General features: G+C 62.6%; 42 protein-coding genes and 1 pseudogene. 22 read left to right on the top strand and 21 right to left on the bottom strand.

Features of this window, described 5'->3' with window-relative positions; all coding sequences use genetic code 11:
- Nucleotides 1–97 precede the first annotated feature (97 nt).
- Entirely contained in the window at nucleotides 98–580 is a 483-nt protein-coding gene (locus HNP00_RS23145) for a hypothetical protein (protein ID WP_311770498.1), read from the bottom strand.
- 1,140 nt (nucleotides 581–1,720) lie between these two features.
- Between HNP00_RS23145 and HNP00_RS05320 the strand changes: the two genes are divergently transcribed.
- The 9 genes from HNP00_RS05320 (at nucleotide 1,721) to HNP00_RS05280 (ending at nucleotide 9,951) form a co-directional block, all read left to right on the top strand.
- Nucleotides 1,721–4,000 carry a LuxR C-terminal-related transcriptional regulator gene (locus HNP00_RS05320; protein WP_311770497.1) on the top strand — a complete coding sequence of 760 codons (2,280 nt, stop codon included), beginning with the start codon at nucleotides 1,721–1,723 and terminating at the stop codon, nucleotides 3,998–4,000.
- Between the two features lie 233 nt (nucleotides 4,001–4,233).
- A complete protein-coding gene (locus HNP00_RS05315) occupies nucleotides 4,234–4,854 on the top strand; it encodes a hypothetical protein (RefSeq protein WP_184736670.1) in 621 nt (206 codons plus the stop codon).
- A gap of 99 nt (nucleotides 4,855–4,953) precedes the next feature.
- Nucleotides 4,954–5,571 (top strand): hypothetical protein, encoded by a 618-nt coding sequence (locus tag HNP00_RS05310; RefSeq protein WP_184736668.1) that lies wholly within the window; start codon nucleotides 4,954–4,956, stop codon nucleotides 5,569–5,571.
- Nucleotides 5,568–6,167 carry a hypothetical protein gene (locus tag HNP00_RS05305; protein WP_184736666.1) on the top strand — a complete coding sequence of 200 codons (600 nt, stop codon included), beginning with the start codon at nucleotides 5,568–5,570 and terminating at the stop codon, nucleotides 6,165–6,167. The genes HNP00_RS05310 and HNP00_RS05305 overlap by 4 nt, the downstream gene beginning before the upstream one ends.
- Entirely contained in the window at nucleotides 6,164–6,787 is a 624-nt protein-coding gene (locus tag HNP00_RS05300) for an LPXTG cell wall anchor domain-containing protein (protein ID WP_184736664.1), read from the top strand. Before HNP00_RS05305 ends, HNP00_RS05300 begins: the two co-directional genes overlap by 4 nt.
- Nucleotides 6,780–8,072, top strand: coding sequence for a hypothetical protein (locus tag HNP00_RS05295; protein WP_184736662.1), 1,293 nt, complete (start codon nucleotides 6,780–6,782; stop codon nucleotides 8,070–8,072). Before HNP00_RS05300 ends, HNP00_RS05295 begins: the two co-directional genes overlap by 8 nt.
- Nucleotides 8,073–8,080: 8 nt before the next feature.
- Nucleotides 8,081–8,743 carry a hypothetical protein gene (locus tag HNP00_RS05290; protein WP_184736660.1) on the top strand — a complete coding sequence of 221 codons (663 nt, stop codon included), beginning with the start codon at nucleotides 8,081–8,083 and terminating at the stop codon, nucleotides 8,741–8,743.
- Nucleotides 8,740–9,393 (top strand): signal peptidase I, encoded by a 654-nt coding sequence (locus tag HNP00_RS05285; protein ID WP_184736658.1) that lies wholly within the window; start codon nucleotides 8,740–8,742, stop codon nucleotides 9,391–9,393. Before HNP00_RS05290 ends, HNP00_RS05285 begins: the two co-directional genes overlap by 4 nt.
- Nucleotides 9,394–9,447: 54 nt before the next feature.
- Complete coding sequence (locus HNP00_RS05280; RefSeq protein WP_184736656.1) at nucleotides 9,448–9,951, top strand: hypothetical protein; 504 nt, start codon at nucleotides 9,448–9,450, stop codon at nucleotides 9,949–9,951.
- A 23-nt stretch (nucleotides 9,952–9,974) separates the two neighbouring features.
- Here the strand turns inward: HNP00_RS05280 and HNP00_RS05275 are convergent, their stop codons facing one another.
- The 4 genes from HNP00_RS05275 to HNP00_RS05260 all read right to left on the bottom strand — a co-directional run bounded on the left by HNP00_RS05275 (nucleotide 9,975) and on the right by HNP00_RS05260 (nucleotide 14,533).
- Nucleotides 9,975–10,379 (bottom strand): NTF2 fold immunity protein, encoded by a 405-nt coding sequence (locus HNP00_RS05275; RefSeq protein WP_184736654.1) that lies wholly within the window; start codon nucleotides 10,377–10,379, stop codon nucleotides 9,975–9,977.
- Nucleotides 10,380–11,377: 998 nt separating this feature from the next.
- On the bottom strand, nucleotides 11,378–11,662 hold the full coding sequence (locus HNP00_RS05270; protein ID WP_184736652.1) for a hypothetical protein: 285 nt from the start codon (nucleotides 11,660–11,662) through the stop codon (nucleotides 11,378–11,380).
- Nucleotides 11,663–11,882: 220 nt separating this feature from the next.
- Nucleotides 11,883–13,322, bottom strand: coding sequence for a UDP-glucose/GDP-mannose dehydrogenase family protein (locus HNP00_RS05265; protein WP_184736650.1), 1,440 nt, complete (start codon nucleotides 13,320–13,322; stop codon nucleotides 11,883–11,885).
- On the bottom strand, nucleotides 13,319–14,533 hold the full coding sequence (locus HNP00_RS05260) for a glycosyltransferase family 1 protein (protein ID WP_184736648.1): 1,215 nt from the start codon (nucleotides 14,531–14,533) through the stop codon (nucleotides 13,319–13,321). The genes HNP00_RS05265 and HNP00_RS05260 overlap by 4 nt, the downstream gene beginning before the upstream one ends.
- Before the next feature lie 296 nt (nucleotides 14,534–14,829).
- On the opposite strand from HNP00_RS05260, the gene HNP00_RS05255 reads away from it, so the two are divergent.
- A complete protein-coding gene (locus HNP00_RS05255) occupies nucleotides 14,830–16,713 on the top strand; it encodes a polysaccharide deacetylase family protein (protein ID WP_184736646.1) in 1,884 nt (627 codons plus the stop codon).
- A 38-nt stretch (nucleotides 16,714–16,751) separates the two neighbouring features.
- Here HNP00_RS05255 and HNP00_RS05250 read toward each other — a convergent pair whose 3' ends face one another.
- From HNP00_RS05250 to HNP00_RS05235, 4 genes are all read right to left on the bottom strand, one after another.
- Nucleotides 16,752–16,994 (bottom strand): hypothetical protein, encoded by a 243-nt coding sequence (locus HNP00_RS05250; RefSeq protein ID WP_184736644.1) that lies wholly within the window; start codon nucleotides 16,992–16,994, stop codon nucleotides 16,752–16,754.
- Nucleotides 16,995–17,002: 8 nt separating this feature from the next.
- Entirely contained in the window at nucleotides 17,003–18,442 is a 1,440-nt protein-coding gene (locus HNP00_RS05245; RefSeq protein ID WP_184736641.1) for a flotillin family protein, read from the bottom strand.
- A gap of 109 nt (nucleotides 18,443–18,551) precedes the next feature.
- The gene (locus HNP00_RS05240) at nucleotides 18,552–19,817 is read right to left on the bottom strand and encodes an FAD-dependent oxidoreductase (protein ID WP_184736640.1); all 1,266 of its coding nucleotides are present in this window, start codon (nucleotides 19,815–19,817) and stop codon (nucleotides 18,552–18,554) included.
- Nucleotides 19,810–21,117, bottom strand: a complete 1,308-nt coding sequence (locus HNP00_RS05235) for an aromatic acid/H+ symport family MFS transporter (RefSeq protein ID WP_184736639.1) — start codon at nucleotides 21,115–21,117, stop codon at nucleotides 19,810–19,812. The genes HNP00_RS05240 and HNP00_RS05235 overlap by 8 nt, the downstream gene beginning before the upstream one ends.
- A 47-nt stretch (nucleotides 21,118–21,164) precedes the next feature.
- On the opposite strand from HNP00_RS05235, the gene HNP00_RS05230 reads away from it, so the two are divergent.
- The 4 genes from HNP00_RS05230 to HNP00_RS05215 all read left to right on the top strand — a co-directional run bounded on the left by HNP00_RS05230 (nucleotide 21,165) and on the right by HNP00_RS05215 (nucleotide 24,840).
- Nucleotides 21,165–21,965 carry an IclR family transcriptional regulator gene (locus HNP00_RS05230; RefSeq protein WP_184736637.1) on the top strand — a complete coding sequence of 267 codons (801 nt, stop codon included), beginning with the start codon at nucleotides 21,165–21,167 and terminating at the stop codon, nucleotides 21,963–21,965.
- A gap of 171 nt (nucleotides 21,966–22,136) precedes the next feature.
- A complete protein-coding gene (locus HNP00_RS05225; protein ID WP_184736635.1) occupies nucleotides 22,137–23,285 on the top strand; it encodes a cupin domain-containing protein in 1,149 nt (382 codons plus the stop codon).
- Complete coding sequence (locus HNP00_RS05220; protein ID WP_184736633.1) at nucleotides 23,282–24,109, top strand: fumarylacetoacetate hydrolase family protein; 828 nt, start codon at nucleotides 23,282–23,284, stop codon at nucleotides 24,107–24,109. The genes HNP00_RS05225 and HNP00_RS05220 overlap by 4 nt, the downstream gene beginning before the upstream one ends.
- Nucleotides 24,109–24,840 carry a maleylpyruvate isomerase family mycothiol-dependent enzyme gene (locus HNP00_RS05215; protein WP_184736631.1) on the top strand — a complete coding sequence of 244 codons (732 nt, stop codon included), beginning with the start codon at nucleotides 24,109–24,111 and terminating at the stop codon, nucleotides 24,838–24,840. The genes HNP00_RS05220 and HNP00_RS05215 overlap by 1 nt, the downstream gene beginning before the upstream one ends.
- Before the next feature lie 171 nt (nucleotides 24,841–25,011).
- On the opposite strand, the gene HNP00_RS05210 is transcribed toward HNP00_RS05215, so the two are convergent.
- Nucleotides 25,012–25,476, bottom strand: coding sequence for a DUF4383 domain-containing protein (locus tag HNP00_RS05210; RefSeq protein ID WP_184736629.1), 465 nt, complete (start codon nucleotides 25,474–25,476; stop codon nucleotides 25,012–25,014).
- A 332-nt stretch (nucleotides 25,477–25,808) separates the two neighbouring features.
- Between HNP00_RS05210 and HNP00_RS05205 the strand changes: the two genes are divergently transcribed.
- Complete coding sequence (locus tag HNP00_RS05205) at nucleotides 25,809–27,140, top strand: DUF6350 family protein (RefSeq protein ID WP_184736627.1); 1,332 nt, start codon at nucleotides 25,809–25,811, stop codon at nucleotides 27,138–27,140.
- A gap of 43 nt (nucleotides 27,141–27,183) precedes the next feature.
- On the opposite strand, the gene HNP00_RS05200 is transcribed toward HNP00_RS05205, so the two are convergent.
- Nucleotides 27,184–27,606 (bottom strand): hypothetical protein, encoded by a 423-nt coding sequence (locus tag HNP00_RS05200; protein ID WP_260404763.1) that lies wholly within the window; start codon nucleotides 27,604–27,606, stop codon nucleotides 27,184–27,186.
- Between the two features lie 38 nt (nucleotides 27,607–27,644).
- On the opposite strand from HNP00_RS05200, the gene purN reads away from it, so the two are divergent.
- The gene (gene purN / locus HNP00_RS05195; RefSeq protein ID WP_184736623.1) at nucleotides 27,645–28,217 is read left to right on the top strand and encodes a phosphoribosylglycinamide formyltransferase; all 573 of its coding nucleotides are present in this window, start codon (nucleotides 27,645–27,647) and stop codon (nucleotides 28,215–28,217) included.
- Between the two features lie 145 nt (nucleotides 28,218–28,362).
- On the opposite strand, the gene HNP00_RS05190 is transcribed toward purN, so the two are convergent.
- Genes HNP00_RS05190 through HNP00_RS05180 form a run of 3 tightly spaced genes read right to left on the bottom strand, consistent with a single transcriptional unit; the run spans nucleotide 28,363 to nucleotide 31,623 of the window.
- A complete protein-coding gene (locus HNP00_RS05190) occupies nucleotides 28,363–29,715 on the bottom strand; it encodes an MFS transporter (protein ID WP_184736621.1) in 1,353 nt (450 codons plus the stop codon).
- A 23-nt stretch (nucleotides 29,716–29,738) separates the two neighbouring features.
- Entirely contained in the window at nucleotides 29,739–30,713 is a 975-nt protein-coding gene (murQ, locus tag HNP00_RS05185; RefSeq protein WP_311770496.1) for an N-acetylmuramic acid 6-phosphate etherase, read from the bottom strand.
- A complete protein-coding gene (locus tag HNP00_RS05180; RefSeq protein WP_184736616.1) occupies nucleotides 30,697–31,623 on the bottom strand; it encodes an N-acetylglucosamine kinase in 927 nt (308 codons plus the stop codon). The genes murQ and HNP00_RS05180 overlap by 17 nt, the downstream gene beginning before the upstream one ends.
- Nucleotides 31,624–31,743: 120 nt before the next feature.
- Between HNP00_RS05180 and purH the strand changes: the two genes are divergently transcribed.
- Nucleotides 31,744–33,414 carry a bifunctional phosphoribosylaminoimidazolecarboxamide formyltransferase/IMP cyclohydrolase gene (gene purH / locus HNP00_RS05175; RefSeq protein WP_184736614.1) on the top strand — a complete coding sequence of 557 codons (1,671 nt, stop codon included), beginning with the start codon at nucleotides 31,744–31,746 and terminating at the stop codon, nucleotides 33,412–33,414.
- A gap of 140 nt (nucleotides 33,415–33,554) precedes the next feature.
- On the opposite strand, the gene HNP00_RS05170 is transcribed toward purH, so the two are convergent.
- Together HNP00_RS05170 and HNP00_RS05165 are read right to left on the bottom strand one after the other, a co-directional pair.
- Nucleotides 33,555–34,586 (bottom strand): serine protease, encoded by a 1,032-nt coding sequence (locus HNP00_RS05170; RefSeq protein WP_184736612.1) that lies wholly within the window; start codon nucleotides 34,584–34,586, stop codon nucleotides 33,555–33,557.
- Between the two features lie 173 nt (nucleotides 34,587–34,759).
- Nucleotides 34,760–35,755, bottom strand: coding sequence for a serine protease (locus HNP00_RS05165; RefSeq protein ID WP_184736610.1), 996 nt, complete (start codon nucleotides 35,753–35,755; stop codon nucleotides 34,760–34,762).
- A 210-nt stretch (nucleotides 35,756–35,965) separates the two neighbouring features.
- On the opposite strand from HNP00_RS05165, the gene HNP00_RS05160 reads away from it, so the two are divergent.
- The gene (locus HNP00_RS05160) at nucleotides 35,966–38,185 is read left to right on the top strand and encodes an NADP-dependent isocitrate dehydrogenase (RefSeq protein ID WP_184736608.1); all 2,220 of its coding nucleotides are present in this window, start codon (nucleotides 35,966–35,968) and stop codon (nucleotides 38,183–38,185) included.
- Nucleotides 38,186–38,260: 75 nt separating this feature from the next.
- Here the strand turns inward: HNP00_RS05160 and HNP00_RS05155 are convergent, their stop codons facing one another.
- Together HNP00_RS05155 and HNP00_RS05150 are read right to left on the bottom strand one after the other, a co-directional pair.
- A complete protein-coding gene (locus HNP00_RS05155) occupies nucleotides 38,261–39,370 on the bottom strand; it encodes an FAD-dependent oxidoreductase (protein ID WP_184736606.1) in 1,110 nt (369 codons plus the stop codon).
- An 82-nt stretch (nucleotides 39,371–39,452) separates the two neighbouring features.
- Entirely contained in the window at nucleotides 39,453–40,412 is a 960-nt protein-coding gene (locus HNP00_RS05150) for a GlxA family transcriptional regulator (RefSeq protein ID WP_260404762.1), read from the bottom strand.
- Between the two features lie 70 nt (nucleotides 40,413–40,482).
- Here HNP00_RS05150 and HNP00_RS05145 point away from each other — a divergent pair, with 70 nt between their 5' ends.
- The 3 genes from HNP00_RS05145 (at nucleotide 40,483) to HNP00_RS05135 (ending at nucleotide 42,224) form a co-directional block, all read left to right on the top strand.
- Nucleotides 40,483–41,283, top strand: a complete 801-nt coding sequence (locus HNP00_RS05145; RefSeq protein ID WP_184736603.1) for an MBL fold metallo-hydrolase — start codon at nucleotides 40,483–40,485, stop codon at nucleotides 41,281–41,283.
- A gap of 96 nt (nucleotides 41,284–41,379) precedes the next feature.
- Nucleotides 41,380–41,712, top strand: coding sequence for an HAD hydrolase-like protein (locus HNP00_RS05140; RefSeq protein WP_184736601.1), 333 nt, complete (start codon nucleotides 41,380–41,382; stop codon nucleotides 41,710–41,712).
- A gap of 65 nt (nucleotides 41,713–41,777) precedes the next feature.
- Nucleotides 41,778–42,224, top strand: coding sequence for a DoxX family protein (locus HNP00_RS05135; protein WP_184736599.1), 447 nt, complete (start codon nucleotides 41,778–41,780; stop codon nucleotides 42,222–42,224).
- Nucleotides 42,225–42,251: 27 nt separating this feature from the next.
- On the opposite strand, the gene HNP00_RS05130 is transcribed toward HNP00_RS05135, so the two are convergent.
- Nucleotides 42,252–42,749, bottom strand: coding sequence for a uracil-DNA glycosylase (locus HNP00_RS05130; RefSeq protein ID WP_221451226.1), 498 nt, complete (start codon nucleotides 42,747–42,749; stop codon nucleotides 42,252–42,254).
- 897 nt (nucleotides 42,750–43,646) lie between these two features.
- Nucleotides 43,647–45,056 carry a DUF3100 domain-containing protein gene (locus tag HNP00_RS05125; protein ID WP_260404761.1) on the bottom strand — a complete coding sequence of 470 codons (1,410 nt, stop codon included), beginning with the start codon at nucleotides 45,054–45,056 and terminating at the stop codon, nucleotides 43,647–43,649.
- A 208-nt stretch (nucleotides 45,057–45,264) separates the two neighbouring features.
- Between HNP00_RS05125 and HNP00_RS05120 the strand changes: the two genes are divergently transcribed.
- Nucleotides 45,265–46,755, top strand: a complete 1,491-nt coding sequence (locus tag HNP00_RS05120) for a chlorohydrolase family protein (RefSeq protein ID WP_184736597.1) — start codon at nucleotides 45,265–45,267, stop codon at nucleotides 46,753–46,755.
- 178 nt (nucleotides 46,756–46,933) lie between these two features.
- Here HNP00_RS05120 and HNP00_RS05115 read toward each other — a convergent pair.
- Nucleotides 46,934–47,535: pseudogene (locus HNP00_RS05115) on the bottom strand (hypothetical protein); the annotation flags it as partial.

Here is a 47,535-nt window from a genome sequence, read left to right as displayed (position 1 = left end):
TCGCTTTCAAACGACCTAGCGAACCGCCGTATGCGAGGCCCGCACGTACGGTGGTGTGAGAGGAGGGCCGGGAAACCCGGCCCTCCTACTCGATTGCCTATTTCTCGCAGCCGATACCATCGCCGTCGCTGTCGAGACCGTAGATGTCAGTTCCGATAACTTTGACGGGCCCACGCACATACGCGGGCCCGTTGCCTTTCCCGCCCGCGCAGTCGACGTCTGAAGCAATGGGAACGCACGCCCATGCATAGTTGGGGTCGCAGCCCGACGGCGCTGCGGGAGCCGCTTGCTTGGCGGCCGCCTGTGCTGCGGCTTCTTGAGCTGCCCTTGCGGCAGCTGCCTGTGCGGCGGCGTCGGCTGCAGCCTTGTCTGCTGCTGCTTGGTCTGCGGCCGCTTTGCCTGTCGCCGCCTTGTCTGCCGCCGCTTTTTCTGCCGCAGCCTTCGCCGCTGCTGCCGCTGCGGCACGCGCGTCCCTTACTTTATTGGACTCTGATCGTTCCATCCAGAGCAGGACTCCCGCGTCGGACTTCGTGCAAATGAATTCCTTAGGTGGGTAGCTCTCGGTGGCGTTCTCCGTCACGCAGGACGCGGATTTCGGCGCGGTAGGAGTCGCAGTGGGAGTTGGCGAAGCTGAAGCTGAAGATGAAGCCGACTGGGTGGCGCCCGCGTGCGAGATTGTGGAGCCGGCTCCGCCGCATGCAGTGAGCGAGAGTGCTGCGGCCGCTGACGCGACGATTGCGAAGAGCCGAATGGTTGCCTTCCGAGATTTCAAGAAGTCATGCGGCGCGTGATTTGCTGTCTCGTTATTTTTCGGCGCGCGAGTATTCATTTATTGCCCCCATGAAATTGTTTTGATGCAAATATCAGCAGATTCTAGCATCCGAAATGCGAGAAAAGAAGAAGTTGTCCACATGAGTGAAGAAGCCCCTTGACTTGGCCTGGGCGAGGCGGGGGTGTGTTTGATTACCGAATATATATTCGATCGAAGAAATCTTGATGCGAACAAATATCCACATGCGCGAGATTCCACCTAGAGGTGGTCACGAAGTCTCCGTAGCGTTCAAGCAAGAGACCACCACCAGGAGAACCATGAAGAACCTGATATCGCCGAACCCCGTCTCCGTAGTAGTCAGGGGACCACCTAGTTTTCGCGGGAGCACACTCAGATGCCTAACAAAACCGCAGGTCGCTGTACCTAGACGCTTGCTTGGGCACACGGAGATTCGCCATCAGACCACCTAGACGCCTGTTTCTGAATCTATGGTTCCCATGGGAAAGACGCTCGTGGAAGAGCCTCGGGGGTTCCGCGGCTTGCAGGGGAATCCACCCGGCAGAACGGCCATCCTTGGGCGGGAAGCCGTCGGATGACCTGGATATGCACCTCCTAGGGGCCGGAGAGTGCTGGATTAGCGCATCAGAGAAAGTTGGATCGCGAGTGTTCGAACAGGAAGTTCGGCGAACGCTGGACTATGTTGCTCGCGGCATGATGGTTCGAATTGTCGGTGCGCCTGGAAGCGGCCGTACGAGCGTCGTGCAAAAGGCTATAGCCGATCTCGAGAAAACCGGGGCTACGGTTTACTCTATTTCGGCCCTTCGCTCACATCGCGAAATACCGTTTGGTGGAATATACGGTCTGGGACTTGATATTCGAATAGGTCAATTGGGCGTGTTGGGTGTGGTTGACACACTGGCAGGACGACTCGCCAGGCCGGGGGAGCGTGTGCTTGTAGTCGATGACCTCGAATTCGTCGACACCGAGACCTTGGCGGTCCTGGATGCCGTCCGGCGCAGGACGAAGCGACCCATTATCGTGACAATGACTGACTCTTCCCTTTACGCAAAGGGGCGCCCGGCCGTTCTCAGTCCTGGCCCTGAAGCCAGGGTCCACTTGAATCCGCTTCGCTATGAGCACGTGAGCGAGCTCATCACCGACGTTTTGGGGGCACCCGCGGACGCTGACACTACTGCCCGCATCCTCACGAAATCGGCGGGGAACCCCAGGCTCGTGGCCAGGATCGCGGAAACAGCCTCGCTCAGTAATCTGCTTGCCCTGAGCGATGGTCAATGGCACATGACAGGCGACACCCTGTGGAATGAGCACCTCCACGGCACCGTGGAGTCCCTCCTTGAAGGACTCGAGTCCGACGAGCTCACGGGCCTTCAGACCATGGCCATCGCAGGCACGGCGCCCATCGATGTGCTGCAACAGGTAGTCCCCGCTGACGTTTTGGACAGGCTCGAACAGCACGGTTTGATCTCGGTCATGGATGATCCCGACACCAACATCAGCGCTGCGATCACCCCACCGGTGCTAGCCGACTATTTCCGTGCTCAAAGAGTGCTGACGAGCCGACGGGTCCTGAAGAATCGAATCACCCGGACCTTGAGCGCCTTGCCACAGGAACCCCATGTGGACGTCACGCCAGCCGATTCCCTGATGAGGGTGCTGACCGCGTTGGGCCTTGAACGGAGTACAGACGACGCGGCCGCGGCACGCCATTTTCATGAGCAAGTCTCGGTTCTCGAACGCCACCGCTATGACTTGTGGGATGACGAAAAATCGGTATCGAACGCCGTGGCACTGCTAAGCGTTTACTGGGGTTCGCCGATTGACGCATCGAGAATTGAGCGTGTGCTTTCCCAGACTTTGAGCTCGGAAGGAGACACGTGCGACCTCCTCTTCTTGGCAGTTACCAAAGCGCTTTGGGCGATCCACTCAGGCAAGGGACTGGATTATGCGGCGCACACCCTCAGCAGCTTTCGGAAGGAACGCCCCGAATGGTCGGCCGAGGCTGAAGCCGTAGAAGTCTTCCTTGTGGCGTCATACGACCGAATGCCGCACAATCTCGACGACACCTTGGCACATCTACACGATCGCCATCCCGGGAGCGGTGTCGTAGCCTGCGTCCGGGGGATGCTGGAACTCTACCGCCTCAACCCTTCCGCGGCGCTCAACGCCATCGACTCCTCAGGCGGATTCAGGGGCTTTCCACGCATCGAACCGTTCATCCGGGGACTGGCATTGTTCAGCTCCGGAAGGATCGAGGAGGCAATTGTCTTTGCACTCGACCAACGCGCAGAAGCCCGCCGCAACCTGGATCAATTCGGGATGGTGTCAAACACCTACGTCGCTGCCCAGGCACTCGTCTACAGCGGCCATTTCGACGAGGCCGAATACCTGATGGGCAGCGCCTTTGCCATGGGGCGGCCGGGTTTCCTGGTGGATTCCCTCCACGACGCCATGTTGCGGCTCGCCGGACTGAGGGCAGCGACGTCGGCGATCTTGCCCACCGCGACGCTTGCAACACAGGCGCGGCGCGAGGCTGAAGACATCGGCCCACTCCCGGGAACCGCAAAGGGAGTCTACGAACTCGTCGCCGGGCGCCCACTCATCCCCGCTGTATTCGACAGGAAAGCCGCCCGCCTCATTCGGCGGCAGTTGGAACGCGGCTATGTTCTGGAAGCCACGTACTCCGCACTCTTCTTCACCTGCCTTCTCCCTGGTCGCAAGGTCCTCGAAATCCTCCGGCATACCTTGAAGGAACGTGCCTTCACCGCACACGATCAGCTTGTAGCAATTGCAGCTGCGGTGGTGGAGGAAGACCACCAATTGCTTGAGGTGCTCCTCAAGCATTACGAGCCAGACTCTGATCTTTACCAGGTACGGATGCTGCTCCGAGGTGCGTTCAAGCGGTATGCCTTTGTGGACGACACCGTGGGAGCCGCCGAGATGGACCGGGCGTACTCCATTTTCGCGACTCGATTCCCGTCGGTAGATGAGCCCATGGCATTCAATTCCGGAAGCTACTCGCCACTGACCGTCCGGGAAATTGAGATAGCAGCCCTGGCCGGTCATCGTTCCAACCCTGAGATCGCCGAGCATCTGGGAATCAGCATCAGGACTGTGGAAAATCACATTTCCAACGCGCTCCGAAAGACCGGAAGCCCGACCCGCGCTGCCCTCTTTGACCTTGTCCGGGATTCGTCTCCCTTCCGCTAGAAGCGGCTTTCAGCCCGAGGGATCGCTCTCTGGGTCTGTGAGATTTTTTGTAAACACCTAGTAGGCCCGTTTCCACCACTCAAAATGGCTTTTCCACCACTCAGTGGGCTTCGGCCAACCATAGTCTCCTTTTGGTTGCACGGCGTATATGGGGGAAGCGCTTTAGTTCCTTTGCCGATGCACTGCCCTCGACCCAGCCGGCAACGCGTCGGCTTATCGTGAAAGGAACCATTTTGAAGACAAAACTTAGCTCGGGCCGCAAGCGCACTTTCCTGGCAGGAGGCGCACTCCTGGGAGTGACCGCGCTCCTGACCGCGGCTTCGTTCACCGACTTTGCCAACCTCAACCTCGGCAACGGCACGGATGACTCAGGATTCGGCGGCAACAACCGCTTCAACATCCAGGTTGTTGGCACCAACGCTAGTGGCGTCCCGGTGGCAGGAACGTGGCAGGAAGCAAACACGGCTGCCGGTGTGAACATCAAGATCCCCGGTGCGGACCTCATCACCCCGGGCGACACCGTCTCGGTGAACATCCCGTTCCGCAACGAGAGCCCTGAACTCAGCGCCAGCATCTCCTTCTCCCTGAAAGACCGGGCCGGCTACACGTCCAGCCCCGCCCTGGATGCCGCCCTTCGCTACACGGTCACCCTGGACGGTACCGCGCTTGTTACCAACGTTCCGAAGTCCTCGGTGGATGCCCTCAACCTGGGCACCTTCGCCAAGGGCGGCTCGGGCGTTCTCGGTGTGAGCGTCACCCTTCCTGACCAGGGCAGCCCCGCGGCCAACAACGCGATGCAGGGCCTGATCTCATACGTTCAGGCACACTTCGACGCGACTTCCGTCAAGCCGTAGTCGATTTGAACCGCTGGTGGAGGTTCCCCATGAGCCTCCACCAGCACCCATCGCTTGCCTCAACAAGCCAAAAGCTGGATCCATGAAGGACAGAACAGTATGAGGACTCAACGCCGCGGTCGAATGCGGGTAGCGCTTGCAACCGGGACCTTGGTTGCTGCGGGCGCGCTCATCACGGCCGCCACATTTACGGACTACGCCGATGTCGACGTCAACATCGATGGCTCACGAAACACCTTCGACATCGTGGCCACGGGGAAAGCTGACAGCTCCTGGCTGCCTCGAGACTCCGATTGGGTTCAAGCGAATCCCAAGGCGTTTCGAGTTGCTTTGACTGGCGATGGCAGCGGTTACACCATGGCGCCCGGTAGCGCCCTTGACCTGCGCATCGCCGCGAAAAATAACAGCCCTCGTCTCGCTGGTCATCTGAGCCTCAAGATCCTGGATCCACAACCGCGCGGTGATGCCAAGAATCCCGTGACCGGCACGTACCTTGAACTTTTTGACCAGCTTGTCTTCACCGTGGCAGACGGTGGCAAAGTCCTGCTCGATCGAGTCCCCGCAGATCGGCTAAGCAGCATCAGTTGGCCGGATCCCCTGCGCTCAGGAGAACACAAGCTGCTGGATGTTCGGATCGAGATGCCTTCTTCGGTGGACAACCGATGGCAGCAGGCCTCAACCGACATCCAATTCAATTTCGAGGCGGTGAACCTGTGAGAACGAGTCCGTTCAAGGCAAGCGGGCGGAAGCGATTCGCTCTCGCCCTCGGCGCCTCCGCTTTGGTCCTCGGGGTCGGCGTGACGGCGGCAGCGTACACCGACTTTGCCGTGGTCAACCTTGGCACCGGTGCCGCCAATTCCGGCATCGGAAATCCGAACAAATTTGATATCGCGGTGAAAGACGCTGGCGGGATCCTTCGCGACGCCGACACAAAAGCGACGGCCGTGGTGCTTCCACTGTCCTCCGGGACCGAGTTCTCTGAGACCAAAGCAGTGCAGTTCGACATGACAGTCGCGAACCGGCAGCCCGGCATCATCGGAGATCTCTCTGTCTCCGTCTACGACCCGGACCCTCAGAACAGCGACCTCTTCGAAAGCCTCGTGTTCTCGGTCTACCTTGACGGTTCCGCGACACCGGCCATCAACAATGCGACGGCGGTCCAAGTGAACCAGGCCGGCCTGATCTTCAAGGACGTGGCTCCGGGCCAAGAACATCGCGTCAAGCTCTCGGTGGTTCTCGCCAAGAACAGCGCGACTCAGGTAACCGGCAAGTCCACCCAGCTGGGCGTACTCACCAATGGAGAAAGCAAATGATCGCACTGCGTAGCAGCCGGACGCTGATCGCTCTGCTCGGAGCCGGGTTGCTCGTCCTTTTGCAAGCTGTAGGGGCATCAGCCGTCACTTCAGACCTCATCAATGCGACCCCGACCTCCGTGGCCATTGATGCTCCAGCCCCGGGCGAGGTTCAGACATGGAAAATGTCCGTCAGCAACTCAGTTGACGCGCCATTGCCCCTCGGTCTTGAGATAAGCGGTGCTTCAGACATCCTGTTCTCCGGGGCAACTCCCATGGAGTTGAGCGTAAAAACGCTCGACGGCGCGACCGTCGTCGAGCGCGTTCCGGTGGGAAAGGTGCTCGGCAAGTCGCTGAAACTGCCTGAACTTCAAGTCGGCAAGACGTACGACCTCGTCGGCTCAGTCACGTTGCCCAAGGAAGCCAGCAACTCCTATCAAGGCGCGAGCGGCAACCTCAAGTTCCGGTTTGTAACCAGCCTCGACAAGCCTGCCGTCACGCCCGTCTCGCCGATCTCCGGACCAAACCTGGCCAATACCGGCATGAACAACCTGCTTCCCGTAGGAATTGCGGCCGTCGCGCTGCTTGTCCTTGGCCTAGGCTTCGTCCTCGTTCGTCGAAAGGGCTCCTCACATGAGTAACCTTCCATTCCTCCGCCGCAGAGAGTACTTGACCGCAACCGGGCTCCTCGGCCTCAGCGCGCTCTTCGGGTCGTCCGCAACCATGGTCCCCACCAGCGCTGCGTACAAAGACCGCACCCACGCCCGCTCCGAAGCCATACCAGCTGCCGCAGCGCCGCCGTTCATGGTTGGCATAGCAAAGAACGTACGCATGGTGGACACTGGACTCGGCGTGGGGACCGACGGGAACGCCTACGTTTGGGGCCGCACCGACTATTACATCAACGCGGGAGCCCCAGACCCGGGACCGTTCAAGGCACCTCAACGCGTGGCAGGTATCCCAGACGGGATAGTTCGTCAAGTGACCGGGCAGATCTACAACGCGAATGCCCTCGACGCGAGCGGGATGGTGTGGGGTTGGGGCTTTTACGACTTCCGCGATGGAACGGACGCTGCCAAGCCCAACAACAATGCGAAACAAGTCCGTATCAACTCTGCCTGGAATGGAGCGGGGGCTGTCCTGGACAAAATCATCTCGATTTCGTCCACGGAATACGCCGGAGCAGGCATACGCAGCGACGGCACCATCTGGCATTGGGGAAGTCCCACTGGATACGGAGGCAACGGCGGCGTTGGTGCGAGCCAACTTATGGGGTTGCCGGATCCGTCCGTACCAGGCAACCGCCCGATCTACCTCAAGGGTGCATACACAAATTTCTTCGTGATCCTTGAGAACGGAGACGTGTACTACTGGGGCGGCATTGGTGGAAACAGCCTCCCCTCAGGCCTCCTGAACTCGGATGCAAGCCCCCGTTTGGTGGCGCCGCTGTCCCCGTGGTTCCAGCGCAACGTCGCCGCGGGCGCGCCATACATCGTGGCGGTCGACGGCGGCATCAACATGGGCGGTGCATTGCTGTCCAACGGTCAAGTGGTGAGCTGGGGAGACAACAGCACACGCATCGGCGGACGGTCTACCACCAACCCGCGCACACCGGGGGTGATCACGACCCTGTCCAACATCACGTCCATGCAGTTCGGCTTCACGGGCGTGGCCATGATGAACAACTCCGGAGAGCTTTGGGGCTACGGTGCCAGCGACGACTACGGACGATTCCCTCAAGCCCCAACCAAGATCGACACAAACGTGGTCCAGTACGGATCCGGTCAAGGCTTCTACCTCTGGCAGAAATCCGACGGAACCTTCTGGGGCCGCGGCTATAACCCGGCGGGATCGATAGGCATGCCAACCGGGCAGATCAACACAACTCGTCAGGTTTCTTGGAACCTGGGAATGGTGAAGCGATGAGGAAGCTGATGACGAAAATCTTGCCGAAGCGAGGAATCGCTCAGCGGGCCGACCGGTTCAGGCTGCTCCTGACAGCGGGCGCCCTCGCGGCCGCCACCGTGGCAGTGACCAGCGCTTCCGCAACCGACTTCGCCCGGCTGAATTTCGTTGGCGAGAGCCTGGTTGAGTCCCCTCGGTTTGATATCGGAGTGGTGCGGGACAACGGCACTGTGGAGCAGGCAGACAAGGACGGTGGATTCGATTGGGCCGTTGCCGGTGCAACTGACCTTGTGCCCGGCAAGTCAGTGGCAACTACGATCCCGGTGTTCAACAACACTTCCAATCTCAAAGCGGACACGAACTTCCAGATCGTGCTGCGGAACGGCGACGGAAGGGTTGCTGCGGGAGTTCCGAATATCCTGCCATTCCTGCGATTCACCGCGACGGACGAGGCCAACAAGGCTATCTTCACCGACGTCCCGTGGGATCAAGCCAAGGGAGCACTGGGAGTTTTGGGGCCGCGATGGGGCGCTGTCCTTAAGCAGGGAGATCAATTCAGTCCGGCTGCCGATGGTTCCCTGAAGAAGTTGAATCTCACCATCAAGTATGTGGACGGCCCCGGAGTCGAGAACTACAACGGCGGTCAGACAGCAATTGCTGTTCGATTCGACGCTGTTTCTGCTGCGCCGTGACCCTCCCGGACGGCGTTTGGGAAGACGAAGAAGTGACGGTGGACGAGGCGTATCAAGTCAAAACCCGGGTGCACCCGGCGGTGCGGGTCTATGGGGCGTTCCGCTCCACCGTGCTGACCCTGGGTGCCATTCTCGGGGTCGCATCCATCCTCACGTTCGGAGTCTCACTCCTTTTCGGTGTCCGACCGCTGGTAGTCGTCTCCGGCTCCATGGAACCAACTATTCCCGTCGGATCGGTGGTTTTCTCAGCCCAAACAGCCGCAGGGGAAATCCAGGAGGGCACCGTCGTCACGGTGGACCGACCGCGGAACCTTGGATTGGTCACACACCGCCTGGTCAAGTCAGTTGAGACCGCACCGGACACTTACGAATACACCCTCAAGGGAGACGCCAACTCCAAAGAGGATCCGGAGCCCTACAAGGTCAAGACTGTGGGCAAGTACGTGTGGCACGTGGTTGCTCTCGGATACCTGGCCGAATTCCTTCAATCCAGGAACGGAACTGTCATAGCCATCGGGGCCAGCCTGGCCCTCATTGCGCTGTTCATCCTGGATCCTGCCCGGTTGACGAATAGATCGGCTGGGCGTCGACGGGCGACTGCTATGACAGATGAGGGCGAGGACCAGATATCGGACGAGTCCAGAAGCTAATCCCACATCGTGGGTTCGGGGGTGAAATCGGTGCGGGACAACGCTAGGAGAGTCATGGAACGTATCCGCAACTGGATTGCCAAACGTGCTGGCTCGTCCGCCAGCGGGAAGCGGAGCAAATCACATGGAGTCGGCGAGCCGTCAATTGCGTTGATCCACTTCGCCGACCGCTTTACAGCCGCAGTTGGGGAAACCATCTCCTACACGGCGTGGATCCTCAATGACTCGCGGGAGAACCTGACAGGGGTTTCCCTCATCCGGCGTTCGTTCACCAACGCGAACTTGGAGAATCTCGCTTACGACAACGCGCCGGAAGGTCCCGGGACGATCACAGATTCCCTAGCGCCGGGTGAAAGCACGGAGGTTCATTTGAGCTACGTTGTCCGGGAAGAGGACATCGTGCACGGTGGGGAGATCGTCAGTGCCATGCAAGTGAAGGCCAGGTCTGCGTCGGGCAGCGTGTGGGACGAATGCGACGCGATAGTCCATCTGGGTCCAGGGCACATTGGTGGGGTGTATCTGAACAGCCGGGGAACGTCGCGGCTTGACGCCTCCTGACGCTCCCCGGCTGGGCCTTTCAGTTAGACCACGAATGTGAGCCATTTCGAGCGCCTCGCGTCGAAGATCTCCCCATTGTGTACACGCCATCCATCGGCAACCCGCTTCACGGTGAACCGCAATTTCGATTTGGGCCGGGTTGCCTGCACGTACCGGAATGTCACTTCGCCGGACACTGCCTTTTCCAATTTGATGACATCACGGTCAGCATCGTACGTGGGCGGATACCCTATCCCGTTGGAATCCATTCGTCGACGGTCGCACCTACCGGGAACCAAGTGCTTCTCGAAGATTCTCGCGAGCTCGCCTCTCGCATCATCCATTTCCTTCATCGCGACCTTCCGCTTCTCTAGCAAGGGCGCGATCACCGAATAGTTCCTTGTCTCCCAAGCGTGCATGGCATCGACGAATTCGACAAACGCCTTCACCGCTGGGCCATTTGACTCACTGCGAACATCTATGGACATCAATTTCCGAATACCTTTCCGCGTTCCGGTCGAAACTAAGAATTACGGTAGGTGTGGCGGCCGGTACTAGGTGTTCATATTCATTCGATTGAGTGGCAAAGATCAGCGGATTAGGTGTTGAGAGCCTTCTCTGGCCCCCAACACCTAATCTGCCAGGTTTGCACCGCTCATTTTCAGTTAGATCAACACTCAGTGGACTTTCCGGGCCATAGCCTTTTGAGGGAGGGGCTACCCCTCACGATGGCGTGCCACTGTCAGCCCCAGCAGCTGCAGGCACGGACCTCTGTCGTCTGAGACCCGACAGAGTCGACGGCCGGCCGTGCTGAGCGTGGCCGGCCGCCCATTGATTCGGTGATGTTGAATCTCGCGCGTTGAACCTCATGCCTGGTTCATTCCGTGTTCGCTGCAGTCAGGATCCGTGGGCTTTGGATAGCGGGGGTGATAGCGCCATTCGGGGCAGGAGCATCCGGGGTACCGATTCGTCCGGCGGTGCCAATGACTCTCGGCGCCCAACGCCACGGCATCGTGCCGTCTTCCGGGTTCGTCCGTAAGCATGAGTCCTCCTATCTGCAACTCCTTCCTTTCTGCAACCACTGCATTGAGCAGGACGCGGGAACGAGTAGAAGCACCGTAAGGTCTGCAATCACCCGATAGGTGGTGGACTACCTCGCATTGAGTGGTCTTGATCCATGAATTGGGTGTGCGGATGGGAACTACTCAGCCACTTTTCTCGGCTACGCTTCCTCGCGGAAGCTTCTGGCGGATAGAGTCCATGAACGCCACAATGGTGAGGACCGCCAGGCCGGGCGCGCGGACGGAGGCTATTACCGACGTCGTTCGCTGGAATGGGACGCCGATCTCCGGGCCAAGTGCCGCTGCGTGAGACAATCCAGCGACAGCGAATATCGCGGCCTTTGGGCAACAGCGGACCCGCAGAAGAAGCCCGTGGAGATGAGCTGTCATGAGGCGGCGACTGATTGTGTCGGGCAAGCGCGGAAGAGGATGTTCCGGACTGTTGTGATCAAGGCGCTGGTGATTCCGGCCCCGAACACAGCGCCGAGGACAACAAGTGCCCAGCCTCCGACGTCGATGGCTCTCCTGATCTGGGATGCCGCTGCTTCAGGGATACCGGCCGATCCCACCATCGATGAAACGGCCAGGCTTGCGCCGAAGATTCCAACCGAAGCCACCGCAGCCGCAGTCCCGGCGTGAAGCCCAGCTGCTCGCGTCGTTGCTGATTCCACTCCAACCCCTTCTCTCGAGACGATCGGCCAACGCAGACCTGGCCTTGGAGAACGGCGACTCTGTCTTAAGCAGAGCCATCCACCGTTCAGATTGTCTCGATGAAATAGGGCGTCTAGGTGTTGATCAGGGCAAAACCAGTGTGCCTGAGCGGTTTTTTAGGGGTGAAATTGCTGGATCTAGGTGGACGTGGGGGCCGGTCTAGGTGTGCGCCGGAGAAGGTCACCGACGCGTTGACGTCGCCTTGGTAGGCGAGCCCACGATGAACGGCCTCGTGTCGAGCGGTTCGGCGGGGAGGACAGGCGGCTTTGCGTCGGCAACGGTGTCCGCAGGCTGAGCGGAGGAGCCGGTTCCGAGCCCGCGAACAGTCCAGCCTTGCGCTTTCCATACCCCAGCGTCCAGGACGTTCCGCGCGTCCAGCACCATCCGGCGTCGTACGAGCGAACCGACAGCGGCGGGTGAGAGAGTGCGGTACTCATCCCATTCGGTCAGCAGCAGCACCAACTCAGCGCCTTCCAGCGCGCGGGTCGTGGACGCTTCGAAGCGGAGTTGCGGGTAGCGCATCCAGGCGTTGTTGATGGCCTTGGGGTCGGTCACGGTCACATGGGCACCGGCCGCTGCGAGCTGGAGTGCGACGTCGAGGGCGGGGGAGTCACGGATGTCGTCGGTGTCCGGTTTGAAGGCCGCGCCCAGCACCGTGACGGTGCGGCCGGACAGGAAGCCCTTGCACATTTCACGGGCGACGTCCACGGCGCGGGCGCGCTGGCCCAGATTGATGGAATCGACCACCCCCATCCACTCATCAAGGGAAGGCACGGACAGCGCTTGTGCCTGTGCGCGGAACGAGCGAATGTCCTTCGGCAAGCAGCCGCCGCCGAAACCCAGGCCAGCGTGGAGATACCGGTTGCCGATGCGCGGATCCAGGCCCATTGCCTGGCTGAGTTCAGTGACATCGGCACCCGAGGCGTCGCAGAGTTCGGCCATGGCGTTGATGAAGCTCAGCTTCGTTGCGAGATAGGCATTGGAAGCGGACTTGATGAGCTCGGCCGTCGCAAAGTTGCAGACCAGCCGCGGGATACCGGCGGAAACCAGCGGTTCGTACACGGCGTCGAGCACGGCTGTTACCGGGGCACCGGCGCCAGAATCCTTGCCGCCCGGCACGCCGTACACCAAGCGATCGGGTACCAACGAATCCTTCACAGCCGTCCCCTGGCGAAGGAACTCGGGGTTCCAGCCGAGCAGGATGTCCGGCCTGCGGGCAAGGACGCCGCGGAGCATGTCCACCGTTCCCACAGGGACGGTGGATTTGCCCACGACGGCGGCGCCCCTCGCCAGATGGGGGAGGAGGCTCTTCGTCGCCGCGATCACGTAGGAGAGGTCCGCCGTGTCCGACGTCTTCGACTGCGGGGTGCCCACGCAGAGGAAGTGCGTCTGGGCGTCGGCGGCATCAGCAAAATCAGTGGAAAACGTGAGCCGTTTGGTGGCGAAGCCATCCCGCAGAAGTTCATCGAGGCCGGGTTCGTGGAAAGGCGCGAAACCCTTGTTCAGGTGGGCAACCTTCTGGGCGTCGACGTCGATGCCCACCACGGTGTGGCCCATCGACGCGAGCGTCGCGGCATGTACTGCGCCAAGGTAGCCGCAGCCGACAACGGAGATTTTCATGCTGAGAGTCCTTTACTGGAAGTCACGGAAACGATGGCGGGCTCAGCCGCCTGAAGCTCGGCCGGATGGACATGCGCAACGGTCGGCTCAACCAGAACGTCACCGGCGATCACGGCCTCGTAGTGCTGTATGAGTTGGGCACTCAACACCGGCCACGTCCGTCCTTGGACCGATGCGAATGCTGCCTTTCCGAACGCGCGGCGCTTGGCGTCGTCGCCCACCAGATCCTGCACGTAGCCGCGCAACTGGGCAAGGTCACCCGGCTCGTAGAGCCAACCGGTACGCGAGTTTTCCACGAGGTCGAGGGGACCGCCCCGGCCGGTGGCCACAACGGGAACACCCGATGCCATGGCCTCCTGGATGGTCTGGCAGAACGTTTCGAACTCGCCAGGATGGACGAAGAGATCAAAGCCCGCAACAACCTGGGCCAGTTCGTCGCCGCCCAGGAACCCCGTGAAGACTGCGTTTGGCAGCGCTGCTTCGAGGGCCGCGCGTTGCGGACCGTCGCCCACGACGACCACCTTGGCTCCCGGCAGGTCGGCCAGCACGGCAAGATCTTCCACCTGCTTTTCCACCGCGAGCCGGCCAACATAGCCGATGATGCGCTCGCCGTCGGGCGCCACGGAGGCTCGCCACGCCGTCGAGCGCTTGGTGGGGGAGAACCGCGCGGTATCCACACCGCGCCGCCACATGCCCACCCTTAAGATCCCGCGGCCGCGCAACTGGTTGAGCGCGAACGTGGACGGGACCAATGTGCGGTCTGCAAGAAGATGGATGTTGTCCACCCGGTTCCATGCCCAGTTTTCCAGGATGGGCACGCCATACCGCGCGGCGTAGCTGGGGACCTCGGTTTGGTAGATGGCCACCGTGGGGATGCCGAGCTGGTGCGCGGCCTGCACAGCCCGCCAACCGAGGACGAAAGGAGATGCGAGGTGGACGACGTCCGGTGCGTAGTCGGCAAGGATTCTCTTGACCCGGCTCACACCGCCCAACGCCACCCGCACATTTGTGTATCCGGCCAGCGGCACGGATGGGAGACGGTGGACAAATGCGCCGTTCACGACGTCCGAGACAGCAGTGTCCGACGTCGACGGCGCAATCACCATTACTTCGTCGCCGCGCTCTTGCAGATGCTCCAGCACCCGCAGGATGGAGTGGGTGACCCCGTTCATGAGCGGCAGGAATGATTCGGCAACGATAGCGATCCTCACCCCTCCACGGTGTGCTCGGCGGTTGGCGAAGCGGGGGAGTGGGCGTGACGCTGGGGGGAAGGTTTGGTTAACAAATTGATGTTGCTTTCCCGAGTGGAGGGCCTTGAGCGACGGAAAATGCGCCAATCTAAGTAATTACGGAGCTGAAAGACGGGTAGGACTTACTCTTATCCGCTGCTAAGGGCCCGAATTACGGTGAGACCATAGTGAACTTCGTGGCCATGACTGGGGCTTGTCCTGTTATCCCCCCGCCCGTATGTCCGGCCAGGCCGCTGCCTAGAATCGAGCCAGACCTTATGAAACTCTTCAACCGTAATGACCAGCACCGGACGTTCAGAGGGACGATCCGGGGCAAATGGTTTACTTGGTTCTCCACCGTTGTGGTGGTACTTGCATGCGCCGGCTTTACCGCCGGCGTCACCGCCCCCGCAGCTTTGGCTGCCAATCCCACCGTCGTAACCCTGACTTTCGATGATGCAAATGCAGATCAACTTACCGCTGCACAGACGCTGCAAAGCGTGGGCCTGGTGGGTACCTTCTTCACTCCTTCCGGATTCGTTAACAACCCGGGGTACATGACGGTGGCGGACATGCAGGGTCTAGTGGCGAACGGCAACGAAATTGCCGGCCACACCGTGACCCACCCGGATCTGACCACCGTGACGTCGGATGAGGCCGCTCGCCAGATCTGCAATGACAGAGTGAACCTCAGCAATTGGGGATTCACCATCACCGACTTCGCCTATCCCTTTGCCGCTGAGAACGCGTCTATTGAGACCATTGTGAAGAACTGCGGATTCAATAGTGCTCGCAATCTTGGTGACATCAAGACGCGGTTCAGCTGCAACGGCTGCGCCCTCGCGGAGACCATTCCGCCCGCAAATCCGTATAACACGGCTGCCCCGGATGAAGTGGACAAGACCTGGACGCTTGCCGACCTGCAGAAATCTGTCACGCAGGCCGAGCCCGCGGGCGGATGGGTGCAATTGACCTTCCACCACATTTCAGCCACCAGCACTGACCCGCTGAACATCACGCCGACTCTGTTCAACCAGTTCGCCACATGGCTCAAGGCCCGCCCTGCAACCACAAGCGTCAAGACGGTGGCCCAAGTGATCGGCGGCACCGTCAAACCGCTGGTTTCAGGACCGCCGGCCCCGCCGCAGGGCACCGGAAACCTGGTCAAGAACCCGAGTCTCGAAACTTTGGTGAACGGCGCGCCGCAATGTTGGGCAGCCGGAGGCTACGGCACGAACACGCCTACCTTCTCCACAGTTAGGCCCGGGCATACGGGGAACGTCGCCGAACGGTTGGTCGTCAGCGGATATGTGGACGGTGACGCGAAACTGTTGCCGACCCTGGACCTGGGAGGTTGTTCTCCAACGGCCACTGCGGGACACACCTATTCGCTGGGTGCCTGGTACAAGTCCACCACCAATACCCAGTTCGAGCTGTATTACCGCACTGGACTCGGTTCATGGACGTATTGGACTTCCAGCCCGTGGTTCGCGGCCGCTACAACCTATCAGAAGGCCACCTGGACCACTCCGGCCCTTCCGGCCGGCGCCAGCGGCATCAGCTTCGGGTTGAACCTGTTCAGCAACGGCACGCTGACCACGGACGACTACGAGATGTTCGACGTCGGCAACCCGCCACCGCCTCCGCCGCCACCGCCAGCTGGGTCCAACCTCGTGCAAAACCCCAGCCTTGAAACGGCAGGAGCGGGCGCGTTCCCCCAGTGCTGGCAGGCAGGTGGATTCGGTACCAACACGGCCGTGTTCAGCACCGTAGCTACTGCCCACACCGGCACCAAAGCGGAGAAGCTCACCATCACGGGCTACTCCAGTGGTGACGCGAAACTGCTTCCGACCCTGGACACCAGTACTTGCCCACCTGCGGCCGTAGCGGGACATACGTACTCGCTTCGGGCGTGGTACACGTCAACCGCAGTCACGCAGTTCGCCGTGTACTATCGCGACGCGTCCGGCAACTGGGTGTACTGGACCTCCGGACCGTGGCTGCCAGCCACGAGCACCTACACGCAGGCCAGCCTCACGACGCCGGCACTCCCCGCGGGGGCCACTGCCATCAGTTTCGGGCTTAGCCTGTTCAACAACGGAACCCTCATCACGGACGACTACGCGATGTATGACAGCGTGGGAGCCCCGCCACTGGGGTGAGCAACTGAATACCTGAAACGAACGCTGAGGGCGGCTATCTATTTAGCCGCCCTCAGTACGTCTGGCAGCTCGTCAACGAATACTGTCCCGGGTGGCTCGTAGTAGATGACAAGCACTTCATCACCAACGTTGAAAACACTGGTCTTGTCGAAGGGATACGCATGGAAGGCGCTCGTGCCGCCGTGGAACGGCAGCATGACTTCCCCCACGGTGCCTGGCCCGATTCGCCCCGTAACCCGCCCAATCTTGCCGGTCAGGCTCCGATCAACCTCTTTGTGCATCGGTTTCGCTACGCATCAGGGGCTTTGGTGGGCGCCCGCTTGGGAGGTACCTGCCCGTTCTTGAGGGCAGCTGTGATCGATGGCAGGAAGTTGCCCACTTGGGAAAGGATTCCTCCCACCATGCTGTTGAGCCCTTCGCCGCCATTGAGGACCGTCAGTTGCCCCACATGGGCAAATGGTTCAGCCGCGGCCGCGACGATCGCGGGCATGTTCTCTGCAAGCTGCTGGGAGATAACGGCCTCTTGGTTGGTTCCGAGTGCTTCAGCGCGCGCCTTGATGCCGTCGGCTTCCGCCAAGGACTTGGCCTTGATGGCGGAGGCTGCGGCGTCACCGCGGGCTTTGGTGGCTGCCGCCTCGGCCTCGCCGGTGATCTTGGTTGCTCCCGCAATCGCGGCCGCAGCGGTGGCGTTGGCTTGCGCTTCGACTTCCACCTTGCGGGCGTTCGCCTGGGCTTCGAGTTCTGTACGCCGGGCGCGCGCCTCGGACGCGCTGATGTCGGCAGCCTTTTGGGCTTCTGCCTCGGTGCGCTGGGCGTAGGCCTTGGCGTCTGCGGGCTTGCGGATGGACGTCTGGAGCTTCTGCTCCTCGCGGTCCGCCTCCAGCTTTGCCACCTCGGTTTCCTGGACCACCACTTGCTGGCGTGCCGTGGCGTCGGCCAACGGACCTGCCTGCGCGGCGTTGGCCCTGGCGGTCTCGGCATTGGCTTGGGCCGCTGATTGCTTGATCGCCGAAAGGCTCTGGGCGTCCGCGATCTGGGCAGCTGCCTCGGCTTCCTTCTCGGCTGCCTCGCGGTTCCTGGTGGCTTCGGCGATGCGGGCCTCCATTTTGACCTGCGCAATGTGCGGTTTGGCCAGGTTTTGGATGTAGCCTGTGGGGTCCTGGAGGTCCTTTATTTGGAGGGAATCAACCACCAGGCCGAGCTTTTCCATTTCTATGCCGCTCGCGCTGCGGACCAGCGAAGCGAGTTTGTCGCGCTCGCGGATGATCTCTTCCATGGTCATGCTGCCAATGATCGAGCGTAAGTGCCCTTCAAAAACGTTGTAGACCTGGCTTTCCATTTTGGGCTGTTGGCCGAGAAACCTCCTCGCGGCGTTCGCAATGAAAGGCGCAGCGTCACCGATTTTGTAAATAACCACGCCCTCCACAATCACCTGGATACCTTGCGAGGTCACACAGTTGACCTGAAGCTCCGTTTCATTCAGCGTCAGGGACAAAGTCCTCACGGTTTGGAGCCCGGGAACCACCAAGGCACCCTTACCGGTGACGATTTTGAAATCCATTCCGTCCCTAGTGTCCACACTTCCCCGGGTCAGGCCGGAAATGATGAGTGCCTCGTTTGGTTCAGCCACCTTCCACATCAATTTGATGAGAAGCCTAATGACGGCAACGGCGACAACTACCCCCAATACGGTGACAAGAATGGGGAGATAAGCAATGAGGTCGAACATGACTGTCCTTTCAACGGCAAGCACCCAAGCGGCTCGTGTAGTCAGTCTGCTTCGGTCTGCTCCAGGAGTCCAGCAATTTGTTTACTTACAATTGACACAACGGATGCTCCTAAGCGTGCGTTCTCGCTAGCGACTCAATCCTCTCCGCAGCTTCCGCTGGGACTGCCGGGACGCCGTCGGCCGCTTGTCCGTAAAGCCAGTCGTTGTACTGGAAGTCGCCGTCCTTGCGACTCTTGAACAGCAGGTTACGTAAGACGCGCGCGACGCCGGACACGTGCCAGGACTCGCCCCAGACACGGGCCGTGCGCTGGACACGGGCCGTGCGGGCAGCCCGGGCTAAGTTGAAGTCGCTGATGGCGCGGTCCCAGGCAGCGGTGTCCACGCCGTCGTCGGTGAACACTGAACCGACGGTGGAGTCCTGAAGCACAGCTGCGTCTTCAAGCGCTTGGCAGGCTCCCTGGGCCAAGTACTGGAGCATGGGGTGGGCGGCGTCGCCCATCAAAACCAGACGACCGTCGATCCAGTTCTCGATGGGATCGCGATCGTACATGGGCCAGCGGATGCCGGTTGCAAGGTTCCGCAGCGCTGACTGCACTGCCGGAATGCAGTCCTTGTAAGCGGCCGCGAGTTCGTCCACGCCACCGTATTGCTCTTCCCCGCGCTCGAACGACGGCGACTTGAAAACGGCCACCGTGTTGAGCAGTTCGCCCTTGCGGAGCGGGTACTGCACCAGGTGGCAGTCCGGGCCAAGGTAGACGATGACGTCTTCGAGATCGGCTGCCGGGGTATCCGCCGTGATGGGAACGGTACCGCGATAGGCGACGTACGACGACGACACCGGGCCGTCCTGCACGACGCTGGCACGGAGCGTGGACTTGAGGCCGTCGGCGCCGATCACGACGTCGGCCTCGTAGACGTCGCCGTTCGCGGTGTGTGCTACGCCGCGCGCGTTGACGGTCCTAACGTCCTCCACGACGACGTCGTTCACCAAGCGGACGCCGGCGTCCTGGCAGGCCTCCAACAGGATCTGGTGCAGGTCACTGCGGTGGATCACGACGTACGGCGCGCCGTACCGTTCTTCGAATTCGCCCCCGAGGGTCTGGCGCGTGAGCTCCTCACCGGTCAGGGCGTCGCGGAACACCAAGTGCTTCGGCCGGACTCCGATCTCGAGTGCCTTCTCGAGGAGTCCCCAACGCTTCAGGACACGGGACGCGTTGGGGGCCATCTGCAAGCCCGCCCCGACCTCGCCGAATTCGGGGGCCCGTTCGACCAGGGTCACCTCGGCACCGTTGGTACGGAGGGCCAGGGCACCGGCGAGGCCGGCCATTCCTCCGCCGACGACGAGTACTTCAGTGGACGGATTGCGGTCAGACATTGCTAGCTCCTACAGACATGGTGTTTTTGGAATTGATGTTGGCGGTCTTGATTTTGGTGCCGATGGCGGCGAGCAGGATGGCCGCGACGGCGGCGGCCCCGGCAAATGCCAGGAAGTTCGAGTTGACGCCCAGCCCGGCCGCCAGCAGCAGCCCGCCTACCTGGGGTGCGGCGACCGCGCCAATGCGGCCGACGCCGAGAGCCCAGCCGAGTGCGGTGCCCCTGAGGTGTGCGGGGTAGTGGCTGGCCACTGCCGCGATGATGAGGCATTGCGTTCCGTGAGTGCCTACCCCGGCCAACACCAGCATGAGGTAAACGAGCCCCACTGGCGGGCCCATAACCAGTACGGCCAGCGCGACGGCGGCGACGGCGGCTGCCGCTATCGCCGTCGGGACCGGACCGAAACGGGTACCCGCCCAAGCGGTGGCTACCGAACCGACGACGGCGCCGAGGTTGAGTGCCAGCGCGAAGGTCAGGGCGGAGCCGAGGTTGTAACCGGCCAGTTGCATCAGGTTCGGCAGCCACGTGCCCAGGCCGTACCAGGCAAAGAGCGTCACGAGGGTGGAGATCGCGAACAGCAGACTCATGCCGAGGTACGGAGCCCGGAGCAGTGACTTGAAGCCCACTGCTTGTTTCGCCTCCTTTGCGGGCGGCTGCATCTCCGGCAGCGTCTCCGGGAGGAAGCGCATGCCCAGCGGAACCACCACGAGCAGGGCCACAGCGGCGACAAGGAACATGACTGGCCAGCCGAAAGCTGGAATCAGGGGGATGCCCGCCAGCGCGGCAATCGAGCCGCCGATCGGCACTCCGGACATCATCAGCGTGGCAATCGTGGACCGCCATTTGGCCGGGACCAGTTCCGCGACCAAGGCATTTGCCGAGGGAACAAGTCCGCCCAGGCCGATGCCGGCCAGCAAGCGCAAACCGCCGAAGACGAACGCGTTTGGGGCGAAGGCGCACAGGATGGTGAAGAGCGAAAACAGTGCGGCACAGGTGATAATCGTCCGGCGGCGGCCCCAGCTGTCCGAGATCCTGCCGGCGAAGATGGCTCCGATCATCATGCCGAGGAACGCCATTGAACCGACCGTGCCTGCCGTGGCTTTGGTGAGCCCCCAGCCTGTGTCGGTAATGAGGGACGATTGCACGGTGCCGTAGACGATGAGGTCATAGCCGTCGAAAACCACCAGCAACCAGCAGACGAGTACCGCGGCTGCGGAACGCCTGGAGAACCGGCTGGTGGCTTCGGGAAAGTGGTGCCGTTGGGTCCGCTCCGGCGCTGCAGCGGAAGGTATGTGATTCATCCCACCACTGTGTGGCCGCGGCTTGCCAGGGCCAATAGAATTCTGTGGTGCAGAATCTTCCAGCCCGCAAGAAGCCGGCTTACTCCATCGAGGCCGTGGACAACGCCCTGCAACTCCTCCAGCTCTTGCGCGACGGCGGTAGCCTTCGGCTCAAGGATGCCGCCGAGGAGTTGGGTGTCGCTCCCTCTACCGCCCACAGGCTGTTGGCCATGCTGGTGTACCGGGGGTTCGCCGTCCAGGACGAGACCCGCCGCTACGTGCCCGGACCGGCCATGGGGGTTGGCCCGGCCGGACTGAGCTGGACCCGCTTGCTGCGCACCGTGGCTCAGCCGCACATGGAACTCCTGAGCGGCCGGATCAACGAGACCGTCAACCTCATGGTGCGTGTGGGTACCAAGGTCAGGTTCCTTGCCACGGTGGAGGGGACCAGTGCGCTGCGGGTAGGCGACCGGCAGGGAACCGTATTGCCCGCCAACAAGGCCTCGGGCGGCAAGGCACTCTTGGCCGAGCTGGAGCCCGCCATGATTGAGCAGTTGTTCCGCAGCCACAATGCAGAGATCGGTGGGGACAATATTCCCGACGCCGAATATCCGGCTTTCCTCCGCGAGCTCGAGACGATCCGGAGCAATGGATTCGCCGCGAATTTCGAGGGCACCGAGGAAGGGATCAGCGCCTTGGGGGTGGCGCTCCACAACAAGCACGGCGTTGCGGTGGGTGCCCTGAGTGTCGCGACTCCCGTGGCAAGGTTTCGCAGGCTCTTCGACGGCGGACTAGTGGGCATCATGCGGGAAACCCAACGCCAATTGGAGATCGATATTGCGGCAAATCCGGCCGAGTCCCAGCCTTGAGCCACCCAACTAGCTGACAATTGTTGTCGTTTTGAGGGCCCATAACGACATCTACTGCTGGTTAGTTGGGCCAGCGAATTCTGGGTAGCAGAATATGCTGGAGATCACTTGAGGGCTTCCCTAAGGTCTGGAGTACGCCAAAACTGTCCCGTACCCTCGAGGAGGCCCCCTGTGTCCATCAGCGCCGATAGCACAACACATGAATCAGTTGCCACTGATCATTCCGCTGGCTTAGTGCACGCGGTTCCGGAACCAACTCCCGAGGAAGCTGCCCAGCTTGCGCAGTTGTACCGCGACTTCGAAGCCGGGAACCTGATCCCGCTCTGGACGGAGATCGCTGACCTGATGCCGATGGTGCCGTCCCCGAAGGCCGTGCCGCACGTGTGGCGCTGGAACGATCTGTACCCGCTCGCTGCCCGTGCCGGGGACCTCGTGCCGGTCGGCCGGGGTGGGGAACGCCGGGCCATCGCGTTGGCCAACCCGGGCCTCGCCGGCACGCCGTATGCGACGCCGACCCTGTGGGCTGCGATCCAGTACCTGGGCGCGCACGAAACAGCGCCGGAGCACCGCCACTCGCAGAACGCGTTCCGTTTCGTCGTCGAGGGTGAAGGCGTCTGGACAGTGGTGAACGGGGACCCGGTGGCGATGCGTCGCGGGGATTTCCTGCTGACGCCGGGCTGGAACTTCCACGGTCACCACAACGACACCGATCAGCCGATGGCGTGGATCGACGGTCTGGACATCCCGTTCGTGCACTACGCCGACGCCGGGTTCTTCGAATTCGGCACCGAGCGGGTCACGGATGAGGCCACCCCGGATGTCTCCCGCTCCGAGCGGCTCTGGGCTCACCCGGGCCTTCGTCCGCTGTCCGGGCTGGAGGACACCGCCAACTCGCCCATCGCGGCCTACCGCTGGGAACACACCGACGCCGCCTTGCGTGAGCAGTTGCTTCTCGAGGATGAGGGCCACCCGGCCACGGTGTCCCAGGGCCACGCCGCCGTGCGCTACACCAACCCGACCACCGGCGGGGACGTCATGCCCACCATCCGCGCCGAGTTCCACAGACTGCGGGCCGGGGCTTCCACCGAGCCGCTGCGCGAAGTCGGCTCCAGCGTGTGGCAGGTCTTCGAAGGCACCGGCACCGTGGTCCTGAACGGGGAGTCCACGGTCCTGGCGAAGGGCGATCTGTTCGTGGTCCCGTCCTGGGCTCTGTGGTCGCTTGAGGCAGAGAGCGAGTTCGATCTCTTCCGCTTCAGCGACGCCCCCATTTTCGAACGACTGAATTTCAACCGCACGTACATCGAAGGACGCAACAAATGAGACTCCTCACCCTCCGCACCGCTGCAGGTACGACGACGGCGGTCCGCCAGGACGGCGACACCCTGACCGAGATCGACGGGTTCTCCGACGTGGGCGCCCTCCTGCAGGAACCCGCCTGGGCGGCCATCGCGGAGGCGGCCAACGGCGCAACGCACGCGTACGACGGCGCCGACCTCGCCGCCGTCGTGCCCTCACCGGGGAAGATCATCTGCGTCGGGCACAACTACCGCAACCACATCAAGGAGATGGGCCGGGAAATCCCGGAATATCCCACCCTGTTCGCGAAATACGCCGAGTCACTGATCGGGCCCAACGATGACCTCGCGTTGCCGCAGGAATCGGACACCGTGGACTGGGAGGCCGAGCTCGCCGTCGTGATCGGCAAGAAGGGGCGCCGGATCAGCGAAACCGACGCGGCCGATCACATCGCCGGGTACTCGGTGCTGAACGACGTGTCCATGCGCGACTTCCAGTTCCGCACCATCCAGTGGCTCCAAGGCAAGACCTGGGAGAAGTCCACGCCGTTCGGGCCCGCCCTGGTCACCAAGGACGAATTCACCGCAGGGCCGCTGATGACCTCCGCGGTGGACGGTGAGATCCAGCAGCAGACCCCCACCGGGGACCTCGTGTTCACCCCCGAATTCCTGGTGTCCTACATCTCCACGATCATCACGCTGAACCCGGGCGACGTCATCGCAACCGGCACGCCCGGCGGGGTGGGCCACGCCCAGGACCCCAAGCGGTACCTGCAGGAAGGCCAGCTCCTGGTCACCACCATCGAGGGCCTGGGGCAGCTGAACAACCGCGTGGTCAAGGAAGCTTGATGGTCGCCCGCCACGACCTGACTACCGATCCGGGCCTGCAGGAACAGCTGCTGCAGGCCCGGCGGGGGACCGCGTTTTTCGCCCGCAAGCTCAATGAACTCTCCGATGCCGAGCTCGACGGCGGTTCGCTGCTTCCCGGCTGGAGCCGCCGCCACGTTGTAGCACACATCGGCTACAACGCCCGGGCCATCGCCCGGCTGGTTGAATGGGCCTCGACCGGCGTGGAGACTCCGATGTATCCCTCTGTCGCGGTGCGGGATGAGGAAATCAACTTCGGCGCCACCCTGTCTCCCATCGCGTTGCGGAACCTCTTCGACCACTCCGCCGTGCACTTGAGCGTGGAATGGCGGGACCTCCCCGAAGACGCCTGGCACCACACGGTCCGGACCATCCAGGGCAGGGAAGTCCCGGCGTCGGAAACGGTCTGGATGCGCAACCGCGAAGTATGGGTGCATGCCGTGGACCTCGACAACGGAGCATCATTCGGTGACATCCCGGCGTCGGTACTGGAACGGCTGCTGCGCGACATAACGTCCGCTTGGTCCATGCGCGGCACCGACAAGGGGCTGCTCGTCAAGGTCAGCGGCGCGGACCTCGTTTTCGGCGACCCGGACGCCGACGTCGTGGTCGCCGGGCCCCTTGCCGGCGTCGTGCAATGGGCTACCGGGCGCGGGAGCGACGGAGTGGCTGGGGGTGCCGGGCCGGTGCCGGCGGCACCCAAGTGGATCTGACGGCACTGCGTCTCACAAAGGCGAGCACAAAGAAGGTTGGCACAGCTCCCGGCTACTTCACCGCAGGAACTGCACCAACCGCTTGTATGACTATTCAGATTTGGCTGTAGATCCTACCCATTGGCGGCTCCTGTAATCCCGGGCTAACTCAATCCGGGCTTGTGAATAGGTCTATTTTGCGTCGTCAGCCAGATGCCGTGAAAACATCCAACCTGCGGCGACCATCAGGATGCCCAAAACCATGAACGTCCAGTTGTCGAGCGTATTCAGCGACAGGAAGTTGGCCGCCGAATCAACCCCGACACTCAGTCCGTACACACTGAGCACGATGTACAAGGCACCGAAGCTCATCAGGGTATTGCGTGCGCTATGGCCGCCCGAGCGGGACATCGCCCAGCTGGTTCCACCGATGAGCAGCTGCACAATGTTGAGCAGCAGCGACACTTGGAACACACCCAGGAGCATTGCGTGCGAATTTGGCCCGAAGAACTGCAATTCCCCGTACCGCATGGTGATGCCCGGAATGAATCCGAGAAGGCCCACCAGCGCCATCAGAATACCTACACCCATGCCGATGTTCTGGATGTCCGTCCGTCCAAAGTGAACACCATGTGCATGTGGGGTTGCGGTAGTCATCTATGCCCTCCATCCACCTATTGCGAACACTCCAATTTTACGTCTGACATATGCAAAAAGCGCTGGGATCGGCGGGCACCGCGGCCCCGACGCTCGCTCACCTTTGGGGCGCTTTCCCCGATGCCCGCTCACTTATGTGGGGTTTTCGGGCGACCCTCCTGCACTTGTACGACGGCGGCGCGGCGGATGTGCAGGAGCGTTTGGCTTTCGGGCGTCATAGGTGAGCGAGCGTTGGTCGGGAAGGCGCTATAGGTGAGCGAGCGTTGGAGGTTTGGCGGGATCTGCGGGAGCCTGCCGGTGGAGCGAGGCACACCGTGGCACGATAGGACACGATGAAACTGCGCGCTGATCAGACCGGTAACCGTGGACTGCCCATGCCCTTGTGGCTGCAGGGTGCCCTTGAGTCGGCCCAGGCCGCGATCATCTCGGCGCTCGTGGTGGTTCTGCCGCTCGTCGGCGTCTGGGCAACTGACGGATTCCAAAACCACAGCATCGATTTCCTGGCACGATTGGCCGGCCAAACCTGGCTGCTGGTCCACGGCGTGCCGGTGCAGCTTGCCACTGTGAACCTTGGTACCGCGGGGCTGCCGGGCTCCGGGATGCTGTCCCTTATCCCACTCGGACTGACCTTGGTTCCGTTCCTTCTGGCGTGGCGCGCGGGGCGCCGCCTGGCCAGGGCGTCCTACACGGACCAGCTATGGCAGGCGTTCTTCGGTGCGTTGCTTGTCTACGGAGCATTTGGTGCGGCCACCGGCTTCATCTGCCGCACCCAGGACGTGGTCATCAATATCTGGTTCGCCTCGTTCCTACCGCTTATACCGTTCGGCCTCGGCATGGTGGTTGGTGCCCGGCGGGAGTCCGGATCCTGGAGCAGGCTGATTGGCGTCGACGCCGTTGATTGGCTCGCACGCACCAGCCAACATTCCCGATGGGCAGGGTCCTACTTCGGCTCCGCCATCAAAGCCGGATTTGTGGCGATCATGGCAGCACTCGCGCTTGCTGCCCTGCTGCTCGCAGTAGTCCTTGTGGTGCACTGGACGGACATCATCGCCGTCTACGAAGGCCTGAAAGCCGGTGCTCTCGGCGGCGGCGTTTTGACCGTCGCCCAGCTCGGTTACTTGCCCAATCTGGCCGTTTTCACCCTGGCGTGGTCCTCCGGCGCGGGGTTCGCCCTCGGCGTCGGCTCACACGCCGGGCCGCTGGGCACCGCCGTCGGGCCGCTGCCTGCCATTCCTATCTTCGGCGCGCTGCCCACAGGGCAGCTCGACTTTGGCGCGACGGCCCTTGCCCTTCCGGTACTCGCCGGGCTGTTGGCAGGCTGGTGGTTCCTGCGCGAGGGCGAGAACCACTTCGACGAATGGCTCTCCATCAAAATCAAAGCGCGTTGGTTCACGGCGCCAGTTTCCACACTGTTCCTGGGCGCGCTCGTCGGGGCTGTCGCCGGGGCTTTCGCCGGGGGACTCGCCTGGCTGGCGCGCGGTTCCGCCGGAATTGGGCGCCTCACCGAGATCGGCCCGGATCCGCTGTGGACGGCCGTCTGGATCGCCGCGGAAGTGGGGATCGGCGTCGTGATTGGCTATTCGGCGGGGCCATGGTTGGAACGGCGACAGAAGCTCCGCGAAGCGGACCTTGACGCTTCCGTGTACGACGGCGACCACAGCTAAGCTGCCCCGCCCCACCGTGGGTTGCGGCCTGGCTAAGTTCTGGTTAGCGCAGCCCGGAAGGAACCGACTTCTGGAAGTCCAGTTGGCAGGAGTCTTGGGCTTGGATGGTCAATGCGTTCCGCGAGCAGTCCTGCAAGGTGAGGATCTGCTGGAAAAAGACGACGGCCGTCAGCACCAGCAAGCACATGATGGCCGTAACCACCAGCCCGGAAATGGTCCCGAATAGAACCAATCGAGGCTGCTTGAACCTGATGGTCCGGACGAGGACCACCACACCAAGTACCCCCGCGATGATCGTGAGGATGGCACTGAGCCAGACGTAGCTGATGTTCAGGACGTAGACGAAGACGGCGCCGAGCACAGTCAGCAGGAATGACCTGAAAAGCGTTTGGGTAACTGCAAGCGCTGATTTGGCAGCCTCGCTCTGTGGATGCTGCTGAGGGCTGGGTCCAACGCCGGAATTCATGTTTTCCAGCCTACGCGAGCCACCCATAAGCTAGTGCAATGCGCATTGTTGTCCTCGTCTCCGGCACCGGTTCCAATCTTCAAGCAGTTATCGACGCCGTGAAGGCAGGCGAGCTTGACGTTGAGATCGCAGCCGTGGGCGCCGACAGGCCGGATACCTACGGTGTGGAACGCTCTGCCGAAGCTGGACTGGACACCTTCGTGGTGGACTTCAAGGACTACGCAGACCGGGCAGACTGGAACGCCGCACTTACCAAGGCTGTTGCCTCGTACCACCCGGATGTGGTGGTTTCTTCGGGGTTCATGCGGATTGTCAGCCCGGAATTCATCGATGCCTTCGGCGGCAAGTACCTGAACACGCACCCCGCACTGCTGCCCGCCTTCCCTGGTGCCCACGGAGTTCGAGATGCAATGGCCTACGGGGTGAAGGTTACGGGCTGCACGGTCCACTGGGCCGACGCCGGAGTGGACACCGGGCCCATCATCGCCCAGGAAGCTGTCGAAATCGCCCCGGACGACACTGAAGACACCTTGCACGAACGCATCAAGGTGGTGGAGCGCAAGCTCTTGGTCCGGACCCTCGCAGAGCTCGCGGCAGGGAAGCACGTCTAAGCCCGGCTCTCCGGGGGGACATGTCCACTGTTGCCTGCCAGGAATGGACATGCGCAAAACTCTCCGGGGGACATGTCCAGCGTTGGCCGCTGCGACAGGACATATTGCTGTTATGTCCACTCGTTGCTGCGAACAGGGGGCATGCTCAGTGGAGTTCGCGCTGTTTGGTCTCCGGGGCAAACAACGCCATCCATAGCACCGACAGCACAATCAGCCCGCCGGCCAAGGCGAAGGACGTGGCCAGGCCAAACTCGGGCCAGAAATACGAGGCGAACACGAGCGGTCCGATGCCCGCTCCAATCCGTGAGAACGTGGACGCCCAGCCGAATCCGGAGCCCCTCAGCTCGGTGGGGTAGAGCTCAGACACGTAAGCGTAGAGCACTGGGATAGCCACCTGGACAACGAAGCCAAACGCCAGCAGCCAGAACACCGCGGCGTCGGGAATGTCCACCACCAGGGAAACGATCACCAAGGTCAATGCCGATAACGGCCCGGTCATGGCCAGGATCCATTTGCGGCCTACCCGCTCAACCAGAACTGCGGCTACCACCACGCCCAGGAGCCCGACGGCGGCCATCCCGGCTGTCGTGACGAAGGCCTTGTACTCCTCGAAACCGGCACCGATCAGAATCCGCGGCATCCAGGTCAAGCTCAAGTAGTAAACCAGAAGGATGCTGAAGAACAGGGCCCAGGCCGCCGTCGTGATCTTCCAATTGAATTGCCAGAGGCGCCGCAACTGCCGCCACGCGCTCCCGGCCGAGAGACGCGGTGTGTCTTGGGGCGCGGGCAGACTGTAGGCGCGCGGCTCCGCCCCCGTGGCCAAGACGAGACGGTCAATGACCTCGGCGGCCTCTTGGCGCCGGCCTTTGCGGATGAGGAAGAGCGGGGATTCGGGCACGCTCCGCCTGACCCAGAAGACCAGAAGGGCAGGCAAAACCATCACGAGCATGGTCAGGCGCCAATCCGCCAAGGCTGCAATGAGTCCGGCCGAAATGAAGCCGCACAGGGCGGCGCCCACGGGCCACCAACCGTCCATGGCGGTGAGCACGTTGCCGCGTTGCTTCCGTGGCGTGAATTCACCCACCAACGCATAGTCCACGGGAATGCAGCCGCCTAGCCCGAAACCGGCCATGAAGCGGAAGACGCAGAACCACACGATGTCCGGGGCAAATGCTCCCAGCACGGTGAAGATGGAGAAGATCAGCAGGGTAGCGGTGAATGCCCTCTTCCGGCCGATCGTGTCCGCGACGGTGCCCCAAGCGAAGGCGCCCAGAGCCATGCCGATCAGGTTGGCGGTGCCGATCCATCCGGCGTCGGCGGGTAGCAGCGACCAGTGTTTGGAAAGCAGTGGAATGAGAATGCCGTTGAGGGTCACGTCCCACGCATCGAACATGAAGCCCAAGCCGCCGATCAGGAAGATCCGGCCTTGGACCTTCCACCGCCACGGCAGCTCCTGGACCACCTGCTCGCCGCTCGGGACGGTTGTGTACGTGTTCATTTCCCCTACCTCCGGGGAAAACTCTATCCGTGCTTTTGGATCGCCTTTCGCAGGAAGCCCCCGGCCTCGTCCAGGGCACTCTTCGCCTGCCCGGGATCGATGCCCGTCAGCACCACCAGGATGGCCGCCTTGACCGAACCCCCCACGGAATCCAACGCTCGAATCGCCGTCTCCGCGTCCACACCAGTGGCATGTTGGATGGTCCGCTGGGACCTCGCGAGGAGTTTATTGTTCGTGGCGCGCAGATCCACCATCAGGTTTCCGTACGTCTTGCCGAGCTTGACCATGGAGAGGGTGCTGATCATGTTGAGGACGAGTTTTTGCGCAGTGCCGGCTTTCAGCCGCGTGGAACCGGCAACGAACTCCGGGCCGACCACCACGTCGATCGCCACGTCGGCCAATTTGCTGATGGGTGAATCGTGGTTGCAGGCGAGCGACGCGGTGAACGCCCCACGACTGCGGGCCTCCTCGAGCGCCCCGATCACGTACGGCGTGCGTCCCGAAGCCGAAATCCCGACGACGGCGTCCGCCTCGGTCACGCCGATGTCGTGCAGGTCGCGGGCTCCGGCTGTGGCGTTGTCCTCGGCGTATTCCACTGGTTTCTGGATAGCCTGGGTGCCGCCCGCAATGATCCCGACGACGAGTCCCGGGGGAGTGCCGAAGGTGGGCGGGCATTCGCTTGCGTCCAACACCCCGAGACGCCCGGCCGTTCCGGCGCCGACGTAGATCAGCCGGCCGCCGCCGGCGAGGCGTTCCGCAACGGCGTCGACCACAGCGGCGATCTGCTCGCTCACTTGTTCGACGGCGGCCGGAACTCCGCGGTTCTGCTCGTTCATCGCGGCGACGAGCTCGGCTGTGCCCATGGTGTCCAGTTCACTGAGCGCGGGCGATGCCGCTTCAGTCTGCAGGCCTGCGAGCTCGGAGCGGAGCTCCTTGAGCCGGTCGCCACTGATAGAACCGGGAGAATCAGGGGATGCTGCGTCAGACTGTTCCGTCACGGTGGATGTACCTTTCCTGAAGGAGCCCGCGGCGGTTCGCTGCGAGGGCGGCGCCGTCCATGCCATCGCCGAGCGCCGCAACCACCTCAATCCCAGCCGAAGCGAGGGTGTTGTGCAAGAGCCCGGCAAAGAACTCCGATTTCACCACGCCGCCGAGAAGGGCCACTTGTTTCGTGTCCCCGGACGCGAGGGAAACGGTGTTCCCGAGAAGACTGCACGCTTCGTCCAAAATGCCGCGTGCGACGGCGTCTCCCGCCTCCGCTTCCCGCAGTACGGCGGGCGTGAAACGCGCCATCGTCCGGGCCGGGTTCGCGGACTCGGCGAGCCAGGCAGGGAGCTGCGCGGGCGAGCCAGCCAGTGCGGCCGCCGCGACGAGCAACGAAGTGGCCGGGCCGCCGTCGTGCGCTTGAAGTGCGGCCTGGAGACCCTGCTGGCCGATCCATCGGCCGCTTCCCAGATCGCCCAACAGCGGTCCCCAACCGTCGGCGCGGTGCAGGGTCCCGTCGTCGTCAAAGCGGAAGGCAACAGCTCCGGTGCCCACAATCAGCACGGTCCCGGGAGCGCCGTTCAAGGCGCCGAGCTGGGCAGCCGTGGCATCCGAGAGGACCGCTGCGGGGACTTTGAAGCGTCCGGAAAGCAGGACGGCGAGTTCGTGGGAGTTCGCTGCGGAGGCCTCGACCCCGGCTACGGCGGCGCCGATTCCCCGCAAAGAACCGGCCGGAAGCCCTCCAGGCAGCATGGCAGCAGTGTCCGCGAGCAGCTCGAAGGCGAACCGGGCCCCATTGTCCATGCCCAATCCAGGAAAGCCCTGCTGGTCCGCCGAGCCCAACACCTGATCGCCCTGCCTGAGTTCAACCCGGCATCGGCTCTTGCCAACGTCGGCCACCAAAATCGCATCCGCGGATTCCATGGCCCAACCCTATGTTGTGGGAGGCCGCACGTCTCGAAAAACGAAGAGGAGCCACAACACGATAAACTCGTGCGTATCCCCAGCAACCGTGGAATCCCGCGAAATAAGACGGAGACTTTTGTGAGCTTGACGCAGCTTGACCGTGTTCCCATCCGCCGTGCACTGATCTCGGTATACGACAAGACGGGGCTGGAGGAGCTCGCGAAGGGCCTGCACGCAGCAGGTGTCGCCATCGTCTCCACCGGCTCCACCGCGAAGAGGATTGCCGCAGCCGGTATTCCGGTCAAGGAAGTCGAAGAGGTCACCGGTTCCCCGGAGATGCTCGACGGCCGCGTCAAGACCTTGCACCCGCGCGTGCACGGTGGCATCTTGGCCGATCGCCGCGTTCCTGCGCACATGGAAACGCTCGCCAAGATGGAGATCGAGCCGTTCGACCTCGTCGTGGTCAACCTCTACCCCTTCGTGGAGACGGTCCGTTCCGGCGCGGCCCAGGACGACGTCGTCGAGCAGATCGACATCGGAGGCCCCGCCATGGTGCGTTCGGCCGCCAAGAACCACGCCGCCGTCGCGATCGTTGTTGACCCGAACTTCTACGGCGCCGTCGTGGAAGCCGCCGCTGCCGGTGGCTTCGACCTGAAGACCCGCCGCCGCCTGGCCGCCAAGGCTTTCGCCCACACCGCGACGTACGACACCGCCGTCGCCACCTGGACCGCCAGCCAGTTCCTCGATGAAGACGGCGACGGCGTCATCGACTGGCCCGCCTACGCCGGCCTAGCCCTGGAACGCTCCGAGGTCCTGCGCTACGGCGAAAACCCGCACCAGCAGGCCGCCCTCTACGTGGACAAGGCGGCACCCGCCGGCATCGCCCAGGCCGACCAGCTGCACGGCAAGGCCATGAGCTACAACAACTTCGTCGACGCCGACGCTGCCCTGCGCGCGGCCTTCGACTTCTCGGAGCCAGCTGTCGCCATCATCAAGCACGCCAACCCGTGCGGCGTGGCCGTTGGTTCCGCCGATGCCGACGACCCCATTGCCGACGCCCACGCCAAGGCCCACGCTTGTGACCCGGTGTCCGCTTTCGGCGGCGTCATCGCGGCCAACAGCATCGTTACGGCGGGTATGGCCCAGACGGTGGCCGGGATCTTCACCGAGGTTGTTATCGCCCCGGGCTTCGAGCCGGAAGCCGTTGAAATCCTCTCCAAGAAGAAGAACATCCGCCTGCTGGCCCTGCCGGACGGCTACGGCCGCTACCCAACGGAGATCCGCCAGGTTTCGGGCGGCGTCCTCGTCCAGCAAGCCGACAAGGTTGACGCCGACGGCGACAACCCCGCCAACTGGACCCTCGCCGCAGGCGAAGCTGCCGACGACGCCACACTGGCCGACCTCGCGTTCGCGTGGACCGCTTGCCGCGCCGCCAAATCCAACGCGATCCTCCTGGCCAACAACGGCGCCGCAGTGGGCATCGGCATGGGCCAGGTCAACCGCCTGGACTCCTGCAAGCTGGCCGTTGAGCGCGCCAACACCTTGGGCGTCCAGGTGGAGTCCGACGTCGAAGGTGCTGGCGGCGCGTCCAACGCCTCCGCGACGGGCGCACCCGAGCGTGCCCGTGGTGCCGTGGCCGCTTCCGACGCGTTCTTCCCGTTCGCCGATGGCCTGCAGATCCTGATCGACGCCGGTGTCCGCGCCGTCGTCCAGCCTGGCGGGTCAGTCCGCGACGAGGAAGTCATCGCCGCGGCCAACGCTGCCGGCATCACGATGTACTTCACGGGAGCACGCCACTTCTTCCACTAAGTCCAAACGCTCCACCTAAAAATGGACATGCCCTCCCTTCCCGGGAGGACATGTCCATTTTTTGTGGCCAGGACTGGACATATTCGCAATATGTCCAGTCCTGGGAGCGAACAGGGGGCATGTCCGGGGGATGGTGGAGGTTACGGCGCTGAGGACGCGGTCTGGTACGTGCCCTGGATGACAGTGCCCCAGTACGGGCCGCACATCTTGGTGGAGTTGCTCCCGTATCCGTAGCTGTTCACGGAGTTCTGGTATCCGCTGGAGCTGGTGCCAATGAACCACGGGCCACCGGAGGAGCCACCTGTCATATTGCACGGGATTCCCTGGGTGTTGTACTGGGGGTTGTAGGGATCATTGGTGGCCGTGCCGGAGCAGCTTTTGAGTGACTCGCCGTTGAACGGGGACGCTGCGGGATAGCCGAACGATTTGTATGTCAGTCCGCGGGCGGCATTGAACTGGACTCCGGACGCGCCCACCACGGCTGAGAGCTTCTGCCCGTTGAGGGTGTTCATGACGGCGAAGCCGGTGTCGTACTGCATGTCCCCGCTCGAGGACCACTGGCTGGTGGTGTACAGCGCTTTGGCCGTCCACTTGCCATACGGAGCCGCACCATTCAGGTAGGCAGGAACGAACGTGAAGTTGGTGGCGAACGCCCCGGGGCCCTCGTTCAGGCAATGGCCGGCAGTGGACACCGTGCTCTGGTTGGCGGAGGTGACGGAATTACCGGAGCAGACATAGTTCACGCCGCCCAGAGTGAAGAACACTTTTCCGATGTTGGGGACCGGGCTTTCACTGGCGTTGGCCTTGCGATCCACGGTGGGGGACTGCGCTGCCATGCTGGTGGCTTTCTGGCCATCGATAGCCACGGTGCGTGCAAGCTCGGGAAATATCAGGTCGGGTGAAACCTGGAGATCGGCAGGGCCCACTTTGGCTTGTCCGCGAGCGAGCGCCTTGTCCGCCAGGACGTCGCCGGAGACGGCGCTCTTCATGCGTTCAGGAGTCCAATAGTCCGCCGTATTGCTGTCCGACGGCGATTGGCTGCTGACAGCCGAGGCGTCCGTGCCGTGGCCGGCGGGCGGAGCCGCGGTGGCTCCGCTGCCGGTTCCCAAGGCGAGCAATGCGGCGGCGGAAAGGCTCAACAGGCTTGTGGCCAGGGTTTTGGTTCTCGTCACAATTGTCCTAGCTTTCGAAAGTTAAGGCGGCCGGTTTGTGGTGGCCGCCGACTGACGGAACCGAAACTACCCAAGCTGTGACACTATTGTAAATAGATTAGTCAAATTTTGTGAGATTTGACTTTCATTTTTGACTAGTTGTGAATTCTGTGGATACCTTTCTGCCAGGCGATTCAGGATGTGGATGCCAGTTCGTAGGCCTCCCGGATAACGGAGCCCCAATAAGGCCCGTAGATCACGGCCGGGCCGCCGGGGTAGCCGTAGCTCGTAATGGAGTTTTGGTAGGAATCCCGACCGGAGTCGACCATCCACGGGCCGCCCGATGATCCTCCGGTCATGTCGCAGGGGATTCCTTGCGCCCGGAACTGCGGATTGATGGGATCCTTGGCGGCGTCACCCGAGCAACTCTTCAGTGATTGGCCGTCAAACGGTGGGGCGGCAGGGTAGCCAAAAGCCTGGTAGTTCAGGCCCCGCTCGATGCTGAACTCCACTCCGGACGCGCCAACGACGTCGGCCAGGTGCTTGCCGTTCACCGAGGCAGTGACCGCGAAGCCGGTGTCATAGCGGATATCGCCTGCGGTCCGCCACTGCGCGGTGGTGTAAAGGGCTTTGGCCGGCCAAATACCGTAGGGAGCCGTGCCGTTGAGATAGGCCGGAACGAAGACGAAATTCCGGACAAACGCTCCGGGACCCTCGTTGACGCAGTGGCCCGCAGTAGCCACCGTGCTGTCATTCTCCGACACGACGACGTTGCCGGAGCAGACGTAAGCGAAGAGTCCCATAGTGAAGAAGACTTTGCCAACGTGGTCAATGGGGTCTTCATTTTGGTGAAGGCTCGGGCTGCCTGCTTTGGCGGCACCGGCGATCTTCACGGGCGGCCCCGATTCGACGGTGCCATTAGTAACTCCGGAGGCTGCGGCTCGCGCGAGGGCTTTCCCTGCGAGGACATCACCCGGGATTGCTGTTCGCATCCGTTCAGGAGTCCAATACCCTGTGGGGTCGGTGTTTGCCGTTGCCAGGCCGACGAGTTGCTGCGTCCCAGGCGCTGCGTAACTCGAAGCCGCACGAAGGGGAGCGGCAGCTGCCGCCCCTCCTGCGGAGCAGAGGGTCAAAACGGCGAAGGTAAGGAGGCTCAGGAGACCGGTGATGGGGAGTGATTTCTTTGTCATGATTGTCCTGCCAATCGATGATGTAGCCATCTGTTGTCGGCCACAGTTGACCCATTGAACCTACTCCGATTCAGCCTGTTGGTACATAAGGTTTGGCTGCGTGTGACGTCGCGTAGACGGCGCGAAACCATCCCGGTAGGCGCCAATCCGGCCCCCTCAGGTAAGTTAGAGATGTTGAAATCTGCAGACTTTCAGGGAGATGCCCCGCCAATGGCAAAGATTATCTATACCCACACTGACGAAGCGCCGATGCTGGCGACTTACTCTTTCCTGCCGATTGTGGAAGCTTTCGCCTCGACGGCTGGCGTGGAGGTCGAAACCCGCGACATTTCGCTGGCTGGCCGAATCATCGCAGTGTTCGGTGACTACCTGACTGAAGAGCAGCGGATCAGCGACGCACTGGCCGAACTGGGTGAACTGGCAAAGAAGCCCGAAGCAAACATCATCAAGCTCCCCAACATCAGCGCATCCGTCCCCCAGCTCAAGGCGGCCATTGCCGAACTCCAGGCTCTGGGCTATGCGCTTCCGGACTACCCGGACAACCCTTCCTCTGACGAAGAGACGGACATCCGGTCGCGTTACGACAAGATCAAGGGTTCGGCCGTCAACCCGGTGCTGCGCGAAGGCAACTCGGACCGCCGCGCGCCCCTTTCGGTGAAGAACTACGCCCGCCAGAACCCGCACTCCATGGGTGCCTGGAGCGCCGACTCCAAGACCAACGTCGCCCACATGGCGGCGGACGACTTCCGTTCCAACGAGAAATCCGTGGTCATCCCGGCCGATGACACCATCAAGATCCAGATTGTCCGCGAAGACGGCACGGTCAAGGTCCTCAAGCCGGCCTTCCCCGTCCTCGCCGGCGAAGTGGTGGACGGCACCGTGCTGCGCGCCGCGGCCTTGGACGAGTTCCTGGCTGCCCAGGTGATCCGCGCCAAGGAAGAAGGTGTGCTGTTTTCGGCCCACCTGAAGGCCACCATGATGAAGGTCTCCGACCCCATCATCTTCGGCCACGTCGTCAAGGCATACTTCTCCGAGCTTTTCGACACCTACGGCAAGCAAATTGCTGCTGCCGGCCTGAGCGCGAATAACGGGCTGGCTTCGATCCTCAACGGCCTCGGCGAACTCCCTGAAGACGTCCGTGAAGGGATCCAGGCGGCCATCAAGAAAGGCTTGGAAGACGGCCCGGCACTTGCCATGGTCAATTCCGACAAGGGCATCACCAACCTGCACGTCCCCAGCGACATCATCGTCGACGCTTCGATGCCGGCAATGATCCGCAGCTCGGGCCACATGTGGGGGCCGGATGGCCAGGAGCACGATGCCTTGGCCGTCATCCCTGATAGCTGCTACGCAGATGTCTACCAGGTAGTCATCGATGACTGCCGCGCCCACGGCGCCTTCGATCCCACCACGATGGGAACCGTTCCGAACGTCGGCCTGATGGCACAGGCGGCCGAGGAGTACGGCAGCCACAACAAGACCTTCGAGGTCGAGAACGCTGGCACCGTCCAGGTTGTGGACTCCTCTGGAACCGTGCTGATCGAACACCAGGTTTCCCCGGGCGACATCTGGCGCGCCTGCCAGACCAAGGACGTGCCGATCCGCGACTGGGTCAAGCTGGCTGTCACCCGTGCCCGCGCGTCCAAGATGCCGGCCGTTTTCTGGCTCGACGAAACCCGCGCCCACGACGCCCAGCTGATCGCCAAGGTCAAGGAATACCTGAAGGACCACGACACCGAGGGCCTGCAGATCGAAATCATGTCCCCGGAGAAGGCCACCGCGTTCACGCTGGAACGGATCCGCAAGGGCGAAGACACCATCTCGGTGACCGGCAACGTGCTGCGCGACTACCTCACGGACCTGTTCCCGATCCTCGAACTCGGCACCAGCGCCAAGATGCTCTCCGTGGTTCCGCTGATCAACGGTGGCGGACTCTTTGAGACCGGTGCCGGCGGATCTGCTCCGAAGCACGTCCAGCAGCTCCTGCAGGAAAACCACTTGCGCTGGGACAGCCTGGGCGAGTTCCTTGCCCTCGCCGTTAGCTTCGAGCACCTTGCCACCACCACCGGCAACGCCCGTGCACAGGTCCTCGCCGACACCCTGGACCGTGCAACGGGGACGTTCCTACTCGACAACAAGTCCCCGAAGCGCAGGGTCGGCGAACTCGACAACCGAGGCAGCCACTACTACCTCGCCAAGTATTGGGCCCAGGAACTGGCCCAGCAGACCGACGACGCCGAGCTCGCTGCGGCGTTCTCCGCCGTTGCCGGGGCCCTGACGTCCAATGAGGAAACCATCATCGCCGAGCTGCTCTCAGTTCAGGGTTCGCCCGCAGACATTGGGGGTTATTACCGTCCCGACGCCGCGAAGGCAGAGGCCGTGATGCGTCCCTCCGCCAAGCTCAACGAGGTAGTCGCCACGCTGAACTAGCGCCCGCGCTCCTCGCCCAGCTAGCCCGCGATGATTGTCGTTTTGAGAACGACAATCACCGCGGGCTAGTTGCGTCTAGGCACGGCTTCGCCCGGAAAAACGGTGGGGCGCGTCGATTCCGTCGACCAGGTCGGCAAGCACCCGGCCTATTGCCGGGGTGAATTTGAAGCCGTGCCCGGAGAAGCCCGCACCGATCACCAGGGGACCAAAACGGTCAAGCACGAAGTCTTCATTGGCCGTGCTGGTGTAGGTGCAGCTGATGGGAACCGCCGATTCGGCATCCACACCCGGCAGCCATTCACGGGCGTAGCGGCGGAGGGCCTCCAGCTGGACCGGCTCAGGTTGGAACGTGCGGGCATCTGGATCCGTGACGGGTCCCACTCCATGCCAGCCTGCCTTGACCCCTTCATCCGGTGTGAGCATCCCGTAGACGGGGCTGTACCAATAGTCGTCATGGGGATCTCCGGGGTCGGGAGCGTGGTTGAAGCTCGGCCAAAGCTGTGAACCGTTGATGGGTGTGAAGTGGGCAGGCTGCTCCTGGGTGACCACCAGACGGGGGAGGGGCACCTGCGTCCCGACGAGCTTGCTGGTCCAGGCACCGGCCGTGACGACTACCCGGTGCGCCGTGATCTCTTGTGAATCAGTCACGACGACGGCGCGATCATCGCCGAGAACGCGGATGTCGCGAACCGGGGTTGAATACTCGAACCTTGCACCGTGGGCCTCGGCCGACGTGCGAAGGACCCTGAGTGCCTCGGCTGCACGAACGCGACCCGATTCAGGTACGAAAAGAACATCGCTTCGGAAGGCCATGCCCGGCCAGCGCTCTCCCGCTTCCTTGGCGGAGATGAAATGGCTTGCGATGCCTCGCTCCGCGTGTGCGGAGCGGACTTCCCGGAGCCGGGCGACGTTGCCATGGTTGGCCAGCCCCACAAGGTCCAACAGTCGTGTTCCGGCCTCCTTGGCGAGCCCGTCCCAGAGACCCCTGGCTTCGCTGACCAGGGCGAGGTAGTCATCCTCCGCGTATGCGGTGTTGAAGTTGCGCGTCGCGCCGTGGGAAGCGCCTACGTGGTGCCCTTCCCTGAACTGCTCGAGGAGGACCACCGATCGTCCTCGAAGTGCGAGCTGCCATGCGGCAGCCGACCCCATTGCGCCTCCGCCGACTACGACGACGTCAACATCCATCCAGATTCACCCATCCTGTCCGGGCCTCCCAGCGAGGTCCACTACAGCTTCCATTCTGCCGCCCGCCGGCTGATACCCAAGGTCAGGAAGCGAACTCCTCGCGGTAGCGGCTTGGCGTGTTTCCGAAGGCGGAGCGGAAATGTTGCCGGAAGGCTGCCGTGGAGCCAAAACCGCAGGAGGCGCCAATTTCTTCGATTCCAGCATGGCTTGACTCCAACATCGTTCGTGCGTGGTCCAGGCGCTGTTGCGTCAGCCAATCAAGGACCGTGGCTCCCGTGCGGCTGCGAAAGTGCCTTGTGAAGGTCCTGCGGCTCATCGAAGCAGCCGCCGCTAGCTGGTCCAGGCCGATTGGCTGGCTGAGGTTTTCGCGAGCCAACGTCATGGCGCGCTCAATTCCGTCGTGGCCCGCGCCGCGCGGGAGCCTGGCCGGAATGAACTGGGCCTGGGTGGCATTGCGGTGAGGTGCCATGACCAACCCGCGCGCCACGCGATCGGCCGCGTCCGAGCCGAAGTCTTTTCGAAGCAGATGGATGCAGCAGTCGAGTCCGGCCGCAACGCCGGCCGAGGAGACGACGTCGTCGTGGTCGGCCCAGAGGGCATTCTCCACTACCCGCACAGCGGGATAGCGCTGCTGCAACTCCCCGGAGTATCCCCAATGGGTTACTGCTTCGCGGCCGTCCAGTAGCCCGGTGGCAGCCAGCAGGAATGCGCCGAGGCATAGTGAGACAATCCGGCTGCCGTTCTCATGGGCAGTCCGGATTGCATCCAAGAGTTCTCCGGGAGCTTGGACGTCAGGATCCCAGCTCGGGAGGACAACGGTGTCTGCCCATGCAATGGTTTCCAATCCGGGTTCAACCACCATGTCGGGGCCGTGGCCCATTCGGACCCGGCCGGGATATGGCGTGAAAACCTTCACTTGGTATCGCGGCGCGGCCCCGGACGGCGGGGGATCTTCGAAGACCATCTGGGGCACAGCAAGGTGGAAGGGGCTCATGCCGGGCATGGCAAGCACTGCAACCTTGTGGTATCGGTGAAGCATCATGGCCCGATCCTAACGATAATTGTCTTCCGGGCCACTTTTTCGCCACCAGTTGGGCGGGCAGAGTTGCCTCATGAACATTCCCCAAGACCTCCAACGGCCCACACTGACGCATATTGGTGGACCGACCATCCTGGTCCGATACGCAGGCCTGAACCTCCTCACCGACCCTACTTTCGATGCCCCCGGAGACTACCCAGTGGGCGCCGGCCGGAGCCTGGTCAAACTGACCGGTCCGGCCGTGGCGGCAGAAGACCTAGGACGAATCGACGTCGTTCTGCTTTCGCATGATCAGCATGCAGACAATCTGGACAACAGCGGAAGGGAACTCCTGAACGATGCCGGAATGATCCTGAGTACAGCAGAAGCTGCGAGCCGAATCCACGGGGTCCGGGGACTCCGTCCTTGGGAGCACGTGACGGTGCAGGGGGACGCACCCGTGGCGGTCACCGCCGTACCGGCGCTGCACGGACCGAGCGGCGCCGAAGCTGTCACGGGTGAGGTCACCGGTTTCGTGCTCGAGGCGGAAGGCTGGCCGACGGTGTACGTCTCGGGGGACAACGCATCACTGGAGCTGGCGGCCGAAATCTCCTTGCGGTTTCCGACCACCACCTTGGCCGTGGTTTTCGCGGGAGCTGCACGAACCCCGCTTTTTGGTGGCGCCCCGTTGACGCTCACTTCGCAGGACGTTGTGGAATTGGCCGGACTTTTCCCTCTTGCCACCGTGGTTCCGGTGCACACAGAAGGCTGGGTTCACTTCACCGAGGGGCCGGATATTGTGAAGCAGCGCATGGGTGACGCCGGCCTAGCGGCCCGGCTCGCTGTTCTTCCGATCGGCGAGCCGCACCGGCCGTCGCTTCCGCAACAGCCCTGAATGCCTAGGCCGCCAGGTTCCGGCGGACCCAGGCGGAGAACTGGTCCACCACGATGATCAACACCAGAACGATGATGATGTGCGTGACCATCGCGCTTGAAGGAGCTTCTCGCCGGCTTCTACGAGCAGAACCCGCCGCCAGCACTCGACGGCGGCGGCTTGCTTGACGCCGTCGTCTGCGCTGACGATGTAGCAGCCGGACGCCTGGCGCCCCATATGATCCACCGCGCTATGGAACTGACTGGCGTGATGGACGTCCGTGAGGTTCTCGCCGCCGGTGACACCACGAACGACCTCAAAGCGGCAAAGAACGCGGGAGTCACGGCTGTTGGGGTCTTGACGGGGAAGCTGGGACGCGAGGAGCTCGCTGGACAGCCACACGATCACATTCTGGCGGGCGTCAAGGATATTCCAGCGCTGTTGGCGTGATTCTCACGGCTGGATTTCAAGGGGGCCGTTTTGAGCTGTGCCGTCGGCATGGAAGATTGGACCGGGTGAAATTCCTCCTTCCTTCGCAGACCTCGTCCTCGCGTGGCATCGCGTTCCTGAGGGTCGTGTTCGGCGGTCTTGTGCTGCTGCATGGGGTCCAGAAACTGTCAGCAGGACAGCCGGCATTTGAGGCAACCATCGCCGCGATGGGTGTTCAAAAAGCGGAGCTGATGTCCTGGCTGGTCATCTGGGGTGAAACCGGACTGGGCGCACTTTTGGTGTTCGGCGCCCTGACCAGAGTGGCTGGTTTCCTGGCCGCTCTGATGTACGCCGGGATCTGGTTTGTCACCGAATCAGGCAAGCCGTTGCTGAGTGATCGTCCCGGAATCAACGCTGAGCTGCTCATTCTGTATGTCGCTGTGTCGCTTGCGTTTGCTTTCATCGGTTCCGGGGCGGTTTCGCTGGACCGGAAACTGTTCGCCGGGAAGCCAGCCCGGAAGTCACGGCGCTAGGCGCCCTAGCGCCGTCAGGCCTGGAGCCTAGCGCCGTCCGGCCTCGAGACCGGCCCGGGCCATGGCGTCCGCGTAGGAGCGGCCCATTTCGATCAGCCATTCGGTCTGGCGTTCTTTGGAACCGGCGAAGGCGCGCCCGTGCAGCGAACGGGCCTTGTAGACCTTCAGGCCGCGGCGCCAGATGAGCTGGTTGTCTGTTTTGAGGAGCATTTGGGCCAGGCGGTTGGCTTCCGTTCCGTGGGCGACGATCGCCGAGGCGCGCGGAACGAGTTTGAGGAAGGCGATCAGCGGCTTGAGTCCGGCGCCGACCTGCTCGGGAGTCAGCTTTCCGTTGGCTTCGCCGGGGGTGAACCACGGATGGGTGTTCCACGGCATCATCCATTCCGGGCGGAGGCCGAGCTGGAACTGCAGGCCCAGTAGCCGGGTGGCGGCGACGTCGTCACCGGCCCAGACAACGCCCCGCGTGGAGGCCTCGCCGGTGTTGGAGAACAGGGTGACAATCCGGCAGTCCTCTACCGAGTGCATCGGATCCACGTAGGGAACCTCGAAGTCCGGGCGGAGCTTGCGGAGGAACTCCACATGCTCGTTGACCGGTGCGATGTGCGGGGCGAAGAAAGGGCTGTCCGGAACCGCGGGAGTCACGGCTTCTTCGGCGGCAGCCGCTGCGGCTCTCGCCGGTTCGACGACGGGAGGTTCGACGGCGGCCGGCTCGACGACGGTTACCGTCGGCGTCTCTTCGACCACGCTAGCTTCGACGGCGGCGACCGGTTCGGCGGCCGGAGCGGCCGCAGGCACCACCCTGCGGGTAACGACCGGGCTGGCCTTGGGCATCGAAATTGAGGAAGCCTTCTTCGGCGCGGCCGTCTTAACGGCGGCGGCCTTCGGAGCGTCTTTCCGGGCCGGAACCTTCTTTTCGGCCTTGGCCGGTGCGTCCAGGTCATCCTCGTCGTCGAACAGACCATCGAAGAGCTTGTCGAGTTCGTCGTAGCCGCTGCCGTAGTCGTCGTCGAGCTCGGGGCCGCGCCCGAAACCTTCCTCGTACCGCGAGTCCAGTTCGCTGCGGTAATCCTCGTCGTGTACCTCGAAAAAGTCCGGTTCGGCCAATGCGGTCATGAGAGCAGGGGTCTCCTGGGGTCGGGCAGGGGCCGGTATCGGGCGCGTGGGGGCACGTCCGTTCCGGACCAGTTGATGGGGGGCTCTCCCGGGGGCCGGGTTGAGCCTTTAGATCTTAGCAAGCCACAGGTGGTCTGGTGTCCTTCCGCCGTTCACCTGACGCGGTATGTCGCGCAGCCCCGGGGCGTGAAGGAACCGCGATGCGTCGAACATCACCCGGATGCGCCGCCGAGGGCGAGAGCAGAGACACGAGAGGGCGGTGGAATGAACGAAAGAGTCCATTCCACCGCCCTTGTTCGGCGTCAGCGCTCAGACATGGATAACGAATTGCGCAAGTGCTGCGGCTGCTACGAAACTCGAAGAGAATGTGATTATCGCCACAATCACCGTGCGCCAGTTCAGGCTCTTCAGCGCGTTGACGTCGCGCCCCACGTTCATGCCGAGCAGGGCGATCGATCCGAGGCCTACGTAAAGCGCGTCAAGGTTATGGGTGAAGGAGACGATCATGCCGCTGAAAGGAAGGATCGGAGCCGTCGCCAAGGTGGCGAGAGCAAGGACCCATACGCTCGACGGTACGGCCGGCACGTACTTGGCGAGCACGAAAGCCAAGGCTGTCAGGAGGCCAAGGATCACCACCCCAATGACATCGTTGACACTGATGGATTTGGTTCCCAAAGCGTTGAGAACCACGCCCGTGGCGATGCTTGCGACGAAAGCGATAATCCAGGTTGAAGGCTTCGTGCGCACCTCCGGGTCCTGGAGCACAGCCGAGACGTCCACCTTGCTCCGGTTCTGTGGCCGGCGCAGTTTCGCTGCAACGGCATTTCCGTCACGGTCAAGGCGATTGCCTTCATCATCGCGGCGGAAGAGGCGCGACCAGAACTTGTAGAGCCGCAGGGACATCGGCAACGAAAGGAAGGCACCGGCGTAGAAGCCGACAAGGTTGGTTACTAGGTTCGAGACGGCCGCCAGCGCCATGATCTCCGGTGCTTGCCCCGGGTAGATGATGGAGAGGGCAGCTACACCACCGAGCATCATGGATCCAGAGCCGAGGCCCAGGCCCAGCGCCAGGGCACGCGGGTCGAAGATGCCCATCCCGCCGAGTAGGCCGGCCAGCAGTGAGATGAACACTGCGCCGAAGACGCTGCCTAGCAGCCATACGGAAAACACGCCGCGGTAGACCGGGGACTTCACGCCGAAACGCTGCAGTGCGTAGGCCAAGTATGATTCACGGTCGATTGCCCAGGTGGCACCAATGGCCGTTCGGCCCATGCCCAGGGCAACGCCGACCGGCAGGGCGATGATGACCGTTCCGAAGATGTGGCCTACTTCCTGGAGGAGGATGGCCGGGCCGAGCGAGGTCAGTTTGGCCAGGGAGGGCCCTACTTGGGTGCCGAGCGCCGCCAGGAACATCACGATGCTGACGTTTAGCAACACCGAGGCCACGGCACGGCTTTGGCCGGACATGGGGCGCACTTTCTGCACGCCAATAACAGCGCCGATCAGCACGGCCCACAAGACCGGCATGAGCACGATCGCGGCGTTGCCCAGAGGAATTTTGTGCGTTCCGGCCAGGATGGCGACGGCGCAGACGGCTGTGGACAGCAGGATCATCGATCCCCATTGGCGCGCGGTCGGGGCGAAGAGGCGTGTCGCGCCGTCATCGACCTTGACTACGGGCGCATCCACCTCCGGAGTGGTTGTGGATTGGTTCTTCATTAGGTGCACCCTTCGTGTGCTGCAGAGGCGAAGGGCGGGATGCGCCTACGCCATTTGGTATACCAAAAATGGTAAGGTGGATCACAGCACTATGCAAGACGTGTCACAGAAACCGCTAAAAGTCCTGGAAGTGAGGGCGTCCATGCGCTTGGTCAACTTCGAACTTCTCCGCGGCTATTCGATCTGGGATACCTAACTTGGAGGGTTCATGATTACTCAACTTTCTGCCCGGTACGTCCTCGGCTATGACGGGGCAAGGCATGTGATGCACACAGACGGGCACGTCGTGATGCGGGACGACGAGATCATCTACGTCGGTACCGGCTACACGGGTCCTGTTGACGAACGCCGGGACTTTGGACAGAGCCTGATCGCACCTGGCCTCATCGATCTCGATGCCTTGACGGACATTGACCACATGATCTTCGACTCCTGGCCCACAGAGGAGACTGCTCCAGGCCTGCAATGGTCTGAGGACTACTTCAACAACCGCCGTCGCGATGTCTTCACCGCGGAGCAACGCCAGAGCGTGCGCAAGTTCGCACTGGCGCAGCTGGCCTTGCACGGTGTGACCACCTACATGCCGATCGCCTCTGAGATCCACAGCTCTTGGGCTGAAACCTTCGAAGAACTCCAGGGAATGGCGCAGTCCAGCATCGAGCTCGGTCTGCGAGGCTTCCTGGGCCCGGCGTACCGCTCAGGGATCAATGTCACTGACGACGACGGCCAGCGCGTGATCCTCTTCGACGAGGAAGAGGGCCGCAAGGGACTTGCCGACGCCGCACGGTTCCTCGACTACGCCGACGAGCTCGGACACCCGTTGCTCACCGGTGTCCTGCTGCCGTGCCGAATCGAGACACTTTCGGACAAGCTGATGCGCCAAACCGCCGAGCTGGCCATCGAACGCAACGTACTGGTCCGCCTGCATTGCCTGCAGCAGCCCAATGAAGACGGGTTCCTTATCAAGCTCACCGGGCGCACCGTCTTGGAGCAGCTTGGGGATTCCGGTCTTCTGGACACTCGGCTCCTTATCCCGCATGGGGTTGTCATCGACGGCACCGACCCGTCCTCCGGCGCAGAGGGTGGGCCGTTGAATGTGCTGGCTCGGCATGACGTCAGCATCATCCACTGCCCCCTGACGTCGTTCCACTACTCAGACATGCTCAAGTCTTTTGACGCCTTCGCGGCTGCCGGGGTCAACATGTGCCTGGGAACGGATTCGTTCCCGCCGGACCTGATCAAGGGCATCGACGTCGGCACGCATCTGGCCCGCATCGCAGAGGGCCGCCGGGACGCCGGTGCGGTCTCGGCGTTCTTCGACGCTGCCACTCTGGGCGGCGCCACGGCATTGGGCCGAGACGACCTGGGACGTCTGTGCCCGGGCGCGCAAGCGGACATCATGGTCGCCTCACTGGGTGACTTCCGCGACGGGGTCGTGGAAGATCCATTGCGCACGCTCATCCTCAACGGTTCGGCACGCAACGTCACCGACACGTACGTTGCAGGCCGCCCCGTGGTTGTTGGTGGATCGCTCCCGGGTATCGAACTCGGTGAACTTCGGGCTGAGGGTCAACGTCTTTTTGGGCAGATGGTTGAAGCCTACGGCGAACGCGATTACCGGCGGCGCGAAGCCTCCGAGTTGTTCCCCCCGGTCTATGCCCGGGCGGTGGCCCAGACCCATGACACGGCAGCGATGTAGCGCGGCAACTAACTCGCTTCATCACTCCACTGGGGGCTGAAACAGCTCTTGCAACCCCCTAGCGGCTGTAGGTCCCGGGCGATGCCCACGCATCGGCTCCTCCGCAGGTCTGTTTGGCCTGCGGAGGAGCCGGGGAGCGGGCTGCGATCCAGTGCGGTGGAGCAGCCCTGGCCGGTGATTATGCGGGAATGGTGGCCCGGATCTTCCGGCTGCCCACCAACACGATGAGTCCGCCTAGCAGCAGGGCAGCTGCGAACAGCAACCAGAGGCTATTGAATCCAGTACTAGCGAGAACAGCAGTTCCCGCTCCAACAACCGCTGCTGTGGTTGCCGCTGCGACGCCGGCTTGCGTCGCAGCGCCTGATACAACAAGCGACGGTGTCTCAACCGAAGGAACGACGGTAGTCGGCTCGACTATTCCGGAAGGAGCAACCTGCGGGTTGGCTGCCGGCGGATTCATGGCCGGTGGGTTCACGATTACTGAAGGCAGTCCCAGGCCCACCGAGGCGGTGCCTACGGTGATCGGCACGGCCATGGGTGTGGTGATGCCGGTACTCAGGAGGGATCCGAGGTCTCCGGTGCCCGCCGGGACGGTGCCTACGGTGATCGGCACGGCCATGGGTGTGGTGATGCCGGTACTCAGGAGGGATCCGAGGTCTCCGGTGCCCGCCGGGACGGTGCCTACGGTGATCGGCACGGCCATGGGTGTGGTGATGCCGGTACTCAGGAGGGATCCGAGGTCTCCGAGACCTGTTGGGACGGTGCCGAGGAGGTTGACGG

The sequence above is a fragment of the Arthrobacter sp. AZCC_0090 genome (genome assembly GCF_014207375.1).
Classification (GTDB): Bacteria; Actinomycetota; Actinomycetes; order Actinomycetales; family Micrococcaceae; genus Arthrobacter.
This window is presented reverse-complemented; position numbering and strand designations above follow the sequence as displayed.

What these genes read in the sequence shown, in the direction of transcription:
- HNP00_RS05265 (WP_184736650.1), bottom strand. Translation starts at nt 13,322, where the DNA reads ATGAAAATCTCCGTTGTCGGCTGCGGCTACCTTGGCGCAGTACATGCC.
- HNP00_RS05245 (WP_184736641.1), bottom strand. Translation starts at nt 18,442, where the DNA reads ATGTTCGACCTCATTGCTTATCTCCCCATTCTTGTCACCGTATTGGGG.
- HNP00_RS05300 (WP_184736664.1), top strand. Translation starts at nt 6,164, where the DNA reads ATGATCGCACTGCGTAGCAGCCGGACGCTGATCGCTCTGCTCGGAGCC.
- HNP00_RS05250 (WP_184736644.1), bottom strand. Translation starts at nt 16,994, where the DNA reads ATGCACAAAGAGGTTGATCGGAGCCTGACCGGCAAGATTGGGCGGGTT.
- HNP00_RS05165 (WP_184736610.1), bottom strand. Translation starts at nt 35,755, where the DNA reads ATGACAAAGAAATCACTCCCCATCACCGGTCTCCTGAGCCTCCTTACC.
- HNP00_RS05205 (WP_184736627.1), top strand. Translation starts at nt 25,809, where the DNA reads ATGAAACTGCGCGCTGATCAGACCGGTAACCGTGGACTGCCCATGCCC.
- HNP00_RS05235 (WP_184736639.1), bottom strand. Translation starts at nt 21,117, where the DNA reads ATGAATCACATACCTTCCGCTGCAGCGCCGGAGCGGACCCAACGGCAC.
- HNP00_RS05290 (WP_184736660.1), top strand. Translation starts at nt 8,081, where the DNA reads ATGACGAAAATCTTGCCGAAGCGAGGAATCGCTCAGCGGGCCGACCGG.
- HNP00_RS05130 (WP_221451226.1), bottom strand. Translation starts at nt 42,749, where the DNA reads ATGCACTCGGTAGAGGACTGCCGGATTGTCACCCTGTTCTCCAACACC.
- HNP00_RS05180 (WP_184736616.1), bottom strand. Translation starts at nt 31,623, where the DNA reads ATGGAATCCGCGGATGCGATTTTGGTGGCCGACGTTGGCAAGAGCCGA.
- HNP00_RS05125 (WP_260404761.1), bottom strand. Translation starts at nt 45,056, where the DNA reads ATGAAGAACCAATCCACAACCACTCCGGAGGTGGATGCGCCCGTAGTC.
- HNP00_RS05200 (WP_260404763.1), bottom strand. Translation starts at nt 27,606, where the DNA reads ATGAATTCCGGCGTTGGACCCAGCCCTCAGCAGCATCCACAGAGCGAG.
- HNP00_RS05295 (WP_184736662.1), top strand. Translation starts at nt 6,780, where the DNA reads ATGAGTAACCTTCCATTCCTCCGCCGCAGAGAGTACTTGACCGCAACC.
- HNP00_RS05160 (WP_184736608.1), top strand. Translation starts at nt 35,966, where the DNA reads ATGGCAAAGATTATCTATACCCACACTGACGAAGCGCCGATGCTGGCG.
- HNP00_RS05220 (WP_184736633.1), top strand. Translation starts at nt 23,282, where the DNA reads ATGAGACTCCTCACCCTCCGCACCGCTGCAGGTACGACGACGGCGGTC.
- HNP00_RS05150 (WP_260404762.1), bottom strand. Translation starts at nt 40,412, where the DNA reads ATGATGCTTCACCGATACCACAAGGTTGCAGTGCTTGCCATGCCCGGC.
- purN (WP_184736623.1), top strand. Translation starts at nt 27,645, where the DNA reads ATGCGCATTGTTGTCCTCGTCTCCGGCACCGGTTCCAATCTTCAAGCA.
- HNP00_RS05120 (WP_184736597.1), top strand. Translation starts at nt 45,265, where the DNA reads ATGATTACTCAACTTTCTGCCCGGTACGTCCTCGGCTATGACGGGGCA.
- HNP00_RS05155 (WP_184736606.1), bottom strand. Translation starts at nt 39,370, where the DNA reads ATGGATGTTGACGTCGTCGTAGTCGGCGGAGGCGCAATGGGGTCGGCT.
- HNP00_RS05255 (WP_184736646.1), top strand. Translation starts at nt 14,830, where the DNA reads ATGAAACTCTTCAACCGTAATGACCAGCACCGGACGTTCAGAGGGACG.
- HNP00_RS05145 (WP_184736603.1), top strand. Translation starts at nt 40,483, where the DNA reads ATGAACATTCCCCAAGACCTCCAACGGCCCACACTGACGCATATTGGT.
- HNP00_RS05215 (WP_184736631.1), top strand. Translation starts at nt 24,109, where the DNA reads ATGGTCGCCCGCCACGACCTGACTACCGATCCGGGCCTGCAGGAACAG.
- HNP00_RS05310 (WP_184736668.1), top strand. Translation starts at nt 4,954, where the DNA reads ATGAGGACTCAACGCCGCGGTCGAATGCGGGTAGCGCTTGCAACCGGG.
- HNP00_RS05240 (WP_184736640.1), bottom strand. Translation starts at nt 19,817, where the DNA reads ATGTCTGACCGCAATCCGTCCACTGAAGTACTCGTCGTCGGCGGAGGA.
- HNP00_RS05210 (WP_184736629.1), bottom strand. Translation starts at nt 25,476, where the DNA reads ATGACTACCGCAACCCCACATGCACATGGTGTTCACTTTGGACGGACG.
- HNP00_RS05190 (WP_184736621.1), bottom strand. Translation starts at nt 29,715, where the DNA reads ATGAACACGTACACAACCGTCCCGAGCGGCGAGCAGGTGGTCCAGGAG.
- HNP00_RS05280 (WP_184736656.1), top strand. Translation starts at nt 9,448, where the DNA reads ATGGAACGTATCCGCAACTGGATTGCCAAACGTGCTGGCTCGTCCGCC.